General features: G+C 72.5%; 51 protein-coding genes (2 of these 51 only partly in view). 31 read left to right on the top strand and 20 right to left on the bottom strand.

Annotation, left to right across the window (positions count from 1 at the left end):
* A protein-coding gene (locus P1K89_RS20845) for a hypothetical protein (protein WP_284618431.1) crosses the window boundary here: on the top strand, window positions 1–80 show its 3' portion. Its footprint begins 61 nt before the window's first position; only the last 80 of its 141 coding nucleotides appear in the window; the start codon falls outside the window, past its left edge; it ends in the stop codon at window positions 78–80.
* 40 nt (window positions 81–120) lie between these two features.
* On the opposite strand, the gene P1K89_RS20840 is transcribed toward P1K89_RS20845, so the two are convergent.
* Window positions 121–1065 (bottom strand): LysR family transcriptional regulator, encoded by a 945-nt coding sequence (locus P1K89_RS20840; protein ID WP_284618430.1) that lies wholly within the window; start codon window positions 1063–1065, stop codon window positions 121–123.
* Between the two features lie 121 nt (window positions 1066–1186).
* Here P1K89_RS20840 and P1K89_RS20835 point away from each other — a divergent pair, with 121 nt between their 5' ends.
* Window positions 1187–1813, top strand: a complete 627-nt coding sequence (locus tag P1K89_RS20835; protein WP_284618429.1) for an FMN-dependent NADH-azoreductase — start codon at window positions 1187–1189, stop codon at window positions 1811–1813.
* A gap of 32 nt (window positions 1814–1845) precedes the next feature.
* Window positions 1846–2718, top strand: a complete 873-nt coding sequence (locus tag P1K89_RS20830) for a pirin family protein (protein WP_284618428.1) — start codon at window positions 1846–1848, stop codon at window positions 2716–2718.
* Between the two features lie 15 nt (window positions 2719–2733).
* Here P1K89_RS20830 and P1K89_RS20825 read toward each other — a convergent pair whose 3' ends face one another.
* Complete coding sequence (locus tag P1K89_RS20825; RefSeq protein ID WP_284618427.1) at window positions 2734–3012, bottom strand: DUF427 domain-containing protein; 279 nt, start codon at window positions 3010–3012, stop codon at window positions 2734–2736.
* Window positions 3013–3135: 123 nt separating this feature from the next.
* Window positions 3136–3288, bottom strand: a complete 153-nt coding sequence (locus P1K89_RS20820) for a hypothetical protein (protein WP_284618426.1) — start codon at window positions 3286–3288, stop codon at window positions 3136–3138.
* 151 nt (window positions 3289–3439) lie between these two features.
* Between P1K89_RS20820 and P1K89_RS20815 the strand changes: the two genes are divergently transcribed.
* From P1K89_RS20815 to P1K89_RS20805, 3 genes are read left to right on the top strand one after another with little or no spacing between them, the layout of a single operon-like run.
* Complete coding sequence (locus P1K89_RS20815) at window positions 3440–4144, top strand: ABC transporter ATP-binding protein (protein ID WP_284618425.1); 705 nt, start codon at window positions 3440–3442, stop codon at window positions 4142–4144.
* The gene (locus P1K89_RS20810; RefSeq protein WP_284618424.1) at window positions 4141–5403 is read left to right on the top strand and encodes an ABC transporter permease; all 1263 of its coding nucleotides are present in this window, start codon (window positions 4141–4143) and stop codon (window positions 5401–5403) included. Before P1K89_RS20815 ends, P1K89_RS20810 begins: the two co-directional genes overlap by 4 nt.
* Before the next feature lie 12 nt (window positions 5404–5415).
* Window positions 5416–5970: a DUF3299 domain-containing protein gene (locus tag P1K89_RS20805; protein WP_284618423.1), complete on the top strand. Its 555-nt coding sequence runs from the start codon at window positions 5416–5418 to the stop codon at window positions 5968–5970.
* Here P1K89_RS20805 and P1K89_RS20800 read toward each other — a convergent pair.
* Window positions 5949–6170, bottom strand: a complete 222-nt coding sequence (locus P1K89_RS20800) for a hypothetical protein (protein WP_284618422.1) — start codon at window positions 6168–6170, stop codon at window positions 5949–5951. The genes P1K89_RS20805 and P1K89_RS20800 overlap by 22 nt on opposite strands.
* 143 nt (window positions 6171–6313) lie before the next feature.
* Here P1K89_RS20800 and P1K89_RS20795 point away from each other — a divergent pair, with 143 nt between their 5' ends.
* The 3 genes from P1K89_RS20795 (at window position 6314) to P1K89_RS20785 (ending at window position 9169) form a co-directional block, all read left to right on the top strand.
* Window positions 6314–6652 carry a hypothetical protein gene (locus tag P1K89_RS20795; RefSeq protein WP_284618421.1) on the top strand — a complete coding sequence of 113 codons (339 nt, stop codon included), beginning with the start codon at window positions 6314–6316 and terminating at the stop codon, window positions 6650–6652.
* A gap of 102 nt (window positions 6653–6754) precedes the next feature.
* A complete protein-coding gene (locus tag P1K89_RS20790; protein ID WP_284618420.1) occupies window positions 6755–8809 on the top strand; it encodes a TonB-dependent receptor in 2055 nt (684 codons plus the stop codon).
* Between the two features lie 84 nt (window positions 8810–8893).
* Window positions 8894–9169: a hypothetical protein gene (locus tag P1K89_RS20785; RefSeq protein ID WP_284618419.1), complete on the top strand. Its 276-nt coding sequence runs from the start codon at window positions 8894–8896 to the stop codon at window positions 9167–9169.
* 71 nt (window positions 9170–9240) lie between these two features.
* Here P1K89_RS20785 and P1K89_RS20780 read toward each other — a convergent pair whose 3' ends face one another.
* Both P1K89_RS20780 and P1K89_RS20775 read right to left on the bottom strand, forming a co-directional pair.
* Window positions 9241–10539, bottom strand: coding sequence for a tetratricopeptide repeat protein (locus tag P1K89_RS20780; protein ID WP_284618418.1), 1299 nt, complete (start codon window positions 10537–10539; stop codon window positions 9241–9243).
* Window positions 10540–10759: 220 nt separating this feature from the next.
* Window positions 10760–11791, bottom strand: coding sequence for a M14 family zinc carboxypeptidase (locus P1K89_RS20775; RefSeq protein ID WP_284618417.1), 1032 nt, complete (start codon window positions 11789–11791; stop codon window positions 10760–10762).
* Window positions 11792–11878: 87 nt separating this feature from the next.
* On the opposite strand from P1K89_RS20775, the gene P1K89_RS20770 reads away from it, so the two are divergent.
* The 5 genes from P1K89_RS20770 (at window position 11879) to P1K89_RS20750 (ending at window position 16171) form a co-directional block, all read left to right on the top strand.
* Complete coding sequence (locus tag P1K89_RS20770) at window positions 11879–12547, top strand: alpha/beta hydrolase (protein ID WP_284618416.1); 669 nt, start codon at window positions 11879–11881, stop codon at window positions 12545–12547.
* Between the two features lie 121 nt (window positions 12548–12668).
* Window positions 12669–12791: a hypothetical protein gene (locus P1K89_RS20765; protein WP_284618415.1), complete on the top strand. Its 123-nt coding sequence runs from the start codon at window positions 12669–12671 to the stop codon at window positions 12789–12791.
* 70 nt (window positions 12792–12861) lie between these two features.
* On the top strand, window positions 12862–14226 hold the full coding sequence (amrB, locus tag P1K89_RS20760) for an AmmeMemoRadiSam system protein B (protein ID WP_284618414.1): 1365 nt from the start codon (window positions 12862–12864) through the stop codon (window positions 14224–14226).
* Entirely contained in the window at window positions 14223–15308 is a 1086-nt protein-coding gene (gene amrS / locus P1K89_RS20755) for an AmmeMemoRadiSam system radical SAM enzyme (RefSeq protein ID WP_284618413.1), read from the top strand. The genes amrB and amrS overlap by 4 nt, the downstream gene beginning before the upstream one ends.
* Window positions 15309–15409: 101 nt before the next feature.
* Window positions 15410–16171: a VOC family protein gene (locus tag P1K89_RS20750; protein ID WP_284618412.1), complete on the top strand. Its 762-nt coding sequence runs from the start codon at window positions 15410–15412 to the stop codon at window positions 16169–16171.
* Between the two features lie 24 nt (window positions 16172–16195).
* Here P1K89_RS20750 and P1K89_RS20745 read toward each other — a convergent pair whose 3' ends face one another.
* Together P1K89_RS20745 and P1K89_RS20740 are read right to left on the bottom strand one after the other, a co-directional pair.
* Complete coding sequence (locus P1K89_RS20745) at window positions 16196–17341, bottom strand: DUF1501 domain-containing protein (RefSeq protein ID WP_284618411.1); 1146 nt, start codon at window positions 17339–17341, stop codon at window positions 16196–16198.
* 2 nt (window positions 17342–17343) lie between these two features.
* Window positions 17344–18735, bottom strand: a complete 1392-nt coding sequence (locus P1K89_RS20740) for a DUF1800 domain-containing protein (RefSeq protein WP_284618410.1) — start codon at window positions 18733–18735, stop codon at window positions 17344–17346.
* A gap of 214 nt (window positions 18736–18949) precedes the next feature.
* Between P1K89_RS20740 and P1K89_RS20735 the strand changes: the two genes are divergently transcribed.
* From P1K89_RS20735 to P1K89_RS20725, 3 genes are all read left to right on the top strand, one after another.
* A complete protein-coding gene (locus tag P1K89_RS20735; protein WP_284618409.1) occupies window positions 18950–20281 on the top strand; it encodes a CE1 family esterase in 1332 nt (443 codons plus the stop codon).
* A gap of 29 nt (window positions 20282–20310) precedes the next feature.
* Window positions 20311–20817 (top strand): hypothetical protein, encoded by a 507-nt coding sequence (locus tag P1K89_RS20730; protein ID WP_284618408.1) that lies wholly within the window; start codon window positions 20311–20313, stop codon window positions 20815–20817.
* A 71-nt stretch (window positions 20818–20888) separates the two neighbouring features.
* Window positions 20889–23513, top strand: a complete 2625-nt coding sequence (locus tag P1K89_RS20725) for an ATP-binding protein (protein ID WP_284618406.1) — start codon at window positions 20889–20891, stop codon at window positions 23511–23513.
* 69 nt (window positions 23514–23582) lie between these two features.
* On the opposite strand, the gene P1K89_RS20720 is transcribed toward P1K89_RS20725, so the two are convergent.
* The 7 genes from P1K89_RS20720 to P1K89_RS20690 all read right to left on the bottom strand — a co-directional run bounded on the left by P1K89_RS20720 (window position 23583) and on the right by P1K89_RS20690 (window position 33686).
* Window positions 23583–25361 (bottom strand): matrixin family metalloprotease, encoded by a 1779-nt coding sequence (locus tag P1K89_RS20720; RefSeq protein WP_284618405.1) that lies wholly within the window; start codon window positions 25359–25361, stop codon window positions 23583–23585.
* Window positions 25362–25494: 133 nt separating this feature from the next.
* On the bottom strand, window positions 25495–26523 hold the full coding sequence (locus P1K89_RS20715) for a threonine/serine dehydratase family protein (RefSeq protein WP_284618403.1): 1029 nt from the start codon (window positions 26521–26523) through the stop codon (window positions 25495–25497).
* Window positions 26524–26904: 381 nt separating this feature from the next.
* Window positions 26905–28164 (bottom strand): cystathionine gamma-synthase family protein, encoded by a 1260-nt coding sequence (locus tag P1K89_RS20710; RefSeq protein ID WP_284618402.1) that lies wholly within the window; start codon window positions 28162–28164, stop codon window positions 26905–26907.
* 11 nt (window positions 28165–28175) lie between these two features.
* Window positions 28176–29033, bottom strand: a complete 858-nt coding sequence (locus P1K89_RS20705; protein WP_284618401.1) for a tetratricopeptide repeat protein — start codon at window positions 29031–29033, stop codon at window positions 28176–28178.
* Between the two features lie 122 nt (window positions 29034–29155).
* A complete protein-coding gene (locus tag P1K89_RS20700) occupies window positions 29156–29677 on the bottom strand; it encodes a PEP-CTERM sorting domain-containing protein (protein ID WP_284618400.1) in 522 nt (173 codons plus the stop codon).
* Between the two features lie 39 nt (window positions 29678–29716).
* On the bottom strand, window positions 29717–32806 hold the full coding sequence (locus P1K89_RS20695) for a DUF8508 domain-containing protein (protein ID WP_284618399.1): 3090 nt from the start codon (window positions 32804–32806) through the stop codon (window positions 29717–29719).
* Between the two features lie 223 nt (window positions 32807–33029).
* A complete protein-coding gene (locus P1K89_RS20690; protein WP_284618398.1) occupies window positions 33030–33686 on the bottom strand; it encodes a class II aldolase/adducin family protein in 657 nt (218 codons plus the stop codon).
* Between the two features lie 177 nt (window positions 33687–33863).
* Here P1K89_RS20690 and P1K89_RS20685 point away from each other — a divergent pair, with 177 nt between their 5' ends.
* Entirely contained in the window at window positions 33864–34406 is a 543-nt protein-coding gene (locus tag P1K89_RS20685) for a hypothetical protein (RefSeq protein ID WP_284618397.1), read from the top strand.
* Window positions 34393–34986 carry a hypothetical protein gene (locus tag P1K89_RS20680; RefSeq protein ID WP_284618396.1) on the top strand — a complete coding sequence of 198 codons (594 nt, stop codon included), beginning with the start codon at window positions 34393–34395 and terminating at the stop codon, window positions 34984–34986. Before P1K89_RS20685 ends, P1K89_RS20680 begins: the two co-directional genes overlap by 14 nt.
* Here the strand turns inward: P1K89_RS20680 and P1K89_RS20675 are convergent.
* The 4 genes from P1K89_RS20675 to P1K89_RS20660 all read right to left on the bottom strand — a co-directional run bounded on the left by P1K89_RS20675 (window position 34983) and on the right by P1K89_RS20660 (window position 40742).
* Entirely contained in the window at window positions 34983–36227 is a 1245-nt protein-coding gene (locus P1K89_RS20675) for a cytochrome P450 (RefSeq protein ID WP_284618395.1), read from the bottom strand. The two genes, P1K89_RS20680 and P1K89_RS20675, sit on opposite strands and share 4 nt — an antisense overlap.
* Before the next feature lie 117 nt (window positions 36228–36344).
* A complete protein-coding gene (locus tag P1K89_RS20670; protein WP_284618394.1) occupies window positions 36345–37466 on the bottom strand; it encodes an alpha/beta fold hydrolase in 1122 nt (373 codons plus the stop codon).
* A gap of 28 nt (window positions 37467–37494) precedes the next feature.
* Window positions 37495–38706: a 6-phosphofructokinase gene (locus tag P1K89_RS20665; RefSeq protein WP_284618393.1), complete on the bottom strand. Its 1212-nt coding sequence runs from the start codon at window positions 38704–38706 to the stop codon at window positions 37495–37497.
* 32 nt (window positions 38707–38738) lie between these two features.
* Complete coding sequence (locus P1K89_RS20660; protein ID WP_284618392.1) at window positions 38739–40742, bottom strand: GumC family protein; 2004 nt, start codon at window positions 40740–40742, stop codon at window positions 38739–38741.
* 199 nt (window positions 40743–40941) lie between these two features.
* On the opposite strand from P1K89_RS20660, the gene P1K89_RS20655 reads away from it, so the two are divergent.
* From P1K89_RS20655 to P1K89_RS20615, 9 genes are all read left to right on the top strand, one after another.
* The gene (locus P1K89_RS20655; RefSeq protein ID WP_284618391.1) at window positions 40942–42018 is read left to right on the top strand and encodes a TRAP transporter substrate-binding protein; all 1077 of its coding nucleotides are present in this window, start codon (window positions 40942–40944) and stop codon (window positions 42016–42018) included.
* Between the two features lie 34 nt (window positions 42019–42052).
* Complete coding sequence (locus P1K89_RS20650; protein ID WP_284618390.1) at window positions 42053–44584, top strand: ATP-binding protein; 2532 nt, start codon at window positions 42053–42055, stop codon at window positions 44582–44584.
* 61 nt (window positions 44585–44645) lie between these two features.
* On the top strand, window positions 44646–47030 hold the full coding sequence (locus P1K89_RS20645) for a bifunctional salicylyl-CoA 5-hydroxylase/oxidoreductase (protein WP_284618389.1): 2385 nt from the start codon (window positions 44646–44648) through the stop codon (window positions 47028–47030).
* A complete protein-coding gene (locus tag P1K89_RS20640) occupies window positions 47030–47590 on the top strand; it encodes a MarR family winged helix-turn-helix transcriptional regulator (protein WP_284618388.1) in 561 nt (186 codons plus the stop codon). Before P1K89_RS20645 ends, P1K89_RS20640 begins: the two co-directional genes overlap by 1 nt.
* Window positions 47591–47598: 8 nt before the next feature.
* The gene (locus P1K89_RS20635; protein ID WP_284618387.1) at window positions 47599–48459 is read left to right on the top strand and encodes an enoyl-CoA hydratase family protein; all 861 of its coding nucleotides are present in this window, start codon (window positions 47599–47601) and stop codon (window positions 48457–48459) included.
* A 1-nt stretch (window position 48460) separates the two neighbouring features.
* Entirely contained in the window at window positions 48461–49627 is a 1167-nt protein-coding gene (locus P1K89_RS20630; protein ID WP_284618386.1) for an acyl-CoA dehydrogenase family protein, read from the top strand.
* Window positions 49624–51261: an AMP-binding protein gene (locus P1K89_RS20625; protein WP_284618385.1), complete on the top strand. Its 1638-nt coding sequence runs from the start codon at window positions 49624–49626 to the stop codon at window positions 51259–51261. Before P1K89_RS20630 ends, P1K89_RS20625 begins: the two co-directional genes overlap by 4 nt.
* Window positions 51258–51650, top strand: a complete 393-nt coding sequence (locus tag P1K89_RS20620) for a RidA family protein (RefSeq protein WP_284618384.1) — start codon at window positions 51258–51260, stop codon at window positions 51648–51650. Before P1K89_RS20625 ends, P1K89_RS20620 begins: the two co-directional genes overlap by 4 nt.
* Window positions 51647–52114, top strand: coding sequence for a nuclear transport factor 2 family protein (locus tag P1K89_RS20615; protein ID WP_284618383.1), 468 nt, complete (start codon window positions 51647–51649; stop codon window positions 52112–52114). Before P1K89_RS20620 ends, P1K89_RS20615 begins: the two co-directional genes overlap by 4 nt.
* 1 nt (window position 52115) lies before the next feature.
* Here the strand turns inward: P1K89_RS20615 and P1K89_RS20610 are convergent, their stop codons facing one another.
* On the bottom strand, window positions 52116–52709 hold the full coding sequence (locus tag P1K89_RS20610; protein WP_284618382.1) for a thymidine kinase: 594 nt from the start codon (window positions 52707–52709) through the stop codon (window positions 52116–52118).
* 267 nt (window positions 52710–52976) lie between these two features.
* On the opposite strand from P1K89_RS20610, the gene P1K89_RS20605 reads away from it, so the two are divergent.
* The 3 genes from P1K89_RS20605 to P1K89_RS20595 all read left to right on the top strand — a co-directional run.
* Window positions 52977–53885 (top strand): amino acid ABC transporter substrate-binding protein, encoded by a 909-nt coding sequence (locus tag P1K89_RS20605; protein ID WP_284618381.1) that lies wholly within the window; start codon window positions 52977–52979, stop codon window positions 53883–53885.
* A 110-nt stretch (window positions 53886–53995) separates the two neighbouring features.
* Window positions 53996–54895, top strand: coding sequence for an amino acid ABC transporter substrate-binding protein (locus P1K89_RS20600; protein WP_284618380.1), 900 nt, complete (start codon window positions 53996–53998; stop codon window positions 54893–54895).
* 234 nt (window positions 54896–55129) lie between these two features.
* Window positions 55130–55809, top strand: partial view of an amino acid ABC transporter permease gene (locus P1K89_RS20595; protein WP_284618524.1) — the 5' portion only. Its footprint extends 7 nt past the window's final position; only the first 680 of its 687 coding nucleotides appear in the window; its start codon is at window positions 55130–55132; the stop codon falls past the right edge of the window.

Here is a 55809-nt window from a genome sequence, read left to right as displayed (position 1 = left end):
GCGCGGTGCTGCGCCACGTCGCCTACACCAGCGCGCTGCTGCTGCTGCTGGCCTTCGCCGGCGCGCTGCTGGCGCACTGAAGCGCCCGGCGCCCGCGACGTTCACCGGCTCACCACCGGTTCACGCCTGCACCGACGGTTCCGTGCAGGTGCCCAGCGTGGTCGCCAGTGCGTCGATGAACACGCGCGTGCGCGCCGGCATCAGGCGGCGGCCGGGGAATACCGCCCAGCACTCGGACGGTGGCAGACACCACTCGGGCAGCACGCGGCGCAGGCTGCCGGCGCGCACCATGGTCGCTGCGTAGAAGTCCGGCGCCGAGACGACGCCGCAGCCCGCCAGCGCCATGCGCAGCAACACGTCGGGCGAGTTGGCGCTGGAAAAACGCGCCGGCGCGCCCTGCCACTGTGCCGGCGTGTCGGTGCCCTCGCCACGCAGCAGCTGCCAGCTGCGCGCCTCCCCGCTGCGCCCCAGCAGCAGCAGGCCGTGCAGCGCCAGCAGGTCGTCCGGCGTGCCCGGTTCACCCACCTCGTCCAGGTAAACGGGCGAGGCGTACAGCCCCAGGGTCATGCGGGCCAGCCGGCGCGCGGCGAGCTGGCTGTCCTCCGGCAGGTCGCCCATGCGCACCGCGAGGTCGAAGTTCTCGCCGATCAGGTCGACGCGCCGCGGCGACAGGTCCATCTCCAGCTGGATCGCCGGGTGCGCGCGCACGAACTCGGCCAGCATCTGCGGCAGCGCGACGTTCGCGAAGTCGCCGGGCATCGACACCCGCAGGCGCCCGCTCGGCCGCGCCTGGCGGTGCGAGGCCAGCGCCTGCGCGCCGTCGACCTCGGCGGCCAGCGCGCGCGCATGGTCGAGCACGCCGAAACCGAACTCGGTGATCGACAGCTTGCGGGTGCTGCGCTGCAGCAGGCGTTCGCCCAGGCGTTTCTCCAGCGCCGCGATGCGCCGGGACACGGTGGATTTCGGCAGCCGAACGCGTTCGGCGGCGCGGCTGAAGCTGCCCGATTCGGCCACGCGGGCGAACAGCAGCAGGTCGTTGGCATCGAGGTCCATGGCCCGAATCATCGGTCGATTGTTCCGCTGGTGCAACGAAGTTATCCCGATCGATGGCTTCCGTTGCCCCAGTGCGATCAATACAGTGGAGCCCATCGATTCACCCCCCGACCCCGCCGCCAAGGAGCCCCTGATGAACATCCTGCAAGTCAATTCCAGCGCCCGTCCCTACGCCAACGGCGCCGGTTCGATCTCGACCCGCCTGGCCGACGAGCTGGTGCAGCAGTTGCGGGCGGCGAACCCCGAGGCCGGCTTCACGCTGCGCGACCTCGCCGCGCAGCCGCATCCCGTGCTCGACGAAGCGACGCTGGGCGCGCTGTTCACGCCGGCCGATGCCCGCACGCCCGAGCAGGCCGCCCGCGTCGCGCTCGACGATGCGCTGATCGCCGAGATCCAGGCGGCCGACGTGATCGTGCTCGGCGTGCCGATGTACAACTTCGGCGTCAGCGCGCAGATGAAGAACTGGATCGACGCGATCGCCCGCGCCCGCGTCACCTTCCAGTACACCGCCAGTGGTCCGGAAGGCCTGCTGAAGAACAAGACGGTCTATGCGGTGCTGACGCGCGGCGGCATCCACCGCGACCAGCCCAGCGACACCGTCGTGCCCTACCTGAGGACGGTGCTCGGCTTCCTGGGCATGACCGATGTGCGTTTCGTCTACGCCGAAGGTCTGGCGATGGGTCCCGAGGCCGAGGCCGCGGGCATCGCCGCGGCGCAGGCGCAGATCGCCGAGTTGCTGCAAGCTGTCGAAACCGCCTGAGTTCCCCCCACCCCCAACCACGGAGTCTCCTGATGAACACGACCACCCTCGACAACACCGTCGTCGCGCGCGGCCGGTCCGTCGAGCGCCTGGTCGCTGGACAAGCCACCAGCGACGGCGCCGGCGTCAAGCTGACCCGCGTGCTGACGCAGCCGCTGCAGTTCCGCCTCGACCCCTTCCTGATGCTCGATGCCTTCGGCTCCGACGACGCCGGCGACTACATCGCCGGCTTCCCGGACCATCCGCACCGAGGCTTCGAGACGGTCACCTACATGCTGGCCGGCCGCATGCGCCACCGCGACTCCGCCGGCCACGAAGGCCTGCTGACCAATGGCGGCGTGCAGTGGATGACCGCCGGCCGCGGCGTGATCCACAGCGAGCTGCCGGAGCAGGAAGAAGGCCGCATGGAAGGCTTCCAGCTGTGGCTGAACCTCGCCGCGGCGGACAAGATGCAGCCCGCCGGCTACCGCGACATCCCGTCGACCGAGATCCCGGAGTTCAGCCGCAACGGCGTCACGGTGCGGGTGATCGCCGGCTCGAGCTACGGTGTGAAAGGCGCGGTGCAGCGCCCGCGCACCGAGCCGCTGTACCTGGACCTGCACCTGGAGCCGGGCGCGCGCTTCGAGCAGCCGCTCGATCCGGCGTTCAACGCCTTCGTCTACGTCTACCGCGGCGCGCTGTCGATCGAGGGCACGAACGTGCCGCTGCAGCGCATGGCGGTGCTGGCCAACCGCGCCGATGGCGACGGCGTCGTGCTGACCGCCGGCGACGAGCCGACGCGCGCGCTGCTGATCGCGGGCCGGCCGCTGAAGGAGCCGATCGCGCAGTACGGCCCGTTCGTGATGAATACGCGCGACGAGCTGATGCAGGCGGTCGAGGACTTCCGCAACGGCACGCTGGCCTGATCGGCCGGGCGCAGGTCAGTCGATGACCTGCACCCCCTTGCCGAAGGCGACGCGGCCCTTGAGCGCCCGGGCCGCGTCGGTCGGTTCGGCGTAGTACCAGGCCGCGTCCGGCTTCAGCTCGCCGTTGACGAACAGGCTGTAGTACTGCGCCTGGCCCATCCAGTTGCTGGTGCGGTGGTTGCTGAAGGTGATGTACTCGCGCTTCAGCGCCGCTTCCGGGAAGTAGTGCTCGCCCTCGACGACCACCGTGTCGTCGCTCTCGGCGACCACCACGCCGTTCCACACTGCTTTCATCGCGCCTCCGAGGCATCGCTCTTAGAAGCCGCGCATCGTAGCGGCATGAAAAAACCCGCCGGCCTTGCGGTCCGGCGGGTGAAACATCCCCGAGGTCAACGGGGGACGGGAGGAGTCAAGGGGTCAGGTCGACTGCTGCGAGGCGGTGGCCTGCGCCAGCTGCTGCGCGGCCTGGAATTCGGTGTGCGCCAGCCCATTCAACCCGAACAGCACGCCCAGCGTCACGAGGGCGGCGAGGCCGAAGGCGGTGGCTTGGGCGGTGAGGGCGTTGTTCATGGTCGGTTCCTGTGGCGTGGCGTCTGTCGATGGGGTGGACTGTAGGGAGCCGGGCAACGCGCCGCGAGCGGCTTGCGACGAAGCCGCGCCGGCGCGGCACCAGCCGCAAGCAGCGCGGATGAACCGCGCGCAGCGGCTAAGCTGCGCGCCCATGTCCACCGCCCCCGCGCTGCAGGTCCGCGGCCTGCGCTACCGCTGGCCCGGCGCCGATGCCGACCTGCTGCAGATCGACGAGCTGACCGTCGCCGCCGGCGAACGCCTGTTCCTGCGCGGCCCCAGCGGCAGCGGCAAGTCGACCCTGCTGTCGCTGCTGGCCGGCGTGCTGCTGGCCGATGCCGGCGAGCTCGCGCTGCTCGGCCGCGACTGGCGCACGCTGTCGTCGGCCGGCCGCGACGCGTGGCGTGCCGACCACCTCGGCTACATCTTCCAGCAGTTCAACCTGCTGGCCTACCTGTCGGTGCTCGACAACGTGCGGCTGCCGTGCCGGTTCTCCAAGCCGCGCGCGGCCCGCACGCCCGCCGGCGACGCGGAACGGCTGCTCGAACGCATCGGCCTGGCCCGCGCGCTGTGGCACCGGCCGGCCGGCGCGCTGTCGGTCGGCCAGCAGCAGCGCGTGGCCGCCGCTCGCGCGCTGATCGGCGCGCCGGCGGTGGTGATCGCCGACGAACCGACCTCGGCACTCGACGAGGACCTGCGCGACAACTTCATGGCGCTGCTGCGCGAGGCCTGCGCCGACGCCGGCAGCGCGCTGGTCTTCGTCAGCCACGATGCGCGCCTGGCCGCTCACTTCGACCGTCAGCTGGACCTGCCGGCGCTGAACCGCGCGACAGCGCAGCCGCCGGCGGTGACCGCATGAAGCCCCTGCTGAGCCTGGCCGCGCGCAGCGCGTGGAACCGCCGCTTCGTGCTGTCGCTGGTGGTAGTGTCGATCGCGCTGTCGAGCTTCCTGCTGATGGGCATCGAGCGCATCCGGCAGGACGTGCGCGAGAACTTCTCGTCGGCCGTCTCGGGCACCGACCTGATCGTCGGTGCGCGCACGGGGCCGGTGCAGCTGCTGCTGTATTCGGTGTTCCGCATCGGCAACGCGACGAACAACATCCGCTGGAGCAGCGCGCAGGCGCTGGCGCAGCACCGCGCGGTGGCCTGGATGGTGCCGCTGTCGCTGGGCGACAGCCACCGCGGCTTCGCGGTGCTGGGCACGACCGGCGACTACTTCGCGCACTTCCGCCATGGCGACAAGCAGCCCTTGCGCTTCCACCAGGGCAAGCCGTTCGACGCGCTGTACGACGTCGTGCTCGGCGCGGAGGTCGCCGCACGGCTGCACTACAAGCTCGGTGACCGCGTGGTCCTGGCGCACGGCGACGGCGCACTGCAGGCCAACGACCACGCCGACAAGCCCTTCACCGTCGCCGGCATCCTCGCGCCCACCGGCACGCCGGTGGACCGCACGCTGCACGTCAGCCTGCAGGCGATCGAGGCGCTGCATGTCGACTGGATCGCCGGCGCGAAGCTGCCCGGCATGGCGGTGTCGGCCGATGCGGCGGCGCAGCGCGACCTGACGCCGCGCAGCGTCACCGCGGTGCTGCTGGGGCTGAAGAACCGGGCCGCGGTGTTCTCGGTGCAGCGCGAGGTGGCGGCCTTCCGCGACGAGCCGCTGCTGGCGATCCTGCCCGGCGTCGCGCTCGACGAGCTGTGGACGGTGGTCGCGCTCGGCGAACGGGGCCTGCAGGCGATGAGCGCGCTGGTGGCGCTGGTGTCGGTGGGCGGGCTGGTCGCGGTGATCCTCGCGGGCTTGAACGAGCGCCGGCGCGAGCTGGCGATCCTGCGCGCCGTCGGCGCGGGTCCGCGCCAGGTGCTGTGGCTGCTGGCCTTCGAAGGCGCGCTGGTCACGGTGGCCGGGGTCGCGCTGGGTGTCGTCGCCTGCTGGTTGACGGTGGCGCTGGCGGGCGACTGGGTGCAGGGGCAATTCGGCCTCGCATTGCGGGCCGCGCCGCCCGGCGCGCCAGAATGGCGGCTGATCGGCGCGCTGCTCGCCGGGGGCTGGCTGGCCAGCCTGCTGCCGGGGTGGCGCGCCTACCGGTTGTCGCTGGTCGACGGCCTGTCGCCCCGCCTGTAAAGATTGCCCACGATGTCCTCCGCCTCGATCTCTCGCCGCCTGCTGCTCGCCGCGCTCGCCGGCTCCGCCACCGGCGCCTTCGCCCAGCCCGCCAGCAAGCCCGGCGGCTACACCGAGCTGCGCTGGGACGACCTGGTGCCCAAGGGCTGGGACCCGATGGCCGGCGTGAAGGACAAGAACCTCGGCGCGCTCAACGATGGCGACCCGCGCGCGATGGACATGATGACCAAGCTGCGCGAGGCCTGGGACAACGCGCCGGCCGAGCCCAAGCTCGACGGCGCGGCGATCAAGCTGCCGGGCTACCTGGTGCCACTGGACGAAAGCAAGGCCGGCATCACCGAATTCCTGCTGGTGCCGTACTTCGGCGCCTGCATCCACAGCCCGCCGCCGCCGGCCAACCAGATCGTGCTGGTGCAGCCGGCCAAGCCGCTCCAGGGCTTCCAGACCATGGACACGGTGTGGGTCAGCGGCCGGCTGCGCGCGGCGCGCCAGGGCTCGCCGATGGGCACGTCGGCGTACCGGCTCGAGGCGGCGCTGGTCGACCGTTACCAGGCGCCGGCGCGCTGACGTCCCCGCACGTTCGCCGCGCTCCAGGCCGCCATCTGCCAGGCCAGCGGCAGGCCGGCCGGCAGCGCTTCGAAGCCGCGGTGCTCGATCACCGCAAGCCCGGCCGCGAGCTCGTGGCTGGAATCGAACCAGCCGCAGCCGCGCGCCGCGTCGTCGGCGGGCTGCTCGGGCGTCGGGTCGGCGAGGGTCGTGGCGCTCATGGGGTCCTCCTGGCGTTCGTGGTTCGTTGACCGGCATCGTCCGCCGCGACGCCGCCGCGCACCATCGCCCCGGCGGGTGGACAGCAACCCCCCGTCGGAGGGAATCCCTGCAGCGCTGCTAAGCTTGCGCGCCTCCGACCGCCATGCGCTCCCGCCTGCTGATCCTGCTCTCGCTGCTGGTGCTGCTGATGCAGCCCGCCGCGCTGCTGCATGGCTGGATGCATCACCCGCTCGGCCAAGCCGGCCCGGCAGCGGCGGCCGCGACGACGGCTGAACCGGGCGACGACGGCGGCGCGACGATCGAGCTCGCCTGCCTCGAATGCCTGGCGCTCGCCGCGCTCGGCACGGCGCTGCCAGCGGCGCCCCTGGTGATCGCACGGCTCCCTGGCGAAGCCGTCGCGCCGGCCACCGCCGTGCACACGCTGCGCGGCGGCACCGGCGCGGGCTACCACGCCCGCGGACCGCCCACCCACCTGGCCTGAGCCCGGCGGCCACCGCGCCGCCCCTCCCCCGACGACGCCTCGGCGTGGCCGCCTCCGGCCGCGCGATGCGCCGTCCGCTGCCTCTTGCCAGGACTTTCTTCGATGACCCGACTGCATCCGCATGCCGTCGCGCTGGCCGTTGCCAGCGCATTCGGCGCTGCTTCCTCCCTTCACGCCCAGACCCCACCCGCCGCGACCGCCACCGTCGTGGTCACCGGCAACCCGCTCGGCCGCGATGCGCTGCTGCAGCCGGCCAGCGTGCTCGCCGGCGACGGCCTCGCGCTGCGCCGCGGCGGCACCCTGGGCGCGACGCTCGACGGGCTGCCCGGCGTCGCGTCCACCGGCTTCGGCCCGCAGAGCGCGCGCCCGGTGATCCGCGGCCTCGACGGCGACCGCGTGCGCCTGCTCGACAACGGCGGCCAGACGCCCGACGCGTCGAACCTCAGCTTCGACCATGCGGTGGCGATCGATCCGCTGGTCGTCGAGCGCATCGAGGTGCTGCGCGGCCCGGCCGCGCTGCTGTACGGCGGCAACGCCACCGGCGGCGTGGTCAATGCGATCGACAACCGCGTGCCGCGCCAGCCGCTCGACGGCCTGGCCGGTCGCGCCGAGCTGCGTGTCGGCGGCGCGGCGAACGAGCGCGCCGGCGCCGCGGTGCTCGACGGCGGGTCCGGCGGGCTGAACTGGCATGCCGACCTCGCCGCCCGCCGCAGCGAGGACCAGCGCGTGCCGCGCTTCACGCCGATGCGCGAAGGCGAACCCGGCGCCCCGGCCACCCGCATCGCCAACAGTGCCGGCGAGAGCCAGGCCGGGGCGGTCGGCGTCAGCTGGGCCGGCGCCGACGGTTACCTCGGCGCGGCGGTCGACGGCTACGGCAACGACTACGGCGTGACCGTCGAGCCCGACGTGACCATCCGCATGCGCCGCTCGCAGGTGCAGCTCGCCGGCGAACGGCGCCGCCTGGCCGGGCCGTTCTCGCAGCTGGAGTTCCGCCTCGGCGCGACGCGCTACCGCCACGACGAGGTCGAAGGCAGCGGCGAGGTCGGCACCCGCTTCCGTTCCAGCGGCCGCGAGCTGCGGGTGCTGGCGCGGCAAGCCCCCGGGCTGGACGGCCGCTGGCATGGCGCGCTCGGGCTGCAGCTGGAGTCGCTGAGCTTCTCGGCGCTCGGCGAGGAAGCGTTCGTGCCCGACACCCGCACCCGCAGCGCCGGTCTCTTCACGCTGCAGGAATGGCGCGGCCAGGCGCTGACCCTCGGCGCCGGCGCGCGGCTCGAACGCAGCCGCGTGCGCTCGTCGGGTGATCGGGCGGACGATGCGGCCGGCGCCGGCGAAGCGCGCTTCGGCGACGCCGCCGAGCGCCGCTTCTCGCCGAAGAGCGCCTCGCTGTCGGCGCAATGGGCGCTGGCGAGCGAATGGCAGGCGACCGCATCGGTCGGCCGCACCGAGCGCGCGCCGGCCTACTACGAGCTCTTCGCCAACGGCCTGCACGTCGCCACCGGCGCCTTCGAGCGCGGCGACCCGACGCTGGCCGTCGAACGCAGCCGCCATGGGGAGCTGGGCATCGGCTGGAAGCGCGGCGCGCACCGGCTGCAGGCGCAGCTGTGGGCGGCGCGCTTCTCGAACTACATCGCGCTCGATACCACCGGCGAGACGATCGACGTGGCGGGCGAGGACGGCGAGACCACGTCGGTGCCCGTCTACCGCTTCCACGGCGTGCCGGCGCGGCTGCACGGCTTCGAGCTCGAAGGCCGCTGGCGCATCGCCGAGCTGCCCTGGCAGCTCGATGCGCACGGCAGCCTCGACCTCGTGCGCGGCACCGACCGGTCCACCGGCGTCCCGCTGCCGCGGCTCGCGCCCTGGCGGCTGACGCTGGGCGCCGAGGCGCGGCAGGGCGCCTGGCGCTTCGGTGCGCAGGCCCGCCATGCGGCGCGGCAGGACCGGGTCGGCGCCGGCGACGTGCCGACGCCGGGCTGGACGCTGCTCGACCTGTGGACCGGCTGGACCACGCAGCTGGGCGGTCGCGACCTCGCTTGGACGCTCAAGCTCGACAACGCCGGCAACCGGCTGGCCACCAACGCCAGCGCCTTGCGCACCGCCCGCGAGCTGGCGCCGATGGGCGGCCGCGCGCTGTCGCTGAACGTGCGCCTCAGCCTGTGACCCGGCGTGTGTAACCAGATCTGACGGGTCGTCGCCCGGCTGATCCACGGATCACTGGAGACGGACAAACCCTAGGATGGGCGCATGACTGCACGCCTGCGCTCATCGACACCGTCTCCGGCCACCGGCGCCGCGGCGTCGCCGTGGGCGCCGGCCGAGGCCGCGGCGGACACGCCGCCGCTGTCGCAGATCCTGGCGCACTACCGCCGCCACGGCACGCTGGCCGGCGAGATCGCGCGCGCCGAGGGCGCCCCGGCGCCGGCCGGCCTGCCGGGCATCTTCCGCGAAGCGCTCGACGGCCTGCAGATGCGCGAGCTCGAGGGCGACGCGCTGTTCGACCAGTACTTCGGCGGCCGCTGAGCGGGCCCTCACGTCGCTTCACTCCTGCCCGCCGACGCGGGCCTGCACCCGCGTCGCCGACCGATCCCCGATCAGGACTTCTTCGCCGCCGCGCGCACGTGGTAGGCCCACAGCCGCGCGAGGTCGTTGGTGCCTTCGTCGGCCCCCTTGACGCCGCCAAAGCTGCGCAGGGCATCGTCGCTGCGGCCGGCGCGCCATTGCACGTAGCCCAGGTGCAGCGCGGCCTCGTCGGCGCGGCGCAGGCCGCCCTTCGCGATGCCCTGTTCAATCAGGGTCGCCGCCTTGTCCCAGGCGCCGGTGCCGGCCACCGCCATGCCCAGATTCACCAGCGCGGTGCCGTCTTTGGCCTTCTGGGCCGCGGCTTCGTTCTCGGCCAGCGCCTTCGCATCCTGCGCGGCGGCCTTGTTGGCCTGGTCGCGCAGCTTGGCCTGAGCCGCGGCATCCTTGCCCTTGCCGAGCAGACCGGCGCCGTAACCCTCGTCGAGCAGCGCCTTGGCCTCGGCGGGCAGGCCGATCAGCATCGCGCGCTGAGCCATGTCGGCGATCTCTTCGCCTTCGAGCTTCACGCCCAGCGAGCGCTGCAGGCGGTACACGTCCAGGCGCAGGCGGTCGTCGGAGAAGCCGGGCTTGCGCACGATGCGCGACAGCAGGTCGGCCCAGTAGTCTGGCGTCGGGTACTGCTGCACCAGCTGCTCCAGCGTCTGCACGTAGCCGGCGGTGTCGTTGGCCTTCTGCTGGCTGTAGCCGAGCACGCGGTACAGCGTTTCCGGCGGCTTGCGGCCGGCGGCGGTCTCGGCGGCGATCTGCGCCTTGGCCTCGGCGATCGCCCCGGCGAAGTCGTTGGTCTCGGCCAGCAGCTGGGCATGGGCGCGCAGCAGGGCCCCGTCGTTGCCGCCCTGCTGCTTGTAGCTCTTCAGGTGCTCGATCGCCTTCGCATGGTTCTTGGACTGGATCGCCAGGCGCACCGCCGATTCGGTGATCGGCAGCCGGTCCTTCTCGGGCATGAAACTCGAGGCCAGCACCTTCTCGAACAGCGACAACGACAGCGCCGGATCGCCGGCGGCCAGCGCCGCCACCGCCTTGGTGTGGTTGATCGTGTGCTGCTCGTACGGCGTCAGGTTCGGCACGCCTTCGGCCTCGGCGACCTTGGCCAGCGCCTCCTTGCCCTGGTTGGCGCGGATCATCGTCTGCGCCGCATTCAGCGGATTGGCGACCTCCGCGCGCACCGTGGGGCCGGCGGGTGCGCTGGCGGCCGAGGCCGGTGCAGCGGTCTGCGCGCCCACCGGCGCGGCTGAGACCAGCAGCGCACACAGCAGGGAAGAGACGAGCGCTGCACGGTGCGGGCGCGCGGAGAAACGGTTCGCGAACATGCCGAAGAGTCCTGCTGAGCGGGGATGGTAGGGAGAACGAACGAGGGGTGCTGCGGCGCCGACATCGGGGGTCCGTGTTTCGGACGCTGTCCGCCGCCGACAACGTGATGTGGGCGCGGGGGCCGGTCAACCGCAAGGGCGAGAGTGTAGGCGGCGAACGTATTCCCGGCCAACCGGGATGGTGACCAGGGATGACCGGGCGGGCGGGTCAGCCCCGATGTCAGCCCCGATACCAGCGGGCGAGCGCCGCGTCGGCGCATCGGCCGCGCTCGATACCCTGCGGCAGCCAGCGCGCCGCACTGGCCGCGGCGCGGGCAGCGAAGTCCAGCCAGGCCAGGTGGCGCCGCAGCACGCGCTGCTGGCGGTGGCCGATCAGCGGGTTGAAGAGCCCCAGCCGCGAGAACAGCTGGCGCGGGTTCTTCTTGACCCACAACCACGAGCCCATCTCCAGCGTCAGCGGCAGCAGCACCGGCGGCCGCGGGCGCGCGGCGGCCTGCAGCACCAGGTGGTCCCACAGGTCGCCGTGGGCGCGGTACTGCCGGCTCTGCGGCTCCAGCAGGTAGGGGTGCTGGGGCAGCGACTGGTCGAGGATGTCGCTGAAGGCCTGCAGCTCGGCCAGGTGCGGGAACGGCCGCGCGGTGTGCGCGAACGGAAACCACAGCCGGTCGTGCAGCCCGAAGCCGGAGTGGCAGTCCACCGTCAGGGCGAAGGGCCGCGGCAGCAGCTCGGCCTCGACCACCTCGCACAGCGCACGGGCCTCCGGCTGCATCGGCGCGCCTTCGGGCCCGCGGTACCAGGGCAGCCGCGGCGACAGCCGGTGGCCGCCCAGCAGCCAGGGCGTGCGGTCGTCGCCGTCCACCGGCGCGTTGCGCATCAGGTCGATACCCTGCGGGTTCGCGCGCGTCGCCAGCCGCAGGCCGCCCGGGTTGACCAGCGGCATCACGACGATGCGCAGGTCCTCCAGCAGGCGCTCCAGGGTCGTATCCCAGCGCAGGCGCATGACCAGGCCGCGCAGGAACGCCAGCGCCACTTCTGCGCCGATGCGCTCCAGCCCGTGCACGCCCCCGAAGACGCCGAAGCCGGGCCGGTCCGGCGCCGGGTTGCCGAGCGTGACGACCCACAGCGGCAGCCGCTCGCGGCCGACCGCGACCTCGCCGGCGACCCGCGCCTGCAGCCCCGGGCCGCCGGCGGCGATCAGCGCCTGCAGCTCGGCGAGCTCGGTCAGCGGGGGGGAGACAGCGTGGTCGGGCATGCCGCCTGCCACCCTAGCTCGGGCATGTGACGCGGTGATGCGGCCGCGTACGATGCGTGTCACTCACCTTCACCGGACGGCCTGTCGATGGACCTCGCGACGATCGAACTCCACCCCGCCGGCGAGCCGGTGACCAGCGTCATCGTGCTGCACGGCCTGGGCGCCGACGGCACCGACTTCCTGCCGATGTGCGACGAGCTCGACCTCTCGGCGCTCGGCCCGGTGCGCTACCTGATGCCGCGCGCGCCGGTGCGGCCGGTGACGATCAACGGCGGCTACCGCATGCGCGCCTGGTACGACATCCTCGGCAACGACCTCGTGCGCCGCGAGGACGAAGGCGGCTTGCGCGAATCGCTGGCGCTGGTGCATGCGCTGCTCGAGCGCGAGGTCGCGCGCGGCATGCCGGCCGAGCGCATCGTGCTGGCCGGCTTCTCGCAGGGCTGCGCCATCACGCTGCTGGCCGGCCTGCGCTACGGGCGCCGGCTGGCGGGCCTGGCCGGGATGTCCGGCTACCTGCCGCTGGCGACCAGCACCGCGCAGGAGCGCCATGCCGCGAATGCCGGCGTGCCGGTGTTCCTGGCGCATGGCCGCGACGACGGCGTCGTGCCGCTGCTGCGCGGCATCGCCGCGCGCGATGCGCTGGTGGAGTTCGGCCACGAAGTCGACTGGCACGAGTACCCGATGGAGCATTCGGTCTGCATCGAAGAGATTGCGGCGCTGAATCAATGGTTGCTGCAGGTGCTCGGCCCGCGCTGAGCTGGCGCGGCCATCGCGGCTGACATCGCCGCTGACGGGCGCCGCGCTGTCATCGCCCTGTCACCGCGCCGTCACCGCCGCGTTCTAGGGTGGCCGCTTCGCCCGTTCGCGAAAGGCCGCCATGAGCGCCCGCCTGCACCGCCTCGTCACCCATCCCGCGCTGGCCGTCGCCGCGACGCTGCTCGCCGGCCTCTTCGAATGCTGGGCGCTGCTGCGCGCCCGGGCGTGGCGGCCGCGCCGCTGAATTGACCGCAGACGGCCGCTTGAACTTTGGCCCTCGCGACCCACACTGACAGTAGTCCTGGGGGTTGCACATGGCCATCCGTCCCGCTGCCGTTGCCGGCACCTTCTATCCGGGCGACGCCGCGGCGCTGAGCCGCAGCGTGGCCAGGCACCTGTCGCATGTCCGGCCGGAAGCGCCGCGCGCGCGGCCGCCGAAGCTGCTGGTGCTGCCGCATGCCGGCTATGTCTACAGCGGCGACTGCGCCGCGCACGGCATCGCGCTGCTGGCGCCCTGGCGCAAGCGCATCACCCGCGTCGTGCTGCTGGCGCCGGCGCACCGCGTGCCACTGCGCGGCCTGGCGCTGCCCAGCGCTTCCGAATTCGAGACCCCGCTCGGCCGTGTGCCGATCGACGCGGCGGCGATCGACGCGCTCGACGACCTGCCGCAGGTGATGCACAGCGGCGCCGCCCATGCCCACGAGCACGCGATCGAGGTGCAGCTGCCCTTCCTGCAGGCCGTGCTCGGTCACGGCTTCACGCTGGTGCCGCTGGTCGTCGGCCAGGCGACGCGCGACGAGGTCGGCGCGGTCGTGCGGCGCCTGTGGGGTGGCGACGAGACGCTGGTGATCGTCAGCTCCGACCTGTCGCACTACCTGAGCGAGAGCGACGCGCAGCAGCGCGACCATTCCACCGTCGAGCGCATCCTGCAGTTCGACGGCGAGCTCGAAGGCGACGAGGCCTGCGGCGCCGCGGCGTTGAACGGCGCGCTGCAGGTCGCGCGCGAAGAAGGCCTGGCGCCGCGGCTGCTGGCGCAGTGCACCTCGGCCGACAGCGCCGAGGGCGATGCGCGCCGCGTCGTCGGCTACGCGTCGATCGCCTTCGAGCCGGAAAGCCCCGAAGACGATCCGGCGACGCTGGGCCCCGCGCTGATCGCCGCCGCGCGCGCGGCCATCGCCGGCGAGCTCGGCCTGCAGGCCGCGCGCCACCGCGACCCGCCGGACTTCGGCCAGCCCGGCGCCACGTTCGTGACCCTGCGCAGCACCGACGGCCGCCTGCGCGGCTGCGTCGGCCGCCTGGAAGCGACGCGGCCCTTGGGGACCGACGTGCGCCAGAACGCCATCGCCGCCGCCTTCCACGACGGCCGCTTCGCCCCGCTGACGCGCGAGGAGTGGCCGGGCCTGCAGGTCGAGGTGTCGCTGCTCGGGCCGGCGGTGGAGATCCCCGCGCGCGACGAAGCGCAGGCGCTCGCCGCGCTGCGGCCCGGCATCGACGGCGTGATCCTCGACTGGCGCGAGACGCGTGCAACCTTCCTGCCGCAGGTGTGGGAGGAACTGCGCGAGCCGGAAGCCTTCCTGCGGGCGCTGAGGCACAAGGCGGGGCTGCCGCCCGACTTCTGGGCAGCGGACCTGCGCCTGTCGCGCTACAGCGTCGAGAAGTTCGAGGAAGACGAGCGATGAGCGTGCTCGACGAGTCGCTGCATCCGGGCCGCTGGTGGCACCGGCTCGACGACGGCCGCCTGCAGTGCGACCTGTGCCCGCGCGACTGCCGGCTGCACGAGGGCCAGCGCGGCCTGTGCTTCGTGCGCCAGCGGGTGGGCGACGAGATGATGCTGACGACCTGGGGCCGCAGCTCGGGCTTCTGCGTCGACCCGATCGAGAAGAAGCCGCTGAACCATTTCTACCCCGGCTCCAGCGTGCTGTCCTTCGGCACCGCGGGCTGCAACCTGGCCTGCAAGTTCTGCCAGAACTGGGACATCTCGAAGAGCCGCGAGATGGACCGGCTGATGGATGCCGCGACGCCCGAGGCGCTGGCGCAGGCAGCGGTCGACACCGGCTGCCGCAGTGTCGCCTTCACCTACAACGACCCGGTGATCTTCGCCGAGTACGCGATGGACTGCGCCGACGCGGCGCACGAACGCGGCGTGAAGACCGTCGCGGTCACCGCGGGCTACATGCATGCCGAGCCGCGGCGCGAGTTCTATCGCAAGATGGACGCGGCCAACGTCGACCTGAAGGGCTTCACCGAGGACTTCTACTTCCAGCAGACGGGTGCGCACCTGGCGCCGGTGCTCGACACGCTGCAGTACATCCGGCACGAGACCGACTGCTGGCTCGAGATCACCACGCTGCTGATCCCCGGCCTCAACGACAGCGACGCCGAGCTCGACGCGATGAGCCGCTGGCTGCACGAGCACCTGGGCCCGCAGGTGCCGCTGCACTTCACCGCCTTCCACCCCGACTACAAGATGAACGACCGGCCGGCGACGCCGCCGTCCACGCTGACGCGCGCGCGCCGCATCGCGCTGGACCGGGGGCTGCAGCATGTCTACACCGGCAACGTGCACGACGGCGACGGCGGCAGCACCTATTGCGCGGGCTGCGGCGCGCGGCTGATCGAGCGCGACTGGTATCGCATCGGCGCGTACCGCGTGACGCCCGAGGGCGGCTGCCCGGATTGCGGCCACGCGCTCGCCGGCCGCTTCGCGCCGGCGTTCACGCGCGGCTTCGGTCCGCGGCGCATCCCGGTACGGCTGGCGTAGTGGACCCCCCCCGAGGGGGCGCGCGGGTCGGCGCCCTGTTCAGCCAGCGGCCCGAGGTCTATGCTGGTCGCCCCCTTCAACGGACCGAAGCGAGGCGCACCATGGACCACCTGCCCGGCAAATTCGTCTGGTTCGAACACCTGTCGCCCGACCCGGCGGCGGCGCGCGGCTTCTACGAGCGCCTGCTCGGCTGGCATGTCGAGCTGATGCCGATCGGCGACGAGCGCTACCCGCTGATCATGAACGGCAGCGACGGCATCGGCGGCTTCGTCACCGCGAAGGCGGGCGAAGCGACGCAATGGCGCAGCTACCTGTCGGTGCAGGACGTCGACCACAGCCACCGCACCGCGCTGGCCGCCGGCGCGAAGTCGCTGCAGGCGCCGGCCGACTTCGGCGCCGTCGGCCGCGGCGCGACCATCACCGATCCGACCGGCGCGGTGGTCTCGCTGTGGAAGAGCACGCAGGGCGACCGGCCCGACGTGCCGCAGGCGCCGCCCGGCCAGTGGTGCTGGAACGAGCTGTGGACCGGCGACGCGCGGCGCGCGCTGGCCTTCTACGAGGCCGCCTTCGGCTACGGCCACGACACGATGGACATGGGCGAGCAGGGCACCTACTACATGCTGGCCAAGGGCGGCCAGAGCCGCGGCGGCATCATGCAGTGCGGCGACGACATGCCGACGATGTGGGTGCCCTACGTGGCGGTGGCCGATGCCGATGCCACCGCGGACCAGGCGCAGGCGCTGAAGGGCACGGTGATGATGCCGCCGGCGGACATCCCGGGCGTCGGCCGCTTCTCGGTGCTGATGGACCCGTTCGGCGCGACCTTCGCGATCATCAGGCTGACACCGGCGTCGACCGCCTGACGCGCCGTCCGGCGGGCCCCGGGCTCAGGTGCGCAGCAGTCCTTGCGCCAGCCCGGCCCGCGCCGATTCCGGGAACAGGATGCGCGCGGTGCGTTCGGGATCGAGCCGGAACGCCTCGGCACACGCCGAGCTCACCAGCGCGTCCAGTGCCAGCGTCGGCGCAAGGTCGCGTCCTTCGAACAGGTTGGCGGGCGCGAGGCCCGGCCAGTCGGCCACGACGCGGCCGCCCTGCACGGCGCCGCCCACCAGCATGGCTGCCGCACCGGTGCCATGGTCGGTGCCGCCGGTGCCGTTGGCGGCCACGGTGCGCCCGAACTCGGTCGCCACCAGGATCACCGTCTGCGACCACGCGGCGCCCAGCCCCTCGTGCAAGCCGCCGATCAGCTGGTCCAGGCCCCTGAGCTGGCCAGCGAGCCGCGGGTTCTGCGCGCTGTGCGTGTCCCAGCCGCCGGTCTCGATCATCGCGAGGCGTGGACCGTCGGCCCGCGCCAGGAAGCGCGCCGCCATGCGGCCGAGCGCGGCCGGGTCCTGCCGCCGCTCGCCGCCAGGCATGCCACCCGCCATGCCCCGGGCGTCGAGCGCGGAGGACCAGATCGCGTGCAGCTGCGCGTCCTTCGCGTAGAGCTGCTCCACCCGCATCATCAGGTCGTCGGTGGCCACCGGCAGCGCCGAGGGGGCATAGGTGGTGACCTCGACCGCCCCCCGCAGCGCCATCGGCACGGCGGGTGAAAAGGCGATGGCGTCCTTGCCGTGGCGCGGCAGCAGGCCCAGCAGCCGGTTCATCCAGCCGTCCTTCACCTGGTACGGCGCGCGGCCGCCGGTTTCCAGCACGTTCTGGCCATCGAAGTGCGAGCGGTCGCGGTATGGCGAAGCCACCGCGTGGAAGAAGCTCGCCTGGCCGTCGGCATACAGCGCGTGCAGCTGCGGCAGCGACGGATGCAGCGCGAACGTGCCGTCCAGCTTCAGCGCGCTGGCCGCATCGATCGCCAGCGCGCCGCGCATGCTGGCATAGGCCGGCTCCGCATAGGGAATGACGGTGTTCAGGCCGTCGGCCGCGCCGCGCTGGATGATGAAGACGAAGCGCCGCTCGGTGGCGGCCTGCGCGAACAGCACCGGCGACGCCGTGCACAGCGCGGCAGCGCCCAGGAAGCGGCGTCGGTCCAGCGTCATGCTCATCTCCTGAGGAATTCGGGCGAGACCAGCAGCAGCGCCAGCGCCGTGCTCCCGCTCTCCGCGCGCGCCAGGGCCTGCGCGGTGGCGGCGCTCAGCACGTCCGGCAGCACGCGCGGCGCCAGCGCACGGGCATCGACGGCATCGCCGGTCTGCAGGGCCATGCGCTGCGCCGCTTCGACCCGGCGCAGCAACGCATCGGGCGCGGCCCAGGTCGCCGTCAGGTCGCCGTAGCCGGCCGGCGAGCCCGGGCGCCACACCGGCTGCCCGAGCTGGTTCATCAGGCTGGCGGCCTGTCCCGGGGGCACCTGCTGCCGCCCGAGCGCCCGCAGGCTCGACACGGCCCACTCCCAGGGCGACTTGAACTTGACGCCCTCCGGTTGCCAGGCCTCCGGCGAGGCGACCAGCGCGCGGTAGACGCTCGGCAGGTCGCCGCCGCTGCGCGTGAAGATGTCCGCCAGGCGCTGCACCAGCGCGGGGGGCGGCACGTCGGCGATGAAGTGGCGGGCCAGCTTGGTGGCGATGTGCAGCGCGGTCGCGGGCGCCGCGACGAGGTCATGGAGGATCAACCGCGCCTGCTGCTCGCCGCCCTCGGCATACGTGCGGCCGAGCACCGTCCGTGCACCGGGCTCGTGCAGCGCGGGCACGAAGCGGAACGTCGCCGCGGCAGCGTCGGCGGTGTCGCCGGCGCCGGCGGTGTCGGTAGCGGTATCGCCCGGCAGCGTCCAGCCGGTGAGCGCCCGCGCGAACTCGGTCACGTCCGCCTGCGTATAGCCGCTGCGCACCCCGAGCGTGTGCAGTTCCAGGATCTCGCGCGCCAGGTTTTCGTTGAGGCCGCGCGGGCGCTGCTGGCGCTCCATGGCACGCATGCCGGCGCGGCTGCCGGGGCCGATCGACTGCGCCTGGTCCAGGTACAGCAGCATCGCCGGGTGACGCACGACGGCCAGCAGCAGGTCCTCGAAGCGGCCCAGCACATGCGGACGAATGGCGTCGGCCTCGAAGCCGCCCGCCAGCCCGACGACGAGCAGCTTGTCCACCGACACCGCGAAGTGGTTGGACCAGAAGTGCACCAGCCGCTCGACGAAGGGAGCCGGCGCCTGCAGCGCGCTGGCGGTGCGCGCGCCGACCGCCGCGACGTAGGCCTCGCGCCCCTGCCGGAGATAGGCCTCCCGGATGCCGGCGCGCTGGCCCTCGGGCGCCTGCCGGACGGCGCGCTGCTGCGCCAGCCACGTGGCCACCAGGGCCGCGGTTCGCGGCAACGGCTGCCAGGGCGAGGGAAGCGGCTCGTAGGCGTCCAGCTGCGACAGCAGCCAGCGCCTCGGGTCGGCCGGTACCGGTTCCTCGGGCCTGGAGCCGAGGCCGAAGCGGTTCAGGGCGATGGCAGCGGCGCTCATGCGTCGGATTGTTGCAACCGGCACCGCAACCGCGCATGTCGGGGATGTGGCGGAGCGTAAAGATGCGGCTAGGCGCGGCGTACAGATTCGGCGCGCAAATCTGGGTAGTCCGCCCCCGATTTCCAGGTAGCCGCCGGCACGCGCACCCGCTGCCGCGGCCCCTAGCCTTCAGGCCATCCGGCGTCGTCATGCCGGTCGAGGTTCAGGAGGCATCATGAAGTCCCTATCGAGCATTCGACGCGTCCTCGCCGGCACGCTGCTGGCGGCGCTGCTGGCCGGCTGCGGCGGCGGCCGCCCGGGCGACACGTCGGCGCCCGCCGCCGCGCCCGACGAACGGCGCCGCGCGCTGTGGTCGATCTCCGACGACCTGCTCAACGAAGCGCTCGCCGCGACGCTGCTGCCCTACATCGAGCAGCAGTACGCCGTGCACTTCCCCGGCACGGCGCCCACGCAGGTGTCGCCGCCCTACGTCTACCGCTGCTACCCGGCCACCGGCAACTGCGTCGGCTACACGGCCACCGACCTCTACGCGCTCGGGCCGGTCGTCGGCAACCTGGTGACACCGGTGCGCGTGAGCTCGCTCGCCGAGTTCTGCGACGCCCGCCCCGCCGCCTGCGGATTGAAGCTGCACCGCACCGCGACGATCCAGGGCCTCACCCGCCACTACATCGTGCACCTGCCGTGGCGCGCGCGCGGCCAGATGAATACGCCGGCGGTCTTCATGCTGCACGGCACCAGCGGCGATGGCGAGCAGTTCTACAACGGCTCGGGCTGGCGCGAAAAGGCCGATGCCGAAGGACTGATCGCGGTCTTCCCGACGGCGCTGCGCCACTGCTACTACGACGACGACGACAAGAACGGCGTCTTCGCCCACCCGGCCGAACGCCGCACGCCCACCAAGTGGGCCGACAGCTTCCTCGGCGACCCGACCGACCGGCCGCTGTGCACCGCCGAGCAGCGCGTGGGCTTGCCCGCGGAGGCGCTCGCCGCCGTCGACCACCCGCTGGCCGACGACGTCGCCTTCTTCCGCGCGATGGTCGCCGACATCACCGCCAACTTCGCCGCCGATGCGAAGCGCATCTACGTCAGCGGCTTCTCCAATGGCGGGCAGATGAGCCTGCGGCTGGCGCACGAAGCCTCGGACCTGGTCGCCGCGGCCGCGTCGAACGCGGGCGGCGCGCAGGCGCGGCTGAACGGCCCGGCGCCGCGGCCGATGTCGATGATCTACGCGGTCGGCGACCGCGACGACCGCTACGGCATGTCGGCCGAGAACCCGTTCCCGATGACCGACCAGGGCAGCACCGCGCGCTACCAGCGCATGAACGAGCCCTTCCTCGGCGTGCTGAGCTTAGGCGCGCCCTACAGCTGGCAGCAGGCGACGCTCTACGGCCACCTGATGAGCATCTACACCCACACCACCAGCACCGCGACGCCCGCGGGCGGCAACACCTTCCACATGGCGGTGATCCAGGGGCTGGACCACCACTACCCGAACTACATGCCCGACCTGCTGTGGAACTTCTTCCGCGACAAGTCGATGCCCTGACCCCGCCACCCCGTCGAAAGGAACCGACCATGCGTCGCCTGCTCACCCTCACCCTGATCGCCGCCGCCTCGCTCGCGGGCCTGTCCTCGAGCGCGGTGGCCGCCGAGCGCACCGTCACCCACACCCGCGGCGCCGACGGCGCCAAGGACACCAGCGTCACCGGCCGCGCCGGCCGCACGACGACCATCGATCGCCAGCGCGGCGACGACGGCCTGATCGACAGCACCACCACCGGCCCCGGCGGCCGCCAGCGCACGGTCGACCGCAGCCGCGGCGCGGATGGCGCGGTCGACAAGACCGTCACCGGCCGGGCCGGCCGCACGAAGACCGTCGACCGCTCGATCGGCGCCGACGGCCGCACCGACGCGACGATCACCGGACGCCGCGGCGGAGTGACGACGGTGGACCGCTCGCAGGGCGCCGACGGTGCGGTCGACAAGACGGTCACCGGCCCGAAGGGCGGCACGCGCACGGTCGACCGCGCGCGCAATCCGGACGGCTCGCTGACGACGACCGTCACGACCCAACGCCCCTGATCGCGGGGACCGCCCGGTCGCCACCCGCCGCCGCTCAGTACCATGCGCCCCGGAGGATCGAGGGGATTCGCATGCAGGACCGGGCGGCGCCGGGTGCTCCGGCGCTGATCGAGCGCGAGATGCCGCTGGCACGCTTCGCCGACTGGCTGCGCGCGCTCGCCGCGCCCGGTGCCGGCGGGCGCTGCCTGCTGCTGCATGGCGAAGCCGGCGTCGGCAAGACCAGCGTGCTGCAGGCCGCACGCGCGGCCGCGCCGCCGGGGCTGGACTGGCTGATCGGCTGGTGCGAGCCGCTGCTGTCGCCGACACCGCTCGGGCCGCTGCTCGACATGGTCGACGGCCTGCCGCCCGGCCTCGCGTCGCTGGTGCAGCGCGGCCACCGCGTGCAGGACGTGATGCCCGAGCTGCTCGCCTGGCTGCGCCAGCGCCGCGCGCCGCTGGTGCTGGCGGTCGACGATGCGCAATGGGCCGACCATGCCAGCCTCGACCTGCTGCGCTTTCTCGGGCGGCGCATCGACGCGCTGCCGCTCGGGCTGGTGCTGAGCTACCGCGACGACGAACTGCCGCCGGAGCATCCGCTGCACGTGGTGATCGCCGGCCTGCCGCCGGCGGCCACGCTGCGGCTGCCGCTGGCGCCGCTGTCGGCCCGCGGTGTCGAGCTCGCCGCGCACCGCGCCGGCCGGGCGCCGAACGGCCTGCACCGGCTGACGCAGGGCAACCCGTTCTACGTCGGCGAGCTGCTGCGCGAGCGCGGCGGCGGGCAGCTGCCGGCCTCGGTGCGCGACACCGTGCTCGCGCGTGCGCAGCGCCTGTCGCCGCTGGCGCGCCGGCTGCTCGACGCGGCCAGCGTGTCGCCGGTGCCGGTCGAACGCGCGGTGCTGCACGGCATCGACCCGGCGCTGATCGACGCGATCGACGAATGCGCGGCCAGCGGGCTGCTGGTCGACCACGACGACAGCATCGTGTTCCGCCACGAGCTCGCGCGCCGCGCCATCGAATCGGCACTGGCCGACGGCCGCCGCCGCACGCTGCACCGCCAGCTGCTGCAGCTGCTGCCGGAGGCGCCCGCGACGCGGCGCGTGCACCATGCCGACGGGGCCGGCCTCGACGACGAGGTGCTGCAGCTGGCGCCGCAGGCCGCCGAGGATGCCGCGCGCGCCGCCGCGCACCGCCAGGCCGCCGCGCTGTACACGATGGCACTGGAGCGCAGCGCACAGGCGCCGCCGGCGCTGCGCGCCGGGCTGCTCACCGACCAGGCCGAGCAGTGCGAGCTGATCGGCGAGCTCGACCGCGCGCAGGCCGCGCGCGAGCAGGCCATCGCGCTGCAGCGCGAGGCCGGCGACGCGGTGGCCACCGCACTCGGCCAGGCCCGGCTGGCGCGGCTGCGCTGGCTGCGCGGCGACCTCGCCGGCGGCAAGCGCCTGGCCGGCGAGGCCATCGCCGCGCTGGAACCGCTGCAGCGCCCGCGCGAGCTCGGCCGCGCCGTCGCGGTGATGGCGCAGATGCACCTGCTCGACCCGTCGCGCGCCGCCGAGGACTGGGGCCGGCGCGCGCTGGCGCTGGCCGAAGCCGCGCGCGACGACGAGACGCTGGCGCATGCGCTGAACACGGTCGGCTCCGAGGAGCTGGTGCGCGCCGACCGCGACGACGCGTGGGCCAAGCTCGAGCGCAGCCTGCGCATGTCGCTCGAGCGCGGCTGGTCCGAGCAGGCCGCGCGCGCCTACATGAACCTGATCGCGCACGCGCTGGTGCACCGGCGCATGGCGCGCGCCGCGCAGCTGTGCGACGAGGCGCTGGCCTACTGCGAGGCGCGCGACTTCGAGCTCTACGTCGCGCGCATCCACGTGCGGCGCGCCTTCGCGCGGCTGGAAACCGGCGACTGGGCGCGCGCCGACCAGGAACTGGCCGCGCTGCTGTCGCGCACCGACCTGCTGCCGATGGACCGCGCGCAGTGCGAACACCACCGCGCGCGCCTCGCGCTGCGCCGGGGCCAGCCCGCCGCGCCGGCCGTACGGACCTACTGGATCGACGCGCTCGCCGGCCGGCGCGGGCCCGATCCCGCGCCGTGGTACGCGCCGCTGGCGCCGGCGGCGGCCGAAGCGGCCTGGCTGCTGGGGCAGCGCGACGGGCTGCTGCGCATCGTGCACGCGGCCTGGGCACCGTCGCTGGCCACCGGCGAGCCCTGGCGCTGCGGGCAGCTGGCGGTCTGGCTGCGCCGCCTCGATGCGCTGGAGGCCTTGCCGGCCTTCGATGTCGCGCCGCCTTGCGCGGCCGAGCTGGCCGGCCGGCTCGACGACGCGGCCGCCGCGTGGCTGCGGCTGGGCAACGCCTGGGAAGCCGGGCTGGCGCTGCTGGGCGGCACGGTCGCGCAGCTCGAACGTGCACTCGCCTTGTTCGACGAGCTCGGCGCGGCACCCGCCGCGGCGCTGGCACGGCGCCGCCTGCGCGAGCTCGGCTCGACCGCGCGCCGCGGCCTCGGTAAGGCCACGCGCGCCGACCCGCTCGGGCTCACGCCGCGCGAACGCGCGCTGGTCGAGCTGGTCGCGCAAGGCTTGAGCGACCGCGCGATCGCCGCGCGCTGGCACCGCTCGCCGCGCACCGTCGAGCACCATGTCGCGAGCCTGCTGGCGAAGCTGGGGCTCGCGCGGCGCGGCGACGTCGCGGCGTTCGTCGCGACGAGCGCGGCTCGGAAACCGTGAACGCGCCCGACGCACCCGGGCGGGCCACCCGAACGTCGGAGTCGTCGACCGCTTCTCAGCCCACAGCGATCAGCCGGCCCACGGCAGGTACCAGAGCCCGTGCTCGCTGAGACCGGCGAGGTCGATCACCGCCGCTGCCGACGGCGTCTGGGCGGCCAGCAGCGCCAGCTCGCCCTGCGTGGCTTCGCCGCGCTCCAGCAGGCCGACGTAGTGCTTCAAGGTCGCGTCGTCCGGCACCCCGCCGCCGAGGTTGGCCCAGACGCAGCGCAGGAAGTCGGCATGCCCGTGTGAACCGGCGCGTGCAGCGAATGCGTCGCTGCCGACGGCCAGCGTGGCGAGGGCCTTGGCGTCCATGCCGCCGTCGAGCAGCGAGAGCCCGAGGCCGACGATCGCCCGATCCTGCACCGAAGCGGCGCCGAACAGCGCGCCCAGCAGCGTGGCGACCGTGCCGGCGTGGCCGTCCAGGTCCAGTGCGAGCTGCACCTTGTCGTAGAAGACGACACGCTCGACGCCGCGCAACGTGTCGTGGCCGTCGACCCCGTTCTTGCCGGCGATGGCCCAGGCGTCGCCGTTGTGCACGATCCAGTAGCCGTCGTGCTCCCACCAGTAGCCGGCCGCGGTGTCGATGCCGGCGCCGCCCTCGAGCTCGTCGGCACCGGGCCCGCCGACCAGCGTGTCGTTGCCGGCGCCGCCGATGAGCAGGTCCTCGCCGGAGGTGCCGTTCAGGCTGTCGGCACCGGCCGTGCCGTTGCGCGTGACGCCGAACATCGGGCTGTTCTGCGTCGTGAACGCCGCCTCGTAGGGCAGTGCCACGGCGTGACCGGCCGCATCGCGCACCGCGCCTGCGGGCACCTCGAGCACGTAGCGCGTGCCTGCATACGGCAGGTACGGATCGACCACCAGCAGGTTGCCGAACACCTGCACGCGCGGGCTGGTCGCGGCATCGAGCACGTTCAGCACGATGCCGCTCTCGGTGCGCACGAAGATCAGCCCGCTGCCGCGCTGGATCGGCTCGTCGTAGCTCAGCGTCAGCTCGGCCTCGCTGTCGAGGATCAGCGGGCGCCAGGCTGCGGCGTCCGGCACCGCGCCGATCAGCACGGGGGCCTTGCCATCGTCGACGGCCGGCCGGGCATGCACGGCCGTCGACGGCCCGCCGCTCGAGGCATACCCCCACTCGCCGCCGAGCCCGTCGCCGCCGTAGATCCAGTTCAGCGCCAGCAGGTCGTAGCTCTGGAACACGCCCTTCGTGCCGCCGCGCGGCGTGCGCGACATCACCGTGTTGTCGGTGTGATCGCTGGCCGCGGGCAGCCGCACGTCGCCTTCGAACGAGTGCTTCAGGCCGAGCGCGTGACCGACCTCGTGCAAGAGCGTCTCGTAGGCCGCGTCGCCGCGGTCCGGATCGCTGTGCAGGCTGCGCCACCAGTTGTTGTCGTTGAGGTAGATGTAGGCGTCGGCGTCGTAGGCGAGCAGCACGTCGCCCAGCGCGGTGACCTCGCGCTCGGACCGGCACAGGCCGAGCGTGTCGGTCCCCAGGTCGGCGTTGGCGAAGTGCAGGTCCGCCGCATCGGCCGACGCGGTCTCGACGAAGACGATGCCGGTGACCTCGCTGCAATAGGCCAGCAGCTCGCGCACCGCCTTGCGCTGGTCGTCGTTGAACGCCGTCGCGGAACGATCCGGCGCGTTGGCCCTCTCGCCGAGACCGATCGTGAACGTGAAGTTCAGGGTGCCGGGCGGCCGGCCGGCGTCCGGCGTCTGGTAGTTCCAGTTGACGAACAGGCCACTCAGGGCATCGATGCGGACGTCGCCGCTGGGGACGACGGTGGTGGCTGCGGTCAGGCTGGTCGACATGGGTCTGCAAGGAGCGGGCGCAACCCGCTCTCATCGGCAGCGGCGGCGCGAACTTGAGCCCGCCCCCGAGCGGCAGGCGCGTCGGGCGGGTCGGACGCGACGGACGTGACGCGCGACCCTCGCCCGGGCGCGGTCAGCCGAGCGCCGCGCCGCGCGCCAGCAGCGCCGCGTAGGTCTGGGCATCGAGGTTCGCGCCGCAGACGATCAGCGCCACCTTGCGGCCGTCGAGCCGCTCGCGCAGCGGGCCCAGCAGCGCGGCGGTGGCCGCCGCGCCGGCCGGTTCGACCGCCAGCTTCATGTCGCGGAACAACCAGTGCAGCGCCTGGCACAGCGCGTCGTCGGACAGGCGCACCACCTCGTCGACGAAGCGGCGGCAGACGCCGAAGCTGTAGTCCATCGCGTAGGGCGCGCCGAGGCTGTCGGCGATGGTGTCGACCTTCTCCAGCGTCGCCGGCGCACCGGCCTCGAAGCTGCGCGCCATCGCGTCGGCGCCGACCGGCTCGACGCCGTAGACCTTGCAGGCCGGGTTCAGCTGCTTGACCGCGGCGGCGATGCCGCCGGCGAGACCGCCGCCGCCGATCGGCACGACCACCGCGTCGAGCTGCGGCACCTGCTCCAGCAGCTCGAGGCCGATGGTGCCGGTGCCGGCCGCGGTGAGCGGGCCGTCGAACGGGTGGACCATCGTGCGGCCTTCCGAATCGACCAGCGCGCGGGCGGCGTCGAAGGCGTCGCGGATGGTGTCGTAGAGCAGCACCTCGGCGCCGGCCGCGCGGCAGGCGGCCATGCGTGCCGGGCTGGCGTGGCGCGGCATCGCGACCTTCGCGGTGGTGCCGGCGGCCTGCGCAGCCAGCGCGACGGCCATCGCATGGTTGCCGGCGCTCGCGGCGACGATGCCGCGAGTCCGGGCCGCGTCATCCAGCACCGCGACGTTGTTCAGCGCACCACGCAGCTTGAAGCTGCCGCCGCGCTGGAACAGCTCCAGCTTCAGCCACACCTCGGTGGCGGGCGACAGGCGCTCGGCGACCACGCCGGTCTGCCAGCGCCACACGGGCGTGCGCAGCACGCGGCCCTGCAGGCGTGCCGCGGTGGCCCGCAGCTCGTCGAGGGAGGGATAGGGCGCAAAGGACGCGGCAGCAGCGCCGTCCTGCATCAGGGCTTGCATCGAAGGATTCTCCAGAGTCGGTGATGGGCGGGGGATCGCGGCCGGTCACGGCCGAGGGGAAGTCCCTCGGGGAGGCCGCGCGGGCATCAGCGGGGATCGCCGAGCACCGGCTCGTTGAAGCCGCAGCTCAACGACCCTGGCGAATTCGAATCTGCAGGCGCAGGCCGGCGCGTTCGGTCGTGCCGAAGCAGACCACCGTGAGGTGGGCGGTGCAGCGGTGGAAGGAAGCGCAGGCCATGGAGGACGCGATGATGACACAGGCGCGCAAGGGCTGGTGTGCGTCAGGCCCGCAAGGGCTGGTGTGCGTCAGGCCCGCAAGGCCTGGTGTCCGTCAGGCCCGCAAGGCCTGGTGTCCGTCAGGCCCGCAAGGCCTGGTGTCCGTCAGTCCTGCAAGGCCTGGTGCCAGTCCGCCTGCAGGTCGGCCAGCGGCTCCAGCCCGACCGACAGCCGCAGCAGCCCGTCGGCGATGCCCATCTCGGCTCGGCGCTGCGGGCCCAGCTCCCAGAAGATCGTCTGCGCGACCGGGATCACCAGCGTGCGGTTGTCGCTGAGGTGGCTCGACAGGATCACGATGCGCAGCCGGTCCAGCACCGCCAGCGGATCGAGGCCGGGCCGCAGCTCGAAGCTCAGCAGGCCGCCGTAGCGCGGGCCGTCCGGACCGCCGAACAGCGCGGTGGCGCGCGCATGCTGGGCATGGTCCTCCAGCCCGGGATAGAACACCCGCGCCACCGCCGGCTGCTGCTGCAGCCAGCGCGCGAGGCCGAGCGCGGTGGTGTTGATGGCGGCGATGCGCAGCGCCAGCGTTTCCAGGCCGGTGGCGATGCGGTGGGCGTCTTCGGCGCGCAAGGTGGCGCCGAAGTCGCGCAGGCCGCGCTTGCGGATCTGCTGCAGGCCCCAGTTCGCCGGATCGCCCTTGCGGTAGGCCTCGGCGATGTGCGGCCAGCGCGTCCAGTCGAAAAGCCCGGTGTCGATCACCGCACCGCCCATCGCGTCGCCATGGCCGGACAGGCCCTTGGTCAGCGAATGCACGACGAGCCCGGCGCCGACGGTGCGCGCCTGCAGCAGCGCGGGCGTCGTCATCGTGTTGTCGACGACGTACAGCAGCCCGCGCGCGGCGCACAGCCGGCCGATGCCGTCGAGGTCGGCGACCTGCGTCGCCGGATTGGCGATGGTCTCGACGAAGACCAGCCGCGTCGCGGGCTGCAACGCCGCCTCCACCTGGGCCGCGTCGGTGGTGTCGACGAAGTCCACCGCGATCCCGAAGCCCTGCAGCGTCTGCAGCAGGCTGCGCGTATTGCCGAACAGGTGGCGGCTGGCGATGACATGGTCACCGGCCTTCAGCAGCGCCAGCAGCACGCCGGCAATCGCCGCCATGCCGGTCGAGAAGCAGGCCGCTGCGCGGCCGCCCTCGAGCAGCGCGAGCTTGGCTTCGAGCGCCGCGCCGGTCGGGTTGCCCTGGCGCGCGTAGACGAAGCCCGGCTGCGCGCCCTGGAACACCGCGACCAGCTCGGCCGCCGTGCGGTAGCCGAAGGTCGCGGCGGGGTGGATCGGCTTGTGCAGCGCGCCGTGCTCGACGCCGGCGCGGCGGTCGGCGTGCAGCAGGCGGGTCAGCGGCGACTCAGGGGCGGGATCGAGGCTCATGGCCCCGCGTTTTACCAGCCGTCGCCGCCGCCGGCATCGCCGCCACCGCCGCCACCATCCCAGCCGTCACCGCTGCCGAAGTCGATCGAGCGGTTCGACAGGTCGTTGGCATCGTCGAACATGCCCGGCACCAGGCCGCCCTGACCGCCGGCCTCCTGGCCGGCGCTGCCGGCGCTGCCGCTGCCGGCGGCGTGTGCATCGTCGCCGCGCAGCATGCGGTCGGCCAGCATGCCCAAGCCGAAGCCGCCCAGGCCGGCGAGACCCGCGCCCATCAGGCCGCCGCCCATGCCGCCGGCCGGCGTGCCCGCGCCGCCGAAGCGCGGGTCGAGACCGGCGCGTTGCTGCTGCAGCGCGGCCGCGCGGCGGCGTGCCCACAGCATGCGCCAGATCAGGATCGCGATCACCGCGCCGCCGAGGCCGACCATCCAGCCCGAGATCCCGCCGCCGGACGCAGCGGCCGGCGGTGGCGCCTGCGGCACGGCACGCGGCCGCTCGACGGCGGGCGCCACCGCGGTCGACGGCTCGCGCGCGGCGCTCGGCACGCCCTGGCGGGCGCGCTGCAGCTGCTGCTCGAACTGCGCGAACTTGTCCGGCGCGGTGAAGCCGATCTTCGGATCGAGCTCGCGCGCCCGCTGCGTCGCGGCCAGCGCCGCGTCGAGCTTGCCGTTGTGCGCCAGCACCTCGGCCAGCACGTACTGCGCCCGCGCGCTGCTCGGCCGGGCCGCGACGACCTCGCGCATCATCTGCTCGGCCTTCGCGTAGTCGCCGCGCGCCACCTCGGCCTGCACCTGGTCGACCGTCGGAACGGCCCACGCGGCCGCCGACAGCAGCAGCGCGGCGATCAGAACCCACCAGCGTTTGAACAACATGCTCGATGCTCCTTGTGGCGCGCCCCGCCCCGGGCGAAGGCCCGGGCGTGACGTCGCGGAAAACGGAGCAAAGATGGGGCCCGCGTGCGGCGCTTGCAAGCCCCGGCTGGTGTCGCGTCGTTTCAGTGGCGGCGGCGGCGCGTCGCGCCCAGGCCCGCGCACGCGGCCAGGCCCAGCGCCAGCAGGCCGAAGCTGCCCGGCTCCGGCACCGTGCCCGGCTCCAGCACGAAGCTCACGCCGCCGCTGCCCGCGCCGACGCCGGGGATGTCGAACAGGAAGCTGGCGCCGATCGGACCGTTGGCCGGGGCGAAGCTGAAGACCGCGCCCAGCGCGTCGAGCCCGCTGAAGTCGCCGCCGACCGGGCGCACCGCGTCACCGTAGGCCAGGTCGGCGAGGCCGACGTCCAGCCCGGCGAAGAAGAAGCTGAAGCTCAGCAGCGGCGAGGCCTCGTCGCCGCCGAAGCCCGGACCGAAGGCCGCGTCGTCGAAGCTGAAGGTGCCGCTGAAGGTCTGGCCCTGGAGCGGGCCGGCGCTGTCGATGGTCACGTCGAAGCTGCCGTTGATCAGCGCGGCCTGCGCGGCGACGGGGGCGAGCAGCAGGCCGGCGGTCAGCGCCAGCGCGTTCAGGGAGGTCTTGATGTTCATGGTGGAGGCTTTCGTAAGAGATGTCCCAACGGTCCCGGCTCAGGTGCCCGGCGCGAGCAGCAGGTCGGCATCGAAGGCCGCGACGCCGGTCAGCTCGACCAGGACGCGCGCGGCGCCCGGTCCGGCGCTGCCGTCGACGTCGATGGTCACCAGGCTCTTGCCGGTCGCGGCGACGACGGCCAGCACGCCGTCGGCCACCGGGTCGCTGCCGGCGTACTTGATGCTCGCCAGCAGCGCGGCGATGTTCAGGTGGTCGATGCCCGGCTGGAAGTCGCTGACGATGTCGCCGGCATCGAGCAGGCTGGTGTAGACCAGCGTGTCGGCGCCGCCGCCGGTGGCGATCAGGTCGCGGCCGGCGCCGCCCCGGATCGTGTCGTTGGCGGCGGTGCCCTTCAGGTTGTCGCGCAGGTTGGTGCCGTTGATGGTCTGGCCGAGCGCGATCGTGAACGCGGCGACGCTCGGGTCGTGGTCGCTCATCTGGTCGAAGAACTCCGAGTTGATGTGCACCACGTCGAAGCCGGCCAGGTGGCCCATCAGGCGGTCGCTGGCCATCACATGGTCCAGCGTCTGCGCGTTGCCCTCGAAGTTGTAGCTGTAGCGCTCGTTCGCCGGCAGCGTCTCGATCAGCGCATCCAGGCCCGCGTCCTTCAGGCGCTCGACCGGGTTCGAGAACTCGAAGTCGTTGAGGTCGCCGGCGACGATGACATTGGCATGCGGGTTCTCGGCCAGCAGCGCCTCGACGTAGTCGCCGACGATCTCGGCCTGCTGCTGGCGCTGCACCTCGGAGCCCAGCACCGGCGGCTGCGTCGCGCCGAACAGCGCCTGGTCGCCGCCCTTGGAATTGAAGTGGTTGCCGACCACGGTCACCGCCTCGCCGTGGAAGGTGAAGGTGCCGACCAGCGGCTTGCGGCTGGCGGCGAAGGCGTCGCCGTTGGACAGATCGGTGTCGGTGATGCGCTCGAGCGAGTCCTCGACGAAGCCGACGCGCGACGGGTTGAACAGGAAGGCGACGCGGATGTTGCCGCCCGGCTCGCCGCCGTCCTGGCCGTTGACCGGGTTGAGCTGGCGGAACTGGTAGGTCGGGCCGCCGGCCGCGGCGATGGCGTCGATCAGCATCTGCAGCGTGACGTTGGCGTCGACGATGCCGTTGTTGGTGGCGCCGCTGTTGTCCTGCACCTCTTCGAGCGTGATGATGTCCGGCGACTTCAGGTTCGCGACGATGGCCGCCGCCAGCGCGTTGAACTTCGACGCGCCGTCGCTGGGGTCGAGGTTCTCGACGTTGAAGTTCGCCAGCCGCAGCTGGTCGGCCTGCGGACCCAGCGTCGTCACTTCGCGCTCGAGCTGCGACGCCTGTTCGACCGACGGCGCCACCGGCACCAGCACCTCGTAGTTGCCGAAGTCGTAGTTGACGACGCCCACCGTAGTGCCGAGGATCGCGCCGACGTCGACGGTGGGCATGCTGGTCGAGTTGATCAGATCGTCGATCTGCAGCCGCTCGGGATTGAAGTCGTTCGCGTTGATCAGCGCGCCGCCGTGCGCGGTGGTGCTGGTGGCGCCCGCGCCGCCATCGGCCAGCACCCAGATCTCCTGCGAGTTGTTGTTGAAGTTGATCGTCGGCGAGCTGGTCACCGCGCCGTTGATCTGCACCAGCATGCCTTCGAGGCTCTCGAAGAAATCGATGCCCTCGGTGGCCGGGTCGAAGTCGCCGCCCGACTCGACATGCGCCGGCGCCGCGAAGTCGTCGTGGATCACCTGGGTCGGCATCACGCGGTCCACGCCCAGCACCGTCGGCGCGATGCCGCCGGCCGGTGCGCCGGCCCAGGCGGTGATCGACAGCGCCTGCACGTTGGCATTGTTCGAGATCTGCGTCACCGTCAGGTTGTTGCTCGACGCACCGCCGGGGCGGAACTCGCTGAGCGTGCCGGCGACCTGCACCGCCTCGCCGACCGTGCGTGCGGTGAGGTTCGGCGAGTTCGCGCCGGTGAAGACGAAGATCGCCTCGCTGGTCGCGATGTCCGCGTCCGGCTCCGGGTCCTGCATGTAGAAGCCGTTGCTGCCGATCGCCGTGACGATGCCGCGCACGTTCTGCACCGGCGCGGTGTCGGTCGCCGAATCGAGCAGCGGCGAGAGGTGCGCCGCGCCCTGGATCGCCGAGATCTTCAGCGGCGGCTGGCCGGCATCGTTGTTGGTGATGACCACGTTCTGCGACACCGTGCCGCCGAGCGTGATGCCGGCGCTCGGGTCGCTGATCGTCAGCACCGCGGTCTCGTTGCCCTCGGGCACGCCGTCGTCCTGCACGGTGAAGCTCACCGAGCCGCTGGTCTGGCCGTCGGGGATGGTGATGGTGGTGCTGCTGAGCAGGTAATCGCCGGCGGTGATGCCGTTGCCGCCGACCCCGAGGGTCACGGTCTGCGCGCCGCTGACGGCCTGCGTCGCCGTCGCGGTCACGGTGATCACCGTGCCATCGGCCTCGGAGGCGGTGGCGCTGCTGACCGACAGGTTGACCACCGGCGCGCCGCCGCCGCCGGTGGTCGGCGTGATCTGCAGGTCGTCGATGGCCAGTCCGTCATCGGCGCCGGAGACGTTGGCATCGGTCCAGCGGATCCACAGCGTGGCGCCGCTGGCGAGGTTCAGCCCTTCGATGCTGCCGCTGACCGCCGTGCGGTTGGCATTGCCGTCGACCGGGCCGGCGGCCGCCTGCTGCGCGGCGCCGTAGTCCAGCGCATCGACGTTGACCCAGGTGCCGGTGGTCAGCGAGGTGGCGTCGAGGCTGTACTGGAAATCCAGCTTGTCGGCCCGGCCGGTCGCGCCGAAGCGCCACTGCTCGCCGAAGTAGGAGATCGCGACCGACAGCAGCGTCGCGCCGGTGTCGTTGCTGATCTGGCCGCCGAACAGCGGCGTCAGGCTGCCCGACAGCAAGCCGCCGAGTGCGCGCTCGCTGCTGCCGGTGGCGCCGAAGCTGTAGGTGTTGCCGGCGTTGTTGCTGCCGTTGCCGGTGTTGTAGGTGCCGTCGGCGTTGGTGCCGGATTCGCTGAAGAACCAGCCGTCGGGCATCGCCGACGAAGTGCCGCTGGCGGCCAGCGTGTCGAAGTTCTGGCTGTAAGTCGAGCCGTTCTGGAGACTGATCACGGGGGGAGCTCCTGCTGTTGTGGGCTGTCAACCCGCCATCTGACGGTGGGTCGGTGACGGTGCCATGACTAGCAAGGAGCGGCGCACCCCGCAGCCGGGTGCTTGACAGCGAACGGAACCTGACCAGTTGGTCAATTCTTCGGGCTAACCCGGATGAGGCGTGGCTCGGGACTTTCCCGAGCGCGCCCTGTCGTGGTGCCCACCGATGCCTCTGCGCCTCGAATCAGCGCGCGCGTTGGCCGTAGTGCGCGAACTTCTCGACCACGCGCGCGATCTCCGCCTCGTCCAGCAGCACCGGTCCGCCGATCTGCAGGCACATCAGGTACTGCTGCGCCAGCGTCTCGACCTCACGCGCCAGCCACATCGCGCGCGCCAGGTCGCGCTCGAAGGCCAGCAGGCCGTGGTTCGCCAGCAGGCAGGCCTTGCGGCCCTCGAGCGCGGCCAGCGCGGCCTCGGACAGCGCCTCGGTGCCATAGGTGTGGTACGGCGCGCAGCGGATCGTCGGGCCGCCGGCGGCGGCGATCATGTAGTGCAGCGGCGGGATCTCCAGGCGCCGGATCGCCAGCACCGTCGCGTACGTCGGGTGGCCGTGCACCACCGCGGCGGCCTCGGGCCGCGCGCGGTACACGGCCTGGTGCATGCGCCATTCGGACGAGGGCGCGAGGCGGTGCGTCGACCGACCGGCGGCGTCGACGAAGACGATGTCCTCCGGCTGCAGCTCGTCGTAGTCGATGCCGCTGGGCGTGATCCACATCGCGCCGTCCGCGCCGGCGCGCACGCTCAGGTTGCCCGACGTGCCGGTGGCCAGGCCGAGCGGGCGCAGGCGGCGCGCTTGGTGCACCAGCTGCTCGCTCGCAGTGCTCGGTTGCGGTTCGTTCATCGCCGGGACTCCTCGCGCGGGCTGCGCCATTGGCCTCGGCATTGTCGATCCCGCCGCCGGCGCCCATCCCTAGCTCGACGCCCTTCGGTTTACAGCGTGTTGCATGGCCGCTCCTTTCGAGCGTCATCGCGCATGTCACAGTGCGCGCCTTCGACGCCAACTCCAGGAGCCCAGGCCATGGCCGACCCGAGCGGTCCCGTGTGGATCGGACGCTTCCAGACCAGCACCCGCATCGACGACCTGACGCCGGCCTTCTCCAGCGCGGTGAGCGACTTCGTCGGCGCGTTGCGCGCCGGCGGCGCCGGCATCCGCATCGCCGCGACATTGCGGCCGCCCGAGCGCGCCTACCTGATGCACTACGCCTGGCGCGTCGGCCGCGAGCAGATGGACGCCGCGGACGTGCCGGCGATGGCCGGCGTCGACATCGAGTGGGTGCACCGCGACCGCCGCGGCCGCGCCGATGCCACCGCCTCGCGCTCGGCAGCGCTGGGCATGGTCGGGCTCTACGGCATCGTCTACCGTCCGGCGCTGAGCTCGCGCCACACCCAGGGCCGGGCGATCGACATGACGATCAGCAACTACAGCGGCAAGACCTTCAGCGATGCCGAAGGCACGCCGACGCGCGTGCGCACCGCCGCCGAGCTGCACGAGCTGGGCGGCAGCTTCGGCGTCATCAAGCTGGCGTCCGATCCGCCGCACTGGTCCGATGACGGCCGCTGATCGCTGCGCACGCGCCGCGGTGGTGCTGGCATCGGTGCTCGCGGCGTCGCTGCCGGCGGCCGCCGCCGGCACCGCGCCGCCATGGCTGGGCCTCGTCGACGCGCGTTATCCCGACCAGCCGGCGGTGCTCTATGCGCTGCCCGGCGGCGAGCAGGCGGCGCCGCCGAAGTCGATGCCCTTCGTGCGCCTGGACGGCGCGACACCGCGCATCGAGTGCTGCCTGCGCGCCGGCGCGGTGCGCGCGGCGCCGGCCGGCGCGGCCGCGCAGCTGCGCCAGGCCGACGGCGGTTCGCGACCGCTCGAAGCGCGCTCGGCCCGCACGCCGAAGTCGCGCCATGGCGCGGTGCTGCTGGCTGTCGCCGGTGGCGCAGGGCTGCAGGTGGAACGACCGTCGCCGCAGACGCTGCTGCTGCGGCGGCCCGGCGAGACGACGCCGCTGGCGGTGCGCCACTGCGTCAGCGGCGACGGCCTGCAGCTGCGCTGGACCCTGCCCGGCGGCCAGCCGCAGCAGGCCTGGCTGCCGCTGGGCATGGACGTCGAGGCCGACTGCCCGCCGGAGATGCTGGCGCCGGCGCGCTAGGCTGCGCCGCGCACCTGCAGCGACTGCAGCCCGCGCAGGTTGATCATCGGCCGCCAGGTCGGCGCCTCGTCGACGAGCGCGAGCGACGGGAAGCGCCGCAGCAGGGCCTCGAAGGCCACCTCCGCTTCCAGCCGCGCCAGCGGCGCACCGACGCAGTAGTGCACGCCGCCGCCGAAGGACAACTGCGGATTCGGATGCCGCGTGATGTCGAAGCGCTCGGGCTGCTCGAACACCGCGGGGTCGTGGTTGGCCGCGCCGATCATGCAGTAGAGCACCTCGCCGGGCGGCACCGTGAGGTCGTCGATGGTCCACGGCTCGAGCGTCGTGCGCGCCACCATGTTGGTCGGGCTCTCGTAGCGCAGCATCTCCTCCACCGCCGAGGGCAGCAGTGCCGGCTCGCGGCGCAGCAGCGCCAGCTGCTCGGGATGCCTCAGCAGCGCGAGCAGCCCGTTGCCGAGCAGGTTCGTGGTGGTCTCGTGACCGGCGATGAACATCAGGATCAGGTTGGCCAGCAGCTCGTCGTCATCGAAGGCCGGATCGTCGCGCTGCGCGGCGATCATGCGGTCGATCACCGTGTCGCCCGGGCGCGCGCGGCGCCGCGCCACCTGCGCGCTCAGGAAGGCGGTCAGCTCGGCCACCGCCTGGGCGCCCTGCGCACGCGCGCTGCGCGTGGCCAGCGGCTCGACGACGCAGACGGCGGCGTCGGACCAGGCCTTGGCCTGGTCGAAGTCGCCGGCGTCGATGCCCAGCAGGTCGCAGATCACGCGGATGGGCAGCAGCTGCGCCACCTGGCGCATGAAGTCGAAGGGCGCGTCGGCCGGCAAGCCGTCGAGCAGCGACTGCACGGTGGCGGCCACCGAGGCGCGCAGGTCGCGCGTGGACGCCGGCGTGAACGCGGCGGCCACGATGCGCCGCAGCCGGGTGTGGACCGGGGGGTCGTTGAAGATCATGAAGCGTTCGGCGGCCCGCTCCAGCGCCGAACCGGCCCCGAACGGGCGCTGCGACGCGTAGCTCGTGCCGGCCCGGGGGTCGCGGCTGAGCCGGCTGCTCTGCATCGCGGCGCGGCAGTCGGCATGGCCCAGCAGCAGCCACAGGCCCAGCGTGTCGCGGTGCACGCGGCCCTGCGCACGCAGCCGGCGCGCCTGTTCGCGCGGCTGCGTCAGCCACGCCGGATCGCGCAGGTCGGCCACGGCGCGCGCCAGCGTCGGGATGGGAAGCGGGGTTTCGAGGGTCTGCAGCATGGGGCACTCCGGACGGTGCGGGCCCCGGCGGGGCCCCGGCAGCGCCATCGTGGTCGACCGGCGCTGCGCCGGGTAGGCGGCGGACCACGGTAGCGGCGGGTCTTCCCGCCGCCGCGACTACGGTAGGAGCTTCCAGTGGTGTGCCCGGCTGACCGCTTCGGAGCGGTTGCGGGCGCCCAGCGCGGCCAGCGCCCGCGCGACGTGCATCTCCACGGTGCGCGGGCTGAGCTGCAGCGCGCGCGCGATCTCCTTGTCGCCGAGGCCGCGCGCGACGTGCAGCAGCACCTCGCGCTGGCGCGCGGTGAGCTGCGGCGCCGGCGTGCCGGCGCCGGCGTCGGCGGCGGCCAGCGATGCGAGAAAGGCCGCCATCTCGCGCTGCAGCGTGGGCCAGCCGGGGTCGGTCACCAGCGGCAGGTGGTTGCGCCCCGGAACCGCCACCCAGCGCGCGCCCGGAATCAGCGAGGCCACCAGCGCGCCTTCGCGCTGCAGGATCAGCGCGTCGTCCTGCACGTGCATCACCAGCGTCGGGCAGCGCACCTGCGGCGCATCGACGCGGGCGTCGAGCTCGAAGAAGGCGCGCATGTAGCGCGCGGCCATCGGCCCGCTGACGCTGTGGCGATGCAGCGCGTCGTAGGCATCGAGCACATCGGCGGGCGCCGCCGGCAGCAGTTGCGACGAGAAGAGCCGGCGGAAGGTGCTGGCGTCGTGCCCCCAGCCCAGCTCGGCGATGCGGATCATCTCGGTGAACACCGCCTGCGTCTTCGCCGACAGGCCCTGGTGGAAGGCGCCGCGCACGAAGCTCGCGTAGAGCACCAGCCCGCGCACGCGCTCGGGATGGCGCACCGCGTAGCGGATGGCGATCGCCGCGCCCTGCGAGATGCCCAGCAGCACGAAGCGCTCGTGGCCGCCGGCATCGGCCACCGCCTCGAGGTCGCGCACCCAGGCGTCGAGCGAGACGTCGTCGACCTCGCGGTCGGACAGGCCGCAGCCGCGTGCGTCGTACCACAGCAGCGTGTGCGCGCGCGTGAGCTGGTCGACCCAGTGACGCGACGAGCGCAGCGTGGCGTCGGCCTGCACATTGCCCAGCCAGTTGGCCGCCTTGATGACCAGCGGCCCCTGACCGAGCTGGCGCATCGCCAGGCGCACGCCGTCGGCGGTGGTGCAGTAGCGCAGGGTGTCGGTGTCGGGGGACAGGGCGGGGCGGCCGCCGCCCTGATCGCCGTCCGTTGGCCCAGTCACGCGCGCGGTCCCATGGCGTCGACCGGCCCTAGCCGAGGATCTTCGTCACCGCCGGCGCACGCAGGCGATGCGCCTGCGGCAGGTCGGCCCCCAGCAGCGGCCGCAGGTAGGCGCGGAAGGCTTCGGTCACGTGGTGACCCGAGTCGGCGATGAAGGCGTCGTCCATCACCCGCGTCTTCGCGGCCACCGCCTCCAGCGGCTGCAGCACGTAGTCGACCGCGTAGTCGCCGACGCGGCGGATGGCGATCGAGCCGTCGCGGCCGCTCCACATCGCGTGCTGCACCGCCTGCTCGGCGACCTCGCGCGCCTCGCGCTGGTCGACCTCGCTGACGCAGCCGAGGAAGCTGCGCTGCACGTAGCCGAAGGTATCGCCGCGCACGCGCTTGATGCCCAGCTTCTCCTTGATCTGGTCGCACAGCAGGTCGGCCAGCGCGCCGGTGCCCGACAGCTGCACGTTGCCGTGCGCATCACGCTCGACGCTGGCCGCCAGCGTGCTGGCGATCGCGGTGCCGTCGGCATCGTGGATGCCTTCGCTGACCGCGATCACGCAGCGGCCCAGGCGCTGGTGCACGGCCTTCACGTCGGCCAGGAAGCCCTCCATGCTGAACGCGCGCTCGGGCAGGTAGACCAGGTGCGGGCCGTCGTCCGGGAACTTCTGCGCCAGCGCGGCGGCGGCGGTCAGGAAGCCGGCATGGCGGCCCATCACCACCGCGACATAGACGCCCGGCAGCGCCGCGTTGTCGAGGTTCGCGCCGGCGAAGGCCTGCACGACGAAACGCGCGGCCGACGGGAAGCCCGGCGTGTGGTCGTTGCCCATCAGGTCGTTGTCGATGGTCTTCGGGATGTGGATCGCGCGCAGCGGGTAGCCGGTGCGCGCGGCCTCCTCGGCGACGATGCGCACGGTGTCCGAGGAATCGTTGCCGCCGATGTAGAAGAACTGGCCGATGCCGTGCGCCTTCAGGGTGGCGAAGATCTTCTGGCAGTACGCGAGGTCGGGCTTGTCGCGCGTCGAGCCCAGCGCCGAGGCCGGCGTGCGCGCGACGGCCTCGAGGTTGGCCGCGGTCTCCAGCGTCAGGTCGACGAGGTCCTCGTTGACGATGCCGCGCACGCCGTGGCGGGCGCCATAGATGCGCTCGATCGCCGCATGGCGGCGCGCCTCCAGCACCACGCCGGCGAGCGATTGGTTGATCACCGCGGTCGGACCGCCGCCCTGGGCGACGAGGATCTTGGTCGGGTTCACGGGCTCTCCTTGCGGGGTCGGGGGTGGGCGGGTCAGACCGGCGGCGCGAGCCGCAGCGCCGGCATCATCGGTTCGATCTCGGCGGCGCCGCGGCGCACGGCGGGCGATACGCGGCCGGCGAGCGCGGTGACCGTGTCGAGGTCCACCGGGCCGACCAGCGCCGGCAGCTCGGCGAAGCGCAGCCCCTGGCCGACCAGCCACGCGATGCAGGTGTGGCGCAGCAGCGCGGGGGTCACGTCCGCCGGATGCGGCAGGCCGGCATCGACCGCGGCACAGGTGACGTCCACGCGCAGCTGGCTTGCATCGAGCGGGCGGCCGGCCGCATCGCGCAGCAGCGGCCCGTCGCCGACCGCGGCGGCGCGCGTGACTTCGTCGGCCAGCCAGTCCGGCACCGGCACACGCCGCGGCGCGCTGCCGCCGACCTGCAGCCGCCGCGCGGCGCGGTCGAGGTCGCCGGCCTGGAGCGCCAGCAACTCGTCGGCGCCCAGGCCCAGCAGCGCGGCGGCGCAGGCGATGCGGGTGGGCCCCTGGGCCGCCGCCAGCAGCGCGGCGGCTTCGGCCTGCTCGAGCTCGCGCGGCGGTGGCGCCGCCGGCCCGGCCAGCCGTTCGACCGGCGCTGCGGCGCCGAGCAGCGCCGGTGCCGGAGCGGCCGCCAGGCCCGGCGCCGCGTTCCAGTGCGGCAAGACCACCGTGGTCGACGGCGCGGGCGCGACGGCCGGCGGCGGGCGGTTGAAGAGCTCGACGAAACCCATCGCCACCAGCCCGAGCGCGAACGCCGCGCCGACCACCAGCGCACCGTCGCGCCAGTAGGCGGGCGCGTAGGGCTCGCTCGGCGCGGCGGCGGCCTCCAGCACGCGGATGCGCGGCGCGCGGTTGCGCTCGGCCGCCTCCAGCCGCGCCAGCCGCTCCAGCTGCTCGCGCCGGGCCTTCTCGACCTGCGCCAGGTCGTCCTCCAGCAGCTTGGCCTGCGTGAAACCGGCCTGGAAGGTCTTCATGCCGGCGCCCTGCTGCGCCAGCTGCACGCGCAGCCGCTCGACCGCGGCCTGCGCCGCAGCGGCGTCCTCCTGGGCGCCGGCCAGCACCGCGGCCTGTCCGGCGCTGCGCTGGGTGGCGATCTGGCGCTCCATCTCGGCCAGCCGCGTGCGCAGCGCCTTCGCGCGTGGGTCCATCGCCATGAAGTCGGGCGTGAAGCTGCGCTCCATCTCGCGCACTTCCTCGCGCAGCTGCGAGGCGCGCGTCTCCAGCGCCGACAGCGTCGGGTCGTCCTTCGAGCGCACCGCCGGCCCGCCGGCGGCCGCCTGCTTCAGCGCGCTGAGCTTCGCGTCGGCCGCCGCCTGCTTCTCCAGCGCGTTGTTCAGCGCGGTCGACAGGCCGCGGCTGCGCGCCACCGCTTCGGCATCCTCGCGCTCGGTGCTGACCAGGCCGCTGCGGCCGCGGAAGCGCTCCAGCTGCGCGCGCCGCTCGGCGGCGTTCTTCTCGATGCGCGCGAGCTCGCCGCGCAGGCCGGCGAGCTGCTGCGTGCTGTCGCGCTCGAAGTCGGCCAGCAGCTGGTCGCGGTAGGCGGCCACCAGCTCGTTCAGCGCCGGCGCCAGCAGCGTGCGCTCCGTGCCGGCGGCACGCAGCTCCAGCACCTCGGTATCGGCGACGCGCTGCGCGCTGATCAGGCGGCGCAGCGTGCCGACCGCATCGCCCTCGCCGGCGGCCACCGGCTGGCCCGCCGCCGCCAGCCGGCGCGCCAGCTGCTGCAGCATCGGCGTGCTGACGATGCTCTGCACCTGCACGCCCAGGCCGGTCTCGGCCGCCAGCGCATTGCTGGCCGCCGCGGCGCTCGCCGGCAGCTGCACCTGCAGCCGCGTGCTCGCCTGGTATTGCGCCGGGCGCGACCAGTTCCAGAACTGCCCGGCGGCCACCAGCACGACGAACACCGCGCCGAACACCAGCAGCCGGCGCCGGTTGCCGCGCCGGGCCGACGCGCCCGCCACCGCCGGCGGCGATGCCGCATCGAGGGGGTCACGCCAGGCGGGGGAGCTGCGCATCGGTTCTCTTTCAACGGTGCCCGGTCCGCCGGGGGCGGCGATGCCCTTCGCGGCCGGGACCGACAGCGCAATGGTGCCACGCCGTGCCGGCCCGCCTCGCGCCCGCCGGACCGCCGATGGCCGCACACGCTGGCCGCCAGCAGGCATCATCGCGGGGTCGGCGCGCCACGCGCCCACCCCTTTCCAGGAGCTGCCCTCGATGTGCAAAGCCGGCCTCTTCGTGCGTGGCCTGTTCGCCGCCCTCGGCCTGTCGGCCGCGCTGGCCGCCGCCGCGCAGCCCGCGGCCGCCGGCAGCGCGCCGCAGCGGCTGAAGGTCGTCGGCGGACTGGCCGGCGTCAACCAGTTCACCCGCCACGAGGAGCCGTTCTGGACCGAGACGCTGCTGCGCCTGACGGGCGGCCAGTGGAGCGCCGAGATCGTGCCCTTCGACCGCGCCGGCATCCGCGGCCAGGAGATGCTGCAGCTGATGCAGCTGGGCGTCGTGCCCTTCGGCACCGCGCTGGTCAGCCAGAGCGCGGTCGGCGAGCCGCTGGTCGCGGCACCCGACCTGGCCGGCCTGAACCCCGACATGGCCGCGCTCAGGCGCTCGGTCGCCGCCTACCGGCCGCAGCTGGCGAAGACGCTGCGCGAGCGCCACGGCGTCGAGCTGCTGGCGGTCTACACCTACCCGGCGCAGGTGCTGTTCTGCAAGAAGGCCTTCAACGGGCTGGGCGACCTCGGCGGCCGGCGCATCCGCGTCGCCAGCCCGCCGCAGGCCGACTGGGTCGAGGCGCTGGGCGCGACGCCGGTGACGATCGGCTTCGCCGGCATCGTCGACGGCATGCGCCAGGGCAACCTCGACTGCGCGATCACCGGCACGATGTCCGGCAATACCATCGGCCTGCACGAGCTGACGACGCACATCCACCCGATGGCCGTGAGCTGGGGCCTGGCGCTGTTCGGTGCCAACCGCGCCGCCTGGAACGCGCTGCCGGCCGAGCTGCGCGCGCTGCTGCAGCGCGAGCTGCCGAAGCTGGAGCAGGCGATCTGGGCCGAGTCGGACCGCGAGACCGGCGAAGGCCTGGCCTGCAACACCGGGGCCGCCGGCTGCGTCAGCGGCAAGCGCGGCCGCATGGTCGAGGTGCGCGCCAGCGCCGACGACGAGCAGCGCCGCCGCCAGCTGCTGTCCGGCCCGGTGCTCGGGCGCTGGCTGCAGCGCTGCGGCGCCGGCTGCGCTGAGGTGTGGAACCAGACGCTGGGGACGCCCTGGGGCATCACCGCCCCGGCGTCGCGCTGAGCCCGCCGCACCGGCCGATCCCATGCCCCGCGTGATGCGCCGCTTTCGGTTCGCCCTGTGGGGCGGGGCCGCGCTGATGGTCGTCGCGATCGGCGCCGCCACGGCCGCGCTGCTGGCCTACCAGCACGGGGCCGCGCTGCGCACCAGCGAAGCGCGCAGCCTGCACTTCATCAACGGCGCCGAGGCGGGCCTGAACCGCAGCTTCGTCGGCGTCGACGTGCTGCTGGCCGGCATGGACGAGCTGATCGCCGAGCTGCGCCGCCCCGACGGCCGCATCGACGTCGAGCGCCTCGAGCGCACGCTCTCGCGCATCAACCACCAGAACCTGCTGGTGCGCGACCTCGCGCTGGTGGGCGACGACGGCCAGGTGATCGCCGCGGCCGAACCGCAGACGCGCCGGCTCGGCCTGAAGCTGCCGGACGACTTCGCGCGCCAGGTGCTCGCGCAGGCGGTGCCGGCGCTGTCGATCAGCGCGCCGGTGGTGCCTTTCGCCAGCGCCGAACGCGCGCTGTACTTCGCGCGGCCGGTGCAGCTGGATGCGCAGCGCCGCGGCCTGGTGGTGGCCGAGGTGCCGCTGCCGCTGCTGGGGGCGCTGCTGGCGCAGGCCAACGACCTCGCCGGGCTGCAGGTCACGGTCGAGCGCGACGACGGCCTGCTGCTGCTGAGCATGCCGGCCGACGAGCGCCAGATCGGCCGCCTGCTGCCGCCGCTGCTGCCGGCGGCCAGCGCGCCCGCCGCGCTGCCTGCGCCGAACAGCGCCGTGCGCGCACCCGCGCGGCTGACCGGCGAGCCGGCGATCGTCGTCGTGCGTCCGGCCATCTACCGCAGCCTGCGCATCGTCGCGAGCCTGCCGCTGAGTGCCGCGCTCGGCCGCTGGCCGGACGACAGCCGCGTGATCATCGGCATCGCCGCGCTGTTCGGTGCGCTGGTGCTCGGCGCCGCAGGCTTCGGCCAGTGGTACCTGAACCGGTTGTACCGCGCACGGGCCGAGCTGGCGAGCTCGCGCGACACGCTGGAGCATGCGCTGGCGTCGATGCACGACGGCTTCGTGCTGTACGACGCACAGGACCGCCTCGTCGCGTGGAACCGGCACTACGTCGAGCTGTTCCCGTGGCTGGCCGATACGCTGGCCGTCGGCGTCAGCGCACGCGCGATCGCCCAGCGGGCGGCCGTGGCGCTGCTGCCCGACGCCGGCGACGACGAGCGCGCGGCCTACGTCGAGCGCCGCTTGGCGCTCGCGCGCCAGGGCGACGGCGTGCATTCGCAGACGCTGCCGGACGGCCGCGTCATCCACACCATCGAGCGCCGCACCGCCGACGGCGGCCTGGTCAGCGTGTTCCGCGACATCACCGCGGCCGAACGCGAACTGGCGCAGGTGAAGGACGCGGCCGAAGCCGCCAGCAAGGCCAAGTCGCGCTTCCTGGCGGCGATGAGCCACGAGATCCGCACGCCGCTGAACGCGGTGCTGGGCATGAACGGGCTGCTGCTGGCGAGCCCGCTGAACGCCGAGCAGCGCCACCATGCCGAGCTGATCCGCAGCTCCGGCCAGAGCCTGCTGGCCATCATCAACGACATCCTGGACCTGTCGAAGATCGAGGCCGGCCGCATGGAGCTGGAGATCGTCGACTTCCCGCTGGTCGAGACGATCGAGGAAGTGGTGTCGCTGCTCGCGGTGCGCGCCGAGGCCAAGGGACTCGAGCTGCGCCTGCAGTTGCCCGCCGACCTGCCGGCGCGCGTGCGCGGCGACCCGAGCCGGCTGCGCCAGGTGCTGTTCAACCTGATCGGCAACGGGCTGAAGTTCACCGACCGCGGGCACGTCGAGGTGGCGCTGACGCACCGCATCGACCCCGACGCCCCGGCGGACCGGTCGATCGAGATCACGATCGTCATCAGCGACACCGGCATCGGCATCGCGCCCGACGTGCTGCCCCGGCTCTTCGAGCGCTTCAGCCAGGCCGACAGCTCGACCGCGCGGCGCTTCGGCGGCACCGGCCTCGGGCTGGCGATCAGCCGCGAGATCGTCGAGCTGATGCACGGCGGCATCGAGGTTCACAGCCAGCCGGGTGCCGGCAGCCGCTTCACGGTGCGGCTGCGCATGGCACCGGCGTCGACGCAGCCGGCCGCCGCGCCGGCGCCCGATGCGCTGCCGCGGGCCTCGCGGCCGCTGCGCATCCTGGTCGCCGAGGACAACGGCGTGAACCAGATCCTGATCAAGGCCATGCTCGACCAGCAGGGCCACTTCAGCGACATCGTCGCCGACGGCATCGAGGCGCTGCGCCAGGTGCAGGCCGCGCGCTACGACCTGGTGCTGATGGACATCCAGATGCCCGACATGGACGGCCAGAGCGCGACCGAGGCGATCCGCGCGCTGCCCGGGCCGGTGGGCCGGGTGCCGATCGTCGCGATGACCGCCAACGCGATGCCCGAGGAGCGCGCGGCCTACCTGGCCGCCGGCATGAACGACCACGTCAGCAAGCCGATCGATCCGCGGCTGCTGGCCGAGGCCATCGAGCGTGTCGCGGTGGCCGCCGAGGCGCCGGTTTCGGAGTACGGTGAGTTCAGCTGATTTAGTTGACTTCTAAAGTATCTAGACCTACATTGCAGCCCATCGATTGGAGCGAGCTGCAATGCGCATCACCTGTCTCGGCGCCGGTCCGGCCGGTCTGTACTTCGCGCTGCTGATGAAGAAGCGCGACCCGTCGCACCAGGTGACGGTGATCGAGCGCAACCAGGCCGACTCGACCTTCGGCTGGGGCGTCGTCTTCTCCGACCAGACGCTGGGCGCGCTGCAGCAGGCCGACGCCGAGACCGCGCAGCAGATCCTCGATGCGTTCAACCACTGGGACGACATCGCCGTGCACTTCGAGGGCCGGCGCATCGTCTCCGGCGGCCACGGCTTCTGCGGCATCGGCCGCATGCGCCTGCTGCAGATCCTGCAGGACCGCTGCCGCGCGCTCGGCGTCGAGCTGCGCTTCGGCACCGAGGCCCCGGACGACGAGGCCATCGACGCCGACCTCATCATCGCCTGCGACGGCCTGAACAGCCGCGTGCGACAGAAGTACGCCCACGTCTACAAGCCCGACATCGACCTGCGCGCCAACCGCTTCGTCTGGCTCGGCACGCACAAGCGCTTCGACGCCTTCACCTTCGACTTCCAGCGCACGCCGCACGGCTGGTTCCAGGCCCACGCCTACCGCTTCGACGAAGACACCTCGACCTTCATCGTCGAGACGCCGGAAGACACCTGGCGCGCCGCCGGGCTCGAGGCCATGGACAAGGACGAGGCGATCGCCTTTTGCGAGCGGATGTTCGAAGGCGTGCTCGGCGGCGCGAAGCTGATGTCCAACGCGGCGCACCTGCGCGGCTCGGCGCAGTGGATCCGCTTCCCGCGCGTCGTCTGCAGAACCTGGGTGCACCACGGCGGTCCGCGCGGCGAGACGCCCGTGGTGCTGATGGGCGACGCCGCGCACACCGCGCATTTCTCGATCGGCTCGGGCACCAAGCTGGCGCTGGAGGACGCGATCGCGCTCGACCGCGACATCGCTGCGCATCCCGGCGACCTGCCGGGCGCGCTGCAGCAGTACGAAGCCACGCGCAGCATCGAGGTGCTGAAGATCCAGAACGCCGCGCGCAACTCGACCGAGTGGTTCGAGAACGTGTCGCGCTACGCGACGCTGCCGCCCGAGCAGTTCGCCTACTCGCTGCTGACGCGCAGCCAGCGCATCAGCCACGAGAACCTGCGCCTGCGCGACCGCGCCTACGTCGAGGATTTCGAGCGCTGGATCGGCGAGCGCGCCGGTCTGCCCGCGTCGGCACAGCCGGCGAAACGCGCGCCGGTGCCGCCGATGTTCACGCCGTTCCAGGCGCGCTCGGTGACGCTGAAGAACCGCATCCTGGTCTCGCCGATGGCCCAGTACTCGGCCGAGGACGGCATTCCCGGCGATCACCACCTGGTGCACCTGGGTGCACGCGCGATGGGCGGCGCCGCGCTGGTGATGGCCGAGATGACCTGCCCGTCGCCCGAGGCCCGCATCACGCCGTGGTGCCCGGGGCTGTGGAACGACGCGCAGCGCGATGCCTGGGCGCGCATCGTGCGCTTCGTGCATGCGCAAGGGGACACCAGGATCGGCATGCAGCTCGGCCATTCCGGCGCCAAGGGCTCGACCCGCGCGATGTGGGACGGCATCGACCTGCCGCTGCCGGCCGATGGCCCGCATGCGAACTGGCCGCTGGTCTCGGCCTCGCCGCAGCAGTACCTCGATGGCATCAGCCAGTGGTCGCGGGCGATGACACGCGCCGAGATGGACCAGGTGCGCGATCAGTTCGTCGCCGCGACGCGGCGCGCCGCCGAAGCGGGCTTCGACTGGCTGGAGCTGCACTGCGCGCACGGCTACCTGCTGTCGTCCTTCATCTCGCCACTGACCAACCGGCGCGACGACGCCTACGGCGGCTCGCTGCAGAACCGGCTGCGCTACCCGCTCGAAGTCTTCGCCGCGGTGCGCGCGGCCTGGCCGCAGCACCTGCCGATGTCGGTGCGCATCTCGGCGCACGACTGGGTCGACGGCGGCATCACACCCGACGACGCGGTCGAGATCGCGCGCGCCTTCAAGGCCGCGGGCGCCGACCTGATCGACTGCTCGGCCGGCCAGGTCAGCAAGGCGGAGCAGCCGACCTTCGGCCGCATGTGGCAGACGCCGTTCGCCGACCGCATCCGCAACGAGGCCGGCATTGCGACGATCGCCGTCGGCGGCATCACCGAGGCGGACCATGCGAACTCCATCATCGCCGCCGGCCGCGCCGACCTCTGCGCGATCGCCCGCCCGCACCTCGCGAACCCCGCCTGGGCGCTGATGGAGGCCGCCAAGCTCGGCTACACCGACATGCCGTGGCCGAAGCAGTACCTGGCCGGCAAGTCGCAGCTCGAACGCAACCTGGAGCGTGAACGCGCGCAGGCCGCCGCCGCGGCCGGCTTGAGCCCGCTCGAACAAGCCAACCAGGCGCTGGGGGTCTGATGAGCCGCAATCCCCCGCTCGACGAGCACCGCATCGGCCTCGAAGCGCGTGCCGGCGCCGACGACCATGCCGCGTTGAAGCTCTGGCTGCGGCTGCTCGCCTGCAGCACGCAGATCGAGACAGAGATCCGCAAGCGGCTGCGCGCGCGCTTCGGCATCACGCTGTCGCGCTTCGACTACCTCGCGCAGCTTCAGCGGCACCCGGAAGGGCTGCGCATGAACGCGCTGTCGCGCTACCTGATGGTGACCGGCGGCAACATCACCGGGCTCACCGACGAGCTCGAGAAGGAAGGCCTGGTGCAGCGCGAGCCGGCGCCCGAAGACCGGCGGGCCTCGGTGCTGAAGCTCACCGCCGACGGCCGCGCGCGCTTCGAGCAGATGGCGGCCGAGCACGAAAGCTGGATCGTCGAGCTGATGAGCGGCCTGAAGGCCGCCGACCGCAAGACCCTGCATGCGCTGCTGGGCACCCTGCGCCTGACGATCGCCGAGCGCCAGGCCTCGAACGACACCGCGGCAGCTGCCGACGCTGCCGCCAGACCCTCCGATCCGCCAAACCGATGAGCCATCCGATGAGCGACTCCCTTCCCCGCGTCGACCCCGCGCTGGCCGCCGGCAACCGGCGCTCCATGGCCGCGTACGATGCGCGTCATTTCCTCTGGCAGGCCGATGGCCGCGTCGCGACCATCACCTTGGCCCGCCCCGAGCGCAAGAACCCGCTGACCTTCGATTCGTACGCCGAGCTGCGCGAACTGTTCGGTGCGCTGAAGTACGCCGACGACATCGACGCGGTCGTGCTCACCGGCGCCGGCGGCAACTTCTGCTCCGGCGGCGACGTGCACGAGATCATCGGCCCGCTGGTGCGCCTGGAAGCGCCCGAACTCCTGATGTTCACCCGCATGACGGGCGACGTGGTGCGCGCGATGCGCGCCTGCCCGCAGCCGATCGTCGCGGCGATCGACGGCGTCTGCGCCGGCGCCGGCGCGATCCTGGCGATGGCCTCGGACCTGCGCCTGGGCACCGCGCGCTCGAAGACCGCGTTCCTGTTCAACCGCGTCGGCCTCGCCGGCTGCGACATGGGGGCCTGCGCGATGCTGCCGCGCATCATCGGCCAGGGCCGCGCCAGCGAGCTGCTGTACCTGGGCCGCTCGATGACCGGCGACGAAGGGGCCGCGTGGGGCTTCTTCAACCGCCTGAGCGCGCCCGACGCGGTGCTCGCCGACGCGCAGGCGCTCGCCGCCGAGATCGCCGCCGGCCCGGCCTTCGCCAACGGCATCACCAAGACCATGCTGCACCAGGAGTGGAGCATGACGGTCGACCAGGCGATCGAGGCCGAAGCGCAGGCGCAGGCGATCTGCATGCTGACCAACGACTTCAAGCGCGCCTACGAGGCCTTCGTCGCCAAGCGCCGGCCGGTGTTCGAGGGGAACTGAAATGGGTCACCACGATCACCTCCACTGGCCGTTCTTCGAGCCCCGCCACCGCGAACTGGCCGAACAGCTCGATGCCTGGGCGGACGCTCACATTGCACATCAGCACGGCAATGACGTCGACGCCGAATGCCGCGGCCTCGTCAAGGCCCTCGGCGACGCCGGCTGGCTGCGCCATGCGGTCGCCGGCACCGCGCACGGCGGCGCGAACGAGCAGATCGACACCCGTGCGATCTGCCTGATCCGCGAGACGCTGGCGCGCCATGCGGGCCTCGCGGACTTCGCGTTCGCGATGCAGGGCCTGGGCTCCGGCGCGATCAGCCTGGCCGGCACGGCGGCGCAGCGCGCGGCGTGGCTGCCGAAGGTCGCGCGCGGCGACGCGATTTCCGCCTTCGCGCTGTCCGAGCCGGAAGCCGGGTCCGACGTCGCCGCGATGGCCTGCGCCGCGCGCGCCGACGGTGACCACTACGTGCTCGACGGCGAGAAGACCTGGATCTCCAACGGCGGCATCGCCGACCTCTACGTCGTCTTCGCGCGCACCGGCGAAGCGCCGGGCTCGCGCGGCATCTCGGCCTTCATCGTCGAAGCCGGCACGCCCGGATTCGAGATCGCCGAGCGCATCCACCTGATCGCGCCGCATCCGCTGGCGCGCCTGCGTTTCACGGGCTGCCGCATCCCGGCCGCGAACCGCATCGGCGCTGCCGGCGAGGGCTTCAAGGTCGCGATGCGCACGCTCGATGTCTTCCGCACCTCGGTGGCCGCGGCGGCGCTGGGCTTCGCGCGCCGCGCGCTGGCCGAAGGCCTGCAGCGGGCGACGAGCCGCAAGATATTCGGCCAGACGCTCGCCGACTTCCAGCTGACGCAGGCCAAGCTCGCGCAGATGGCGCTGACCATCGACTCGGCGGCGCTCTTGACCTTCCGCGCCGCCTGGGCGCGCGACCAGGGCCGCAACGTCACGCGCGAAGCGGCGATGGCCAAGCTCGCCGCCACCGAAGGCGCGCAGCAGGTCATCGACGCCGCGCTGCAGCTGTGGGGCGGCCTGGGCGTCGTCAGCGGCCAGCCGGTCGAGAGCCTGTACCGCGAGATCCGCGCGCTGCGCATCTACGAAGGCGCGAGCGAAGTGCAGCAGCTGATCATCGCGCGCGAGCTGCTGAAGGAGGTCGGGAAATGAGCGCCCATGTCGACACCTTTGCCCGCGACCGCCTGCCGCCGGCCGCGCAGCAGCCCGAGTACCTGTTTCAGCTGCCCGAGCTGCAGTTCCCCGCGCAGATGAACTGCGCGACCGAGCTGCTGGACAAGCGCATCGCCGCGGGCGAGGGCGCGCGCCTGTGCATCCAGGCCCCGGGCGGGCTGCGCTGGACCTACGCCGATCTGCAGGACAAGGCCAACCGCATCGCGAACGTGCTGGTGCGCGACATGGGCCTGGTGCCGGGCAACCGCGTGCTGCTGCGCGCGCCCAACAATCCGATGATGGCGGCCTGCTGGTTCGCGGTGGTCAAGGCCGGCGGCATCGCGGTGGCGACGATGCCGCTGCTGCGCGCGAAGGAGCTCGGCCAGATCATTCACAAGGCCCAGGTCACGCACGCGCTGTGCGATAACGCGCTGGCCGATGAGCTGGCGACCGCCGCGAGCCAGTGCCCGGTGCTGCGCACGATCCGCCACTTCAACACGGCGCCCGACAGCGACCTTTCGACCAGCCTCGAAGCGGCGATGGCGCGCCAGCCGGCGCAGTTCGACGACGTGCGCACCGCCGCCGACGACACCTGCCTGATCGCGTTCACCTCGGGGACCACCGGCGTGCCCAAGGGCACGATGCATTTCCACCGCGACGTGATCGCCGCCAACCTCTGCTGGCCGAAGCACGTGCTGAAGGCCGATGCCGACGACGTCTTCATCGGCAGCCCGCCGCTGGCCTTCACCTTCGGCCTCGGCGGCCTGCTGCTGTTCCCGATGAGCGTCGGCGCGTCGACCGTGCTGCTGGAGAAAGCCTCGCCGCCGCTGCTGCTGGAGGCCATCGCGCAGTTCCGGGCCACGGTGCTCTTCACCGCGCCGACCAGCTACCGCGCGCTGGCGGTCGAGGCCGGCCAGCGCCGCATCAGCGCGCCGCTGGGCGGCTCGCTGCGCAAGGGCGTCTCGGCCGGCGAGGCGCTGCCGGCGGCGACGCGGGCGCTGTGGAAGCAGCACACCGGCCTTGAGCTGATCGATGGCATCGGCGCCACCGAGATGCTGCACATCTTCATCTCGCACGACGAGTCGCAAGCCCGCCCCGGCGCGACCGGCAAGGCGGTGCCGGGCTACGTCGCCTGCGTGCTCGACGACGACGGCCGGCCGCTGCCGCCGGGGCAGATCGGCCGCCTCGCGGTGAAGGGTCCGACCGGCTGCCGCTACCTCGCGGACGAGCGCCAGGCGCGTTATGTGCAAGGCGGCTGGAACATCACCGGCGACGCCTACCGCATGGATGAGGACGGCTGGTTCCACTACTGCAGCCGCACCGACGACATGATCATCTCGGCCGGCTACAACATCGGCGCGCCCGAGGTCGAGGAAGCGCTGCTGCAGCATCCGGCGGTCGCCGAGTGCGCGGTGGTCGGCGTACCCGACGACGAGCGCGGCCAGATCGTCAAGGCCTTCGTCGTGCTGCGCGCCGGCCACGACCCCGGCCCGGCGCTGGTGCGTGCGCTGCAGGACTTCGTCAAGCAGTCGATCGCGCCCTACAAGTACCCACGCGCGATCGAGTTCTTCCCCGCGCTGCCGCGCACCGAAACCGGCAAACTGCAACGCTTCAAACTGAAGGCCTCCGCATGAAGACACTGCAACCGCCCGCCTGGCCGCGCCCCAAGGGTTACGCGAACGGCGTGCTCGCCACGGGCCAGATGGTCTTCGTCGCCGGCATGATCGGCTGGGATGCCGAGGGCCGCTTCCCGAGCGACCGCCTCGCCGACCAGGCGCGGCTGGCGCTGCAGAACGTCGTCGAGGTGCTGGCCGAGGGCGGCGCGAAGCCCGAGCACATCGTGCGCATGACCTGGTACGTGACCGACAAGCGCGAGTACATCGAGCAGGGCCGCGAGATCGGCGCCGCGTTCCGCGAGCTGATCGGCAGCTACTCGATCGCGATGACCGCGGTCGAGGTCAAGGCGCTGATCGAGGACCGCGCGAAGGTCGAGATCGAGTGCACCGCGGTGATTCCGGCATGAGGGGCGCGGTCGCGGCACTGGCCGCCGCGGCGGTCGCCGCCGGCTGCGCCTCGACGCCGGCCCCGGACCGCGCGGCCGTCAAGGCCCAGCTGATCGCGCAGGCCGATGCCTGGGACAAGGCCATCGTGCGCAAGGACCGCGCGGCGATCGAATCCAACCTGCACCCGGCCTTCTTCCAGATCGGCCGCCGCGGCGATCGCTCGACCCGCGCCGAGTTCATCGACGGCCTGCTCGACCCCAAGCTGACCCTCGACCCGTACACCGTCGACGACCTCGAAGTGCACCTGCACGGCGACACCGCGCTGCTGACCGCGACCACCCGCATGCGCGGGGCTTACGACGGCCAGCGCTTCGAGTCGCACTACCGCTACATCGACGTCTACCTGCGCGAGAACGGCGCGTGGAAGATCGTCTCGGTGCAGATCACCGGGCTGGCGCCGCCGCCACCGGTGGCGACGAAGTAGCTCAGTTGAACAGCCCCGGCGCCGCGTCGGCGCCGCCGTCGTCGCTGTAGAAGCACGACGGGCAGACCGCGCGGTAGCGCTCGTTGCCGCCGATCACCACCTGCTCGCCTTCCTGCACGCGGCGACCGTCGCCGTCGATGCGCACGTTCATCGTCGCCTTGCGCGCGCAGGCGCAGATCGACTTCATCTCCTCGACGTCGTCGGCCAGGGTCAGCAGCGCCGCCGAACCCGGGAAAGCCTCGCCGCGGAAGTCGCTGCGCAGGCCATAGCAGATCACCGGCAGGTCATCGACATGCGCCATGCGGTGCAGCTGCCGCACCTGCTGCGGCGTCAGGAACTGCGCCTCGTCGATCAGCAAACAGGCGAGGCCGGGGCCGAGCGGTTCGCGCGCGAACGCGGTGTCGGGCCCGAAGGTGTGCGCCTGGCGCGCCAGCCCCAGCCGCGACGCGATCACGCCTTGGCCGGCGCGGTGATCGTGCGCCGCGGTGAACAGCAGCACGCGCATGCCGCGTTCTTCGTAGTTGTGCGCCACCTGCAGCAAGGCGGTGGACTTGCCGGCGTTCATCGCCGCGTAGCGGAAGTAGAGCTTGCTCATCGGGGGCGGCGAGTTTACTGGGGTACCCGGTGCAATCCGCGTACGCGAATAGCGTCAACCGGACGGGACCGTGGCCTGGGGTTTTCCCGATCCGGCAATGCATTTGCTGCATGACGCAGTCCGCAATGAGCATTGGCCCATCCGCGTTACCGCACGTACAGTCCGCGCCCCATGACCTTCCCCACCGCGTGCCTGCAGCAGCAACCCCGCCACGCGGCGAGGGGTCGTGCGTGCCCGCCGGCGGCATGAAAAGTGGTACGGTGGGGCATGCGACATACCGATCGTTACCGCTTCGTCAATCCCCCGTTCGCGGCCGCCATCGCGCTGCTGGCCGCCAGCGCCGGCGTGCACGCCGGACCGGTGCTCGACCGCATCAAGTCCAAGGGCACGCTGGTCATCGCGCACCGCGAGTCGTCGGTGCCGTTCTCGTACCTCGATGCCGACAAGAAACCGGTCGGCTACGCGGTCGACCTGTGCCTGAAGCTCGCCGAGGCGGTGAAGAAGAAGCTCAACCTGCCGGCGCTGAAGGTCGAGTACCTGATGGTCACGCCGCAGAACCGCATCCCGGCGATCGTCGAGGGCAAGGCCGACATGGAGTGCGGCTCGACCACCAACAACGCCGACCGGCGCAAGCAGGTGGCCTTCACCGTGCCGCACTACATCACCGGCGCGCGCTACATGGTCCGGGCCGACAGCCCGATCACGGTGCTGGCGCAGTTCGAGGGCAAGAAGCTGGTGTCCACCAAGGGCACGACGCCGCTGAAGGCCATCGAGACCGCCAACCGCGACCAGCTGCTGCGCATCAACATCCTCGAGGCGCCCGACCATGCGAAGGCGGTCGAGATGGTCGAGAAGGGCGAGGCCGACGGCTTCGCGATGGACGACGTGCTGCTGTACGGCCTGATCGCCGGGCGGCCCGACCCGGCCAAGCTCAAGGTGGTCGGCAAGTTCCTGACGATCGAGCCGCTGGCGATCATGTTCAGCAAGGACGACGCGGACTTCAAGAAGCTGGTCGACGAGGAGATGAAGCGGCTGATCAACTCACGCGAAGCCTACAAGAGCTACGAGCGCTGGTTCGCGCAGCCGATCCCGCCGAAGAACACCGCCCTCAACCTGCCGATGAACTACCTGCTCAAGGACTTCTGGAAGTACCCCACCGACCAGGTCCCGAATTAGTGGTTCATCCGGATTCCCGGCCGCAGCTACGTGGAACCACGTAGCCGGCGCTGCCTAGAATTTCGTTTCCTCCCTGTCGAATCCACGACAACACCTCTGTAGGAGCACGCATGAAGAAGTCGATGTTCGTCCTGGCCGCCCTGGCCGCCGCCGGCATGGCCCACGCCCAGGCCAACGACACGCTCAAGAAGATCAAGGACAGCGGCGCGGTGACGATGGGCGTGCGCGAATCCTCCGGCGCGCTGTCCTACACGCTGGGCGACGGCAAGTACGTCGGCTACCACGTCGAGATCTGCCAGCGCGTGCTGGCCGACATCCAGAAGCAGCTGGGCCTGGCCAAGCTGGACATCAAGTACCAGCCGGTCACCTCGCAGAACCGCATCCCGCTGGTGCAGAACGGCACCGTCGACATCGAGTGCGGCTCGACCACCAACAACGCCACGCGCCAGAAGGACGTCGCCTTCGCGGTCACCACCTTCGTCGAGGAAGTGCGCATCGCGGTGAAGGCCAATTCGGGCATCACCGGCATTGGCCAGCTCGCTGGCAAGAAGGTCGCGACGACCACCGGCACCACCTCGGTGCAGACGCTGCGCAAGCATGAGCGCGCCGCCAACGTGAACTTCGAGGAAGTCTTCGGCAAGGACCACGCCGACAGCTTCCTGCTGCTGGAATCGGGCCGCGCCGACGCCTTCGTGATGGACGGCGCCATCCTGGCCGGCAACATCGCCAAGGCCAAGAACCCGGCCGACTTCAAGATCGTCGGCGAGGTGCTGTCGGTCGAGCCGATCGCGATCATGATGCGCAAGGACGACCCCAACTTCAAGAAGGCGGTCGACGACAGCATCAAGGGCATGATGAAGTCGGGCGACATCGCCAAGCTGTGGGACAAGTGGTTCATGCAGCCGATCCCGCCGGCGAACACCAAGGTCGGCATGGTGGTGAACGAGAACACCAAGGCGGCGTGGGCGAACCCCAACGACAAGCCGATGGAAGACTACGCGAAGAAGTAAGAAGTCGGCGGGCTTAAGCGATAGTCCCGAGGCGCCCGGCCCGGGGCTTGCATACCCTGAACGCGAGCGCGGCGGCGAGACGCCCCGCGCTCGTTCGTTTGTCGGGCCGCCCGACACGCCGCCGCGCGCGACATCCGCGCGCCACGGCGACAAACAGAACAAGCACGGCTGGAGGCTCCCTTGAGCGCATGGGAATGGCAGGTGTTCTGCAAGAACACCGCAACGGGCGAGCAGATGGCAGGCTGCCTCGGCTCGGGTGGCGACATCACCTACCTGAGCTGGATGCTGTCGGCCTGGGGCTGGACGATGTCGGTGGCCGCGCTGGCGCTGATCGTCGCGCTGGTGGTCGGCTCGGTAATGGGCATCCTGCGCACGACGCCGAACAAGTGGCTGGTGGCGCTGGGCGCGAGCTGGACCGAGCTGTTCCGCAACATCCCGCTGCTGGTGCAGATCTTCCTCTGGTACCACGTGATCCCGGCGCTGATCCCGCCGCTGAAGGAGGTGCCGAGCTTCTTCCTCGTCGTGCTGGGGCTGGGCTTCTTCACGTCGGCGCGCATTTCCGAGCAGGTCAAGGCCGGCATCCTCGCGCTGCCCAAGGGCCAGCGCTATGCGGGCCTGGCGATGGGTTTCACGTTGCCGCAGACCTACCGCTACGTGCTGCTGCCGATGGCCTTCCGCATCGTCATCCCGCCGCTGACCTCGGAGTCGATGAACATCATCAAGAACTCGTCGGTGGCCTTCGCGGTGTCGATCGCCGAACTGACGATGTTCGCGATGCAGGCGCAGGAGGAAACCTCGCGCGGCATCGAGATCTACCTGGCGGTGACGCTGCTGTATTTCATCTCGGCCTTCTCGGTCAACCGCGTGGCGGCCTTCATCGAACAACGCGTTCGGCTGCCCGGCATGATCGGAGG

The sequence above is a fragment of the Aquabacterium humicola genome (genome assembly GCF_030167915.1).
Classification (GTDB): Bacteria; Pseudomonadota; Gammaproteobacteria; order Burkholderiales; family Burkholderiaceae_C; genus Pseudaquabacterium; species Pseudaquabacterium humicola.
This window is presented reverse-complemented; position numbering and strand designations above follow the sequence as displayed.

Bases quoted from the DNA above. Each gene is read 5' to 3' on its own strand.
- P1K89_RS20630 (WP_284618386.1), top strand. From the start codon at position 48,461: ATGGGTCACCACGATCACCTCCACTGGCCGTTCTTCGAGCCCCGCCAC.
- P1K89_RS20650 (WP_284618390.1), top strand. From the start codon at position 42,053: ATGCGCCGCTTTCGGTTCGCCCTGTGGGGCGGGGCCGCGCTGATGGTC.
- P1K89_RS20675 (WP_284618395.1), bottom strand. From the start codon at position 36,227: ATGCTGCAGACCCTCGAAACCCCGCTTCCCATCCCGACGCTGGCGCGC.
- P1K89_RS20705 (WP_284618401.1), bottom strand. From the start codon at position 29,033: ATGTTGTTCAAACGCTGGTGGGTTCTGATCGCCGCGCTGCTGCTGTCG.
- P1K89_RS20700 (WP_284618400.1), bottom strand. From the start codon at position 29,677: ATGAACATCAAGACCTCCCTGAACGCGCTGGCGCTGACCGCCGGCCTG.
- P1K89_RS20820 (WP_284618426.1), bottom strand. From the start codon at position 3,288: ATGAACAACGCCCTCACCGCCCAAGCCACCGCCTTCGGCCTCGCCGCC.
- P1K89_RS20730 (WP_284618408.1), top strand. From the start codon at position 20,311: ATGCGTCGCCTGCTCACCCTCACCCTGATCGCCGCCGCCTCGCTCGCG.
- P1K89_RS20825 (WP_284618427.1), bottom strand. From the start codon at position 3,012: ATGAAAGCAGTGTGGAACGGCGTGGTGGTCGCCGAGAGCGACGACACG.
- P1K89_RS20600 (WP_284618380.1), top strand. From the start codon at position 53,996: ATGAAGAAGTCGATGTTCGTCCTGGCCGCCCTGGCCGCCGCCGGCATG.
- P1K89_RS20625 (WP_284618385.1), top strand. From the start codon at position 49,624: ATGAGCGCCCATGTCGACACCTTTGCCCGCGACCGCCTGCCGCCGGCC.
- P1K89_RS20780 (WP_284618418.1), bottom strand. From the start codon at position 10,539: ATGTTCGCGAACCGTTTCTCCGCGCGCCCGCACCGTGCAGCGCTCGTC.
- P1K89_RS20690 (WP_284618398.1), bottom strand. From the start codon at position 33,686: ATGAACGAACCGCAACCGAGCACTGCGAGCGAGCAGCTGGTGCACCAA.
- P1K89_RS20745 (WP_284618411.1), bottom strand. From the start codon at position 17,341: ATGACGCTGGACCGACGCCGCTTCCTGGGCGCTGCCGCGCTGTGCACG.
- P1K89_RS20805 (WP_284618423.1), top strand. From the start codon at position 5,416: ATGTCCTCCGCCTCGATCTCTCGCCGCCTGCTGCTCGCCGCGCTCGCC.
- P1K89_RS20610 (WP_284618382.1), bottom strand. From the start codon at position 52,709: ATGAGCAAGCTCTACTTCCGCTACGCGGCGATGAACGCCGGCAAGTCC.
- P1K89_RS20810 (WP_284618424.1), top strand. From the start codon at position 4,141: ATGAAGCCCCTGCTGAGCCTGGCCGCGCGCAGCGCGTGGAACCGCCGC.
- P1K89_RS20680 (WP_284618396.1), top strand. From the start codon at position 34,393: ATGACGGCCGCTGATCGCTGCGCACGCGCCGCGGTGGTGCTGGCATCG.
- P1K89_RS20710 (WP_284618402.1), bottom strand. From the start codon at position 28,164: ATGAGCCTCGATCCCGCCCCTGAGTCGCCGCTGACCCGCCTGCTGCAC.
- P1K89_RS20605 (WP_284618381.1), top strand. From the start codon at position 52,977: ATGCGACATACCGATCGTTACCGCTTCGTCAATCCCCCGTTCGCGGCC.
- P1K89_RS20790 (WP_284618420.1), top strand. From the start codon at position 6,755: ATGACCCGACTGCATCCGCATGCCGTCGCGCTGGCCGTTGCCAGCGCA.
- P1K89_RS20615 (WP_284618383.1), top strand. From the start codon at position 51,647: ATGAGGGGCGCGGTCGCGGCACTGGCCGCCGCGGCGGTCGCCGCCGGC.
- P1K89_RS20640 (WP_284618388.1), top strand. From the start codon at position 47,030: ATGAGCCGCAATCCCCCGCTCGACGAGCACCGCATCGGCCTCGAAGCG.
- P1K89_RS20715 (WP_284618403.1), bottom strand. From the start codon at position 26,523: ATGCAAGCCCTGATGCAGGACGGCGCTGCTGCCGCGTCCTTTGCGCCC.
- P1K89_RS20740 (WP_284618410.1), bottom strand. From the start codon at position 18,735: ATGAGCGCCGCTGCCATCGCCCTGAACCGCTTCGGCCTCGGCTCCAGG.
- P1K89_RS20830 (WP_284618428.1), top strand. From the start codon at position 1,846: ATGAACACGACCACCCTCGACAACACCGTCGTCGCGCGCGGCCGGTCC.
- P1K89_RS20685 (WP_284618397.1), top strand. From the start codon at position 33,864: ATGGCCGACCCGAGCGGTCCCGTGTGGATCGGACGCTTCCAGACCAGC.
- P1K89_RS20765 (WP_284618415.1), top strand. From the start codon at position 12,669: ATGAGCGCCCGCCTGCACCGCCTCGTCACCCATCCCGCGCTGGCCGTC.
- amrS (WP_284618413.1), top strand. From the start codon at position 14,223: ATGAGCGTGCTCGACGAGTCGCTGCATCCGGGCCGCTGGTGGCACCGG.
- P1K89_RS20750 (WP_284618412.1), top strand. From the start codon at position 15,410: ATGGACCACCTGCCCGGCAAATTCGTCTGGTTCGAACACCTGTCGCCC.
- P1K89_RS20635 (WP_284618387.1), top strand. From the start codon at position 47,599: ATGAGCGACTCCCTTCCCCGCGTCGACCCCGCGCTGGCCGCCGGCAAC.
- P1K89_RS20770 (WP_284618416.1), top strand. From the start codon at position 11,879: ATGGACCTCGCGACGATCGAACTCCACCCCGCCGGCGAGCCGGTGACC.
- P1K89_RS20645 (WP_284618389.1), top strand. From the start codon at position 44,646: ATGCGCATCACCTGTCTCGGCGCCGGTCCGGCCGGTCTGTACTTCGCG.
- P1K89_RS20720 (WP_284618405.1), bottom strand. From the start codon at position 25,361: ATGTCGACCAGCCTGACCGCAGCCACCACCGTCGTCCCCAGCGGCGAC.
- P1K89_RS20835 (WP_284618429.1), top strand. From the start codon at position 1,187: ATGAACATCCTGCAAGTCAATTCCAGCGCCCGTCCCTACGCCAACGGC.
- P1K89_RS20840 (WP_284618430.1), bottom strand. From the start codon at position 1,065: ATGATTCGGGCCATGGACCTCGATGCCAACGACCTGCTGCTGTTCGCC.
- P1K89_RS20785 (WP_284618419.1), top strand. From the start codon at position 8,894: ATGACTGCACGCCTGCGCTCATCGACACCGTCTCCGGCCACCGGCGCC.
- P1K89_RS20800 (WP_284618422.1), bottom strand. From the start codon at position 6,170: ATGAGCGCCACGACCCTCGCCGACCCGACGCCCGAGCAGCCCGCCGAC.
- P1K89_RS20620 (WP_284618384.1), top strand. From the start codon at position 51,258: ATGAAGACACTGCAACCGCCCGCCTGGCCGCGCCCCAAGGGTTACGCG.
- P1K89_RS20795 (WP_284618421.1), top strand. From the start codon at position 6,314: ATGCGCTCCCGCCTGCTGATCCTGCTCTCGCTGCTGGTGCTGCTGATG.
- P1K89_RS20660 (WP_284618392.1), bottom strand. From the start codon at position 40,742: ATGCGCAGCTCCCCCGCCTGGCGTGACCCCCTCGATGCGGCATCGCCG.
- P1K89_RS20735 (WP_284618409.1), top strand. From the start codon at position 18,950: ATGAAGTCCCTATCGAGCATTCGACGCGTCCTCGCCGGCACGCTGCTG.
- P1K89_RS20815 (WP_284618425.1), top strand. From the start codon at position 3,440: ATGTCCACCGCCCCCGCGCTGCAGGTCCGCGGCCTGCGCTACCGCTGG.
- P1K89_RS20725 (WP_284618406.1), top strand. From the start codon at position 20,889: ATGCAGGACCGGGCGGCGCCGGGTGCTCCGGCGCTGATCGAGCGCGAG.
- amrB (WP_284618414.1), top strand. From the start codon at position 12,862: ATGGCCATCCGTCCCGCTGCCGTTGCCGGCACCTTCTATCCGGGCGAC.
- P1K89_RS20775 (WP_284618417.1), bottom strand. From the start codon at position 11,791: ATGCCCGACCACGCTGTCTCCCCCCCGCTGACCGAGCTCGCCGAGCTG.
- P1K89_RS20655 (WP_284618391.1), top strand. From the start codon at position 40,942: ATGTGCAAAGCCGGCCTCTTCGTGCGTGGCCTGTTCGCCGCCCTCGGC.